The organism is Myxococcus dinghuensis, assembly GCF_024198235.1.
GTDB lineage: Bacteria > Myxococcota > Myxococcia > Myxococcales > Myxococcaceae > Myxococcus > Myxococcus dinghuensis.
On record NZ_JAKCFB010000056.1, the window covers coordinates 1 to 52,670 of the forward strand.

The following is a 52,670-nucleotide window of genomic DNA, read 5'->3' on the forward strand; positions in this document are numbered from 1 at the left end:
CGCCGCGGCGCCCCAGCCGGTCGCGCGTCCCGCGCCGCAGCCGCAGCAGGCCGCCGCGCCCCAGCCGCAGGCCGCGCCGCAGCCTCAAGCCGCGCCCCAGCCGGCGGCTCCGGTGGCCGCGGCCGCCGCCCAGGCGGGCCTGGGCCGCGAGCAGCTCTCCAAGCTGCTCACCGAGACCGACGTCTACGTGAAGTACGGACTTCACGACAAGGCGCTGGAGCACCTGCGGAAGATCTTCTCCGTCGACCCGGAGAACCTCGACGCGCACGAGAAGGCGTATCAAATCTACGTCGCGTCCGGGAACACGGCGCAGGCGAGCGAGCAGCTCCTGAACGTGCTGCGCCTGTGCACGCGCAGCGCGGACTCGACGCGCGCGCAGCCCTACCTGGCGACCATCCTCCAGCAGAACCCCTCGCATCCGGAGGTGCCGGCGTTCCTGTCGGTGCTGCGCGTGGAGGGGCCGGTGGCCGCGGCGCCCACGGTGAGCGTGGTGGAGTCGGTGGGCGAGGACGCCATCCTCGTCGACTCGAGCGACGACGAGATCCTCGTCGCGCCGCCGCCCGAGGACGCGCTGCTGCACCCGCCGGGCGACGAGCTGGCCCTGGCCACGCTGCCCTCGAGCGACTCCGACGAGGTCATCGACGACGAGGGTGACGCCACCGTCGTCAGCGAGGAGGCGCTCGTCGGCGAGGCCATCACCACCGGCGAGAACACCGTCTACGACGCGCCCGAGCCGGAGGACCTGGCCGCGGCCTCGGCGGACGAGACGCTCGTGTCCGACGACGGGCTGATGCTCACGGACGAGCCCGGCATGCTGGCCTCGGACGACGAGCCGCTCGTGTCCTCCGGCGACTACGGCGACGAGCCGATGGCGGCGCTGGGCGACGACACGGATGACGTGGCCACGTCGACGTCGCTCGAGGCGTTGTCGCTCGGGGACGACGACGCGCCGCCGCCCACCATGGTGCGCGCGCCCACGCGGGCGCTGCTCCAGGAGGCCGCGCCCAACACGCGCAAGCAGCCCACCCTGCGCGAAGAGGCGCCGCTGGACGTGGATGAGATGCCCACGCGGGTGGGCATCGCGCCGCTGGATGCCGCCGCGCTCGCGGACCTCGAGGAGGAGTCGTCCGTCGAGTCCGCGGACCTGTCCTCGTTCGACGAGCCCGTCGCGCAGGAGTACCCCGGCTCCGAGATGCCGTCGCTCGGAGACTTCGAGGACGAAGAGGAGCCCACGGCCTCGCACGCCGTCGCGGTGGTGGAGGAGGTCGTCGCGGAGGCCGAGGCCGACTTCGCCGAGGCCGACTTCTCGGCGCCAGACGACGGCGTGTCCGACTTCACCGCGGTGGAGGAGCCGGAGGCCGAGCCGGAGACGCTGGACGAGCCGGAACCCGAGCCCGAGGCGGAGGCGGTGGAGTCCGCGGCCGAGGCCGGGGACGAGGAGGAGCCCGCGTCCGAGGAGTGCGACGAGGCGGCCTTCTTCCTCGACCAGGGGCTGCTCGAGGAGGCGCGGGAGATCCTCGAGACGGTGATGATCGCCTTCCCGGGCCACGCGCGCGCCGCCGAGCTGATGGAGCGGCTGGAGGCGCAGGAGGCCAGCGGCGGCGCGGAGGCGGAGGCCGAGGAGTCGCACGAGCCGTTGTCCGTGCCGTCCGTCCAGCCGGTGACCGGCGCGGAGGGCGAGCGCGACGCGTTCGACCTGGCGGCGGAGCTGGCCGGGGAGATCGACAACCTCGGCGACGACACCGCGGCGGCCGCGCCGGCGGAAGAGGACTTCCAGTATTCGGTGGAGGAGGTCTTCTCCGAGTTCAAGAAGGGCCTGGCCAAGGTGGTCAAGCCCGAGGACGTGGACACGCACTACGACCTGGGCATCGCCTACAAGGAGATGGGCCTCCTGGACGACGCGCTCCACGAGTTCGAGGTGGCGCGCCAGGGGTGCGAAGGCACCAAGCGCGAGCTCGACTGCCTCACCATGATGGGCATGCTGCACCTGCTGCGTGGCGACGCGCAGGCCGCGGTGCAGACCTTCCGCGACGGCCTCACGAGCACACACGCCGCGGGCGAGGCGGGCAAGGCGCTCGCCTTCGAGCTCGCGGTCGCCTGGGAGGCGGCGGGCGAGGCGGGCAAGGCGCTCTTCCACTACCAACGGGTGGCGTCGATGGACGCGAAGTACCGCGACGTGGGCGCCCAGGTGTCCCGGTTGGCCGCCATCGCGGAGCCCGAGGACGACCCGCTCCCCGCGCCGACCCCCGTGGCGGTGAATGGCTCCAAGTCTCCTGGTTCCGCGTCCGCCTCGGCGGTGACGAATCCTCCGGTGCCAGCGGCCGGCGCGCCCAAGGCGCGCAAGGTCGGTTACGTGTAGTTGCCCCCGAGGTCCGGCGAGCCCATGACGACCTACCTCGACTTCTTCGACCTCACCTCGGAGCCCTTCTCCAACGCTCCGGTGAGCCGGTTCTATTACAACTCGGCGCAGCACTCGCAGGCGCTCACGCGGCTGATGCACGCGGTGAGCTACATGAAGGGCCTGTCCATCCTCGTCGGCGACATCGGCGCGGGGAAGACGACGCTCGCCCGCCGCATGCTCGACTCGCTGCCGGAGTCCGAGTACGAGGCGGCGCTGCTGGTCATCATCCACTCCGGCATCACCGCCAACTGGCTCTTGCGGCGCATCGCCCTGCAACTGGGCGTGGAGAATCCGGCGCAGGAGAAGCTGGCGCTGCTGTCGCAGCTGTACCAGCGGCTGCTGCAGATCTACGAGTCCGGCAAGAAGGCCGTCGTCCTCATCGACGAGGCGCAGATGCTGGAGACGCGCGAACTCATGGAGGAGTTCCGCGGCCTGCTCAACCTCGAGGTGCCGGAGCGCAAGCTCATCTCCTTCGTGTTCTTCGGCCTGCCGGACATCGAGAAGAACCTGAAGCTGGACCCGCCGCTCGCCCAGCGCGTGGCCATGCGCTACAAGCTGGAGCCCTTCACCGCCGAGTCGACCGAGGCGTACATCAAGCACCGGTTGCGGCTGGCCGGCTGCCCGCGCATGCCCTTCTCGCCGGAGGCGCTGCTCGCGGTGCACCAGCACTCGTCCGGCTCTCCGCGCGTCATCAACACGCTCTGCGACAACGCCCTGTTCGAGGCCTTCCTCGCGCGCACGGAGACGGTGTCCGACGAGCTGGTGCATCGCATCGGAAAGAACCTCGGCCTGCAGGGCATCAACTCGTCCGTCACCCCGGCGGGCGAGGGAGCGTCCGCTCCCGCGACTTCGCTGCCGCGTGCGTCGAATAACAAGCTCGACCTCGCGGAGATCGACCGCTACCTGGAAGGGCTGGGTAAGCTCTAGGGGCTTTGGCCACACAGAGCCGCAAGGGTGCGCTCCGGGCGCTGCTGCTCGTCCTCCTCGTCTTGTCGGGGAGCGTGCTCGCGTTGCGCATGCCGGAGACCTGGGAAGTGGCCTGCACGGTGGCGCGCAGGCACCTGCCGGACGTGCTGGGGCTCGACGTCGGCATCGGCCGATGTGAGTTGGATCCACTCGGCTCCCGCGTGCTGGTGCACGGCTTCTCGCTCTTCCTGCCGGGCACGGACACGCCCGTGGTGGCGGCGGACCTGGCGGAGGTGCAGTTCGGCTTCCTGCGGCCCCTCACGGGACGCCTGTCGCTGGCGCGCGTGAGGGCCGAGCGCCCCCGCGTGACGGTGGACCTGTCGACGCCGTCGACGGAGCCGGCGAAGAAGTCCGAGGGTTGCTTCCTGGACCCGCTGGCGCGCGTGCGGGTGTCGGAGCTGGACATCTCCGGCGCGGAGGTGCGGCTGGCGTTGCCCGAGGGCCGGCGCGTGGAGGTGACGGACCTGGACGTGCGCTGGTCCGAGCGCTGGGGCGTCATCGAGCTGGACGCGGAGGCGCGGCACGGGCTCTTGCGGCTGGGGCCGGACGGGCGGGAGCTGGCGCTCCAGCAGTTCGTGTTCGCCGGCGGCGTGGACCCGGACGAGGCGGCGCTGGAGCTGGAGCGCGTGGAGGTGTCGCTCGACGACATCACCACCACCGTGTCCGGCCGCGTGGACTCGCTGTGCCAGCCACACCTGGCGCTGGACGCCCAGGTCTTCCTGCCCCTGCGCACGCTGTCCCAGGCGAAGCTCCTGCCGAAGTCGGCCACCGGGCACGTGTGGAGCCGCGTGTCCATCGCCGGCAAGCCGGAGGCGCCCGCGGTGTCGCTGGAGCTGTCCGGCAGCGGGCTCGGCTACGAGCGCTTCGGCCCGGCCAACGTCACCGCGCGCCTGTCCTACGCGGGGGACGAGGTGCGCGTGGAGGAGGTGGTGGTACCGGTGGGCCCGGGCTTCGTGCGCGCCTCCGGCAAGCTGGGGCTGGGGCCGCTGTTGCCGCTGGAGGTGACGCTCAAGGCGGAGGACGCGTCGCTGGGGCGCATCCTGGACAAGGCGGGCGTGAAGGGCTCCTGGGTGGACTTCCCCGCCACGCTCGACGCGCAGTTGTCCGGCAACCTGCTGCCGCGCTTCTCGCTGTCCGGGCCCCTGGACCTGCGCACCGGCCGCTTCATCCTCGCCACGCGCGCCTTCGACGCGCCCGCCTCCGACGGGCTGGCCATCCTGGAGTTCGACAAGGGGAAGGCGCAGGCGCAGGTGCGCATCCAGTCGGACCGGGTGTCCTTCAACCACATCGTCGCGGACGCGGGACGCTCGCGCGTGCAGGGGGACGTGGGGCTGCTCCTCAACGGCGGGCTGGGCCTGGACATCCACGGGCAGGGAGACCTGGACCTGGCGGACTTCGGGCACATCGCCGGGCTGAAGTGGGCGGGGCGCGGCAGCGCGACCTACGCCATCACCGGGCCCGCGTCGCAGGTGAAGGTGGAGTCGAGCCTGTCGTTCCGCGACTTCGTCTTCTGGAACCTCGCGCTCGGCGTGTTGCAGGGGAAGCTGGGCTACCACGACGGCGTCCTGTCCTTCCCGTCCTTCACCGGCCAGAAGGGGCGCACGCAGTACTACGGCAAGGCGGCGGTGGCCTTCGGGCGGCTGCTCAACCTGCGCCTCGAGGTCAACGTCCCGCAGGGGCGGACCGAGGACCTGGTGGACGTGGTGGCGGGGTTGAGCCCGTCGCTGGCGGTGATGCAGGGCACGCTGGGCGGCACGGCCTCCGGGCGCGTGGAGGTGGACAGCCCCGTGGAGCGGCTGGAGGGGTTGGTGGCCTTCGACGTGAAGGACACCACGTACTACGGCCGCCGCATGGGGGACGGCGCCGCGCGCCTGCGCTTCGTGGACGGCAAGGCCATGGTGCTCGAGCGCACGGAGCTGACGGGGCCGCTGGGCCGCTCGTGGGCGGAGGGGACGCTGCTGTTCTCGGGCGGGCTCGACTACCGCTTCGGCGGCGACGGGCTGTCGCTGGCGGAGACGGTGGGGCCGGAGCTCGCCGGGCGCATGGGCATCCAGGGCACCATGGTGATGGACGGCGTGGTGTCCGGGACGTCCGACCTGCCGGTGGTGGACGTCACCTTGAAGGCGCCTCGGGTCACCTTCGCGTCGCGCAACCTGGGCGCCATGGACCTCACCGGGCGGCTGGTGGGCAAGGACTTCGAGGTCTGGGGGCGGCCCTTCCAGGACGCCAGCGGCCGGGTGAAGTTGAAGGTGCAGGACGCGTGGCCGTACGAGGCGGCGCTGTCGTTGTCCCTGCCGGAAATCCAGCCGCTCCTGCCGCAGGACCCGCTGTGGGCCGGGGTCTCCGGGGCGATGTCCGGTTCGCTCACCGCGTCCGGGCCGCTGCTGGAGCCGCTGCTGGCGCGGGTGCGCGCCACCGTGGACCGGCTCGCGCTGTCACGGGGCGAGCTGCGCGGGGAGAACGCGGGCCCCATCGCCCTGACCTACGAGAAGGAGCGGCTGGACGTGCAGCCCTTCCGCTTCGTCGGCCCCTACGTGGACCTGAACCTCGGTGGGTGGATGACCACGCGCGGCGGCATCGGCGGGACGATGCGCGGCGGCGGGGACGTGCGGCTGATGGAGTCCCTGCTGCCGGCCATGGTGGAGCGCGCCACGGGGCGCTTCACCGTGGACGCGGAGGCCTCCGGCACGTGGGCCGCGCCCTCGCTGGTGGGGACGGCGGAGCTGCTCGACGCGCGGCTGGCGCTGCGCGACTTCCCGGTCAGCATCCGCGGCCTGTCCGGTCGGCTGGAGATGACCGGACAGCGCGTGCTGCTGGAGCACCTGCAGGGGCAGATCAACGACGGGCGCATGTCCGCGCGCGGGGACGTGCGGCTCGAGCGCTTCCTGCCGCAGCGACTGGGGCTCACCGTGCAGCTCGACGAGGTGCCCTACCGGCTCACCGAGGACCTGCCGGCGACCTTCTCCGGCCTGCTCCAGGTGGTGGGGCCGCCCCGGGGCTTCACCGTCACGGGCGGCCTGGACATCGTCCGCATGCGCTACTCGAAGGCCCTGGACGTGGAGTCGCTGCTCAAGTCGCTCCAGAAGCGCGCGCCGGTGCTCGCGTCGGCGTCGAGCGCGGCGCTGGGCGAGCAGCAGAAGCCCTGGGTCATCTGGGATGTGAACGTCCATTTCGGGGACGTGCGCGTGGACAACAACCTGGCCAAGGCGCGGATGCTCGGGGACGTGCGCCTCACCGGGACGGACGCGCGGCCCGGCCTGCTGGGGCGGGTGGAGCTGGCGGAGGGCAGCCAGGCGTTCTTCCGCAACAACCCCTTCACCATCAGCCAGGGGCAGATGGAGTTCCAGGACGCCTCCAGCCTGGAGCCCGTCTTCGAGGTCCAGGCCCAGACGCAGGTGCGCGAGTACACGGTGAAGCTGCACGCCTTCGGCAAGCCCACCGACCCGCAGATTCTGCTGTCCTCGGAGCCCGCCCTGGTGGAAGGCGACATCGTCTCCCTGTTGACGCTGGGGTTCACCTCGTCGGACCGGGAGACGGCGGCCTCCGCCGGCGCCGGGCTTGCGGCCGAGGCCTTCTTCAACGCGTCGGGCCTGGACCGGCAGGTCCAGCGTTTCCTCCCCAGCAATCCGGTGCTGAGGGACCTGTCTCTCCAGATTTCCACCACCTACAACGACGCCACCCGTCAGGCGGAGCCGACCGCACAACTGGAGTCGAAGTTCCTGAGCGAGCAGCTTAAGATCGGCATGACGCAACCGGTGAGTGGGCGCGGAACGCGGGCGCGCGCCGAGTACCGCTTCGACGACCGACTTTCCGCGCAGGCCCAGTGGGACAACGAGAACACCGAAGCCTCGTTTGGCAACCTCGGGCTCGAGCTGAAGCTGAGCTGGGAGGTCGAGTAGGCCGCGCCCTGGTGGCGCTGTCCCTGGTGGCGTGTGCCCTGATGGCCGGTGTCGCGCGCGCGCAGACCGGCGCGGGGCCGTCCGTGGTGGGCGTGGAGCTGCACCTGCCCAACGGCGTGGACGCGGCGGGGCTCAGCGACCTGGTGCTGGTGCGCAAGGGGCAGCACCTGTCCCCGGGGGCGGTGCGCCGCTCCGTGGAGCGGCTGTGGGCCACGGGGCGCTTCGCGGACGTGGTGGCGCGCCAGGTGGAGTCGGGGGCCGGCGTGCGGCTCGTCTTCCAGCTCACCCCCGTGTCGCGGCTGGCGCGCCTGCGCTTCGACGGCAACTCCGTGCTGACGGAAGGGGAGCTCCTGGAGGCCAGCGGCCTGCTCGAGGGCGGCCCGCTGGATTCGGAGGAGCTGGAGGGCGCGGTGTCGTCGGTGCTCCAGGCCTACCAGCGCAAGGGCTACGACTCCGTGAAGGTGACGGCGCGGCAGGAGCCGGTGACGAACGGCATCGCGGTGCTCCTCCTCGTGGAGGAGGGCGTGCCCACCCGCGTGCGCCAGTTGAGCTTCACCGGCAGCCCCGGCGAGCCGCTGTCGCGGTTGATGGAGGTGCTGGCCCTGCGGCCCGGCGAGGTCTTCGACCGCGCGCGGCTGGAGGAGGGCCTGGAGCGGCTGAGGACGCTGCTGCGCGAGGAGGGCCACTGGCGTGCCCAGGTGGGGACCCCCACGGTGCTGGTGGAGGGGAGCGTGGCGACGGTGGCGGTGCCGCTGGCGGCGGGGCCGCGCTACTCGCTGCGCTTCCATGGCAACCGCCGCTTCCCCACCTCGTTGCTGGAGCGGGTGCTGGCGTACGACGCCGCGGAGCCGCTCGACGAGGTGGTGGCGGGCCGGCTGGCGCGCCGCATCGAGTCCTTCTACCGCATCCGCGGCTTCCACGACGTCAGGGTGCGGCCACGGGAGGTGACGCGTCCGGACGGCGAGGTGGCGGTGCTCGCCTTCGACGTGGAGGAGGGCTCCCGGCTGCGCGTGTCCGAGGTGCGCTTCCATGGCAACACCGCGGTGGACAGCGCCACGCTGCGCGAGGTGCTGACGGAGCGCATCCGCGCGGGCGAATCGCTGCCGGAGTTGGACCTGCGCCTGGCGGACGACCCGCTGGAGGTGGAGGGGCGTCACGCGCGGTACGGTGTGTCCACGGAGCCGCCGCCGGACCCGTCCACGGTCTACGTGGAGGACGCCTGGATGGACGCCGTGGACGTGATGAACGAGTCCTACCGCGAGCGCGGCTTCCTCTCCGCGGTGGTGTCGTTCCGGGGCCTGACGGTGGACGCCCTGGCCCACACGGCCGTGGCGGACTTCGACGTGGAGGAGGGGCCGCGCGCGCGGGTGACGGAGGTCCGCTACGAGGGGCTCCCGAAGGGGATGTCCATGCCCTTCCTGCGCGTGGGCGCGCGCGTGCGCCAGGGGCTCCCGCTGAGCTTCGAGGCGGTGGAGGCGGCGCGCGTGGACCTGGAGCGCCTGCTGGGGCTGCGAGGCTACATCTTCGCGAAGGTCACCACGGAGTCCTCCGTGGGCGAGGACGGCCAGGCGGCGCGGGTGGTGTTCCGCGCGGACGCGGGGCCCCAGGTGAAGGTCGGGAAGATCCTCATCCAGGGGCTGACGCGCACGGACCCGGACCTGGTGATGGCCAACCTGGACCTGGCGGAGGGCAAGCCGCTGGTGATGGCGTCGCTGACGGACGGGCAGCGGCGGCTGGCGCGGCTGGGGGTGTTCCGGCAGGTGGACGTGGCGCTCGCGGACCCGACGCGCCGCGAGCCCTCGAAGGACATCGTCGTGTCGGTGCAGGAGCGCCCGCGCCTGGATGGCGAGGTGTCCGCGGGCTACTTCCTCGTCGACGGTCCCCGCATCGCCCTGGACACGGCCTACCGCAACCTGGACGGGCGGGGACTGAGCCTCCTGGCGCGCGGCAAGGTGAACTACGCGGGCTGGAGCGCGGATGCCCTGTCGAGGGACCGGCGCATCGCGTGCGAGCAGTCGGGTGGGTTGGCCTCCGCGGGGTGTGACGTGGAGCTCCAGGGGCTCAGCGGCCTGGGGGGACGCGGCAACCTGGCGCTCGCGCAGCCGCGCCTGCTCTTCCTGCTGCCCTTCGAGGTGGGCGCGCGCGTGGACCTGATCGGCGAGCGCGTCCACCGTCCGTCCTATGTGTCCACGCGGTTCGCCGCCGCCGCCGCGCTCGACTGGGCCGTGGCGTCCTGGTTCAACGTCTCCCTGTCGTACGAAGTGGAGAACAACCGGCTGCGCTCGCGCGCGGGCGTGCTGGAGTTGTTGAACCGCGCCGACCAGGAGCGGCTGCGCTACCCGTTCGGCGACTTCACGCTGCACTCGCTGCGGCCCTCCGTCACGCTGGACTTCCGAGACGACCCGGCCAACCCCCGCAGGGGCCTGGTGTTCGTCGGCAGCGCGGAGTTCACCCGGGGCATCCGCGTGAACCCCACGGACGTGGCGGGCAACCCCGTGTCGGCCTTCCCCATCAACGGCGTGAAGCTGTCGAGCAGCCTGAGCGGGTACGTGCCGCTCGGGCGCAGGTCGAGCCTCGCCCTGTCGGCGCGCGCGGGCACCATGGTGCCGATGGAGGATGGGGCGCAGACCATCGGCTCGAAGCTGTTCTACCTGGGCGGCTCCTCGAGCCTGCGCGGCTTCCGCGAGGACGGCGTGCTGCCCGAGGACGTGCGCGAGGCGCTGCACCAGCGCGTGCGCGACTGCCGGTCGCTCATCACCCCCTCGGGGTGCTCGGCGGAGTTGAAGGCGGTGCTGGCGGGCCAGGTGCCGGCGAGCCAGGGTGGAGAGCTCTTCACGTTGGGCAAGGCGGAGCTGCGGCTGCCGGCGCTGACGTCGGTGGACCTGGGGCTGTTCGTGGAGGCGGGCAACCTGTGGCTGGACCGGGCGAAGTTCGAGCCCTGGCGGCTGCGCTACGCGACGGGCGTGGGCCTGCGCTACGTGACCCCCGTGGGTCCGCTGGCCTTCGACGTGGGCTTCAACCTGGACCCGGACGAGGAAGTGAACGAGGCGCGGACGCAGTTCCACTTCAGCATCGGCACGTTCTGAGGAGGCGGCATGCGCGGGCGGGTGGTGCTGGTGATGGCGATGGCGGCGGTGGGGCTGACCGCGTGTCGACACCCGCAGGCGGTGGCCGACGCGCCGGAGCGTCCCAAGTGGATGCCGCCGGAGGGGGCCTGTCCGAAGGGCTCGCTGGTGCAGATGGAGCGGCTGGGCCTGAAGCCGGGCGACAAGGTGCCCGTCATCGTGGACGCCATCCAGGACCACCCGGGGCCGGCCCGCTACAACTACAGCTTCGTGATTGCCCTGCCGCGCGAGGACGGCGAGAAGATGCTGCCCGGCGCGCGCATCGGCGGGCGCCTCTACGTGACGAAGCACCGCGTCTTCGGGCGGTACGACCGCGTCTTCCTCCCGGAGAGCGGCGCCATGTCCGTGCCCTTCTGCGGCATCCTCCTGGATGCCCGGTGGGACCGGGACGGCGAGGGGCTGATTGCCTACCCCAGCCCGATGAAGGGCTTCTCCGTGGTGCAGGACAACACCGGCGTCATCCTGGTGGTGGACCGCTACCCGTAGCCGCCGGCGTCGGGGGCGTCCGTGAGGTACAGTCGCCGCCGTGTTCTACGCGTGCGTCCGTGCCGTGGTGGCGATGTGCCTGCGGTTCTTCTACCGGGTGAAGGTGAACGCGCCTGGCGCCTCGCCGGAGGGGCCGGTGCTCTTCGTGGGCAACCACCCCAATGGGCTCATCGACCCCGGGCTGGTCTTCATCCTCACCCGTCGCAAGGTGACGTTCCTCGCGAAGGCGCCCCTGTTCCGCATGCCCGTCATCGGCTGGCTGCTGAAGGGCCTGGACGCGCTGCCGGTGTACCGCAAGCAGGATGACCCGACGAAGATGGGGGGCAACGAGGGGACGCTCGAGGCCGCGCGGGGGGCGCTCCTCCAGGGGCGCGCCATCACCATCTTCCCGGAGGGCAAGAGCCACTCGGAGCCGGCGCTCGCGGAGCTGAAGACGGGCGCGGCGCGCATCGCGCTGGGCGCCGCGAAGCAGGGAGCCCCCGTGCGTGTCGTCCCCGTGGGCCTCACGTACGCGCAGAAGCACGTCTTCCGCAGCGAGGTCCTCATCGACGTGGGGGCGCCCATCGAGGTGAGCGCCTTCCTCCCGGCGGACCCCTCCGCCGACTCTGACGCCGTGCGCGCGCTCACCGAGCGGATCGCGGAGGGCTTGCGGGGCGTCACGTTGAACCTGGCGCAGTGGGAGGACCTGCCGCTGGTGCAACTCGCCGAGCAGCTCTATTCCTTCCGTCAGGGCGGCGCGCTCGACGCGGAGCGACTGCGCCTGTGGGCCCGGGGCGTCCAGCTGTTCCGGACCAACGAGCCCGACCGCTTCGCGGAGCTGCGGGCGCACCTGGCCGCCTTCCAGCGGCGCATGGCGCTGGTGCACGCCGGCGGGCCGGAGGACCTCGCGCTGGTGTACCGGCCGGGCAACGTGGTGCCGTTCGTGGTGAAGAACCTCCTGGCGCTCGTGCTGGGCTTGCCGCTGTTCGTGCTCGGCGTGGTGCTGTTCGGGTTGCCCTACCAGGTGCCCCGGCTCGCCGCCCGCAGGGCGGAGCTGGACGTGCAGGCCACGGTGAAGTTCCTCAGCGGCTTCGTGGTGGGGCTCGTCTGGTGGGCGGCGCTCACCGTCGCCGCGTCGGTGTGGGGCAATGGGGCCTGGGGCCTGGGGACGTTCGTCGCGGCGGTGCCCCTGGCCCTCTTCACGCTCTACTTCTCCGAGCGGTGGGAGGGGCTCAAGCGCGACATCGACGTCTTCTTCCTGCTGGGCAACCGCGCCCGCCTCAAGGCCCTGCTGCTGACCGAGGGCGAGCGGCTCGCGTCCGAGGTGGAGCGGCTGGCGGGGGAGTACCGGCCGCTGCTCGACGCCTCCGTCAGGAGCTGAGGCGAGCCCGGGGCACGGCCTCGCGGAACAGCTTCGCGCCCACGAGCAGGGCCACGCCGCCCAGGAGCACGGGGAGGGCGTTCACCGCGATGGCGGTGTGCAGCGTCGCCGCGTCCGCGATGTTGCCGATGAGCGCCGGCGAAATCGCGTCACCCAGCAGGTGGATGCACAGGACGTTGAGCCCCATGGCGAAGGCGCGGAACGCGGGCGGCACGCAGTTGACGATGGCGGCGTTGATGGGCCCGCTGTTGAGGAAGATGAGGAACTGGGCCATGCCGATGGCGGCGAACGTCGGGCCCACGTCCTTCAGGTTGACGGCCAGGTACATGCACGGCGCCGCCAGCAGCAGGCCGATGCCGGACATCCACAGCCCGCCGCCCTCGCGCTTCTTGTCCAGCTTGTCCCCCAGCCACCCGCCCGCCACCGTCCCCAGCAGGCCCGCGACGGCGGTGATGGCGCCGAAGAGGAACCCGGAGCTGTCCGCGGACATGCCGCGCTCGCGCACCAGGTACGTGGGCATCCAGAAGCCCAGCCCGCCGATGGAGAACGTCATCAGCGTGTAGCCGGCGGTCACGGCCCAGAAGGCCGGGTTGCGCGCCAGCCCCTTGAGGCCCACGAGGAAGGGCATCTTCACCTCCGCGTCCGGCCCGTCCATGGCGCCGCGCTGGGGCTCGGGCATGAAGAAGGCCAGGGCACCCAGCAGGAGCCCCGGCACGCCGCCGGCGAAGAAGGCCACGTGCCACGAATACTGCTGCGTCAGCCAGCCGCCCAGGCCGTAGCCCGCCGCCGCGCCCACGGGGATGGCGATGTAGAAGAACGCCAGCATGCGCGTGCGCTGCTCGCGCGGATACAGGTCGGAGATGATGCTCGGGGCCACCGCGCCATAGCCCGCCTCGCCGATGCCAATCACCGCCCGGGCGACGAGCAGCGCGGCGAAGGAGGTGGCCAGTCCGCTGGCGCCCGTGGCCAGGCTCCACAGCAGCACGCCGCCCGCCACCAGCAGCCTGCGGGGATACCGGTCCCCGAGGAAGCCGCCCAGCGGCGAGGCCAGCATGAACACCACGATGAACATGGTGCCCAGCAGGCCGGACTGCGTGTCGTTGATGCCGAACTCCTGCTGGATGCCCGGCAGCGCCACCGCGACGATGTACCGGTCGAGGTAGTTGACCAGGTTGATGAGCGTCAGCACGAGCAGGGCGAACCCCGCGTTCGCCGCGGGCGCCAGGGGCTTCACGGGCGTGGCCGTCATGGTGGACGTGCTCATGACCGGGCGGCCCCCGCGCCGAAGCGGTGCGCGAGCAGGCCCCATCTCAGCCCCCGGTCGCTCACCCGGCACGAGTCGAGCCCCAAGGCCTTCACCGCCTCCAGGAGGATGAGCGCCCCGGCGGGGATGACGTCCGCGCGCTTGGGCTGCATGCCGGGCAGGGCGCGGCGCTCCTCCAGGGGCCGGTGGCACAGCCGGTCCGCCAGCGAGGACAGCTCCGCCACGGACAGCGTCCCGCCGTGCACGCGCTCGGCGTCATACGGGTCGATGGCGTGCTGCACGGCGTACACCGTCGTCACCGTGCCCGCCACGCCCACCAGGACGGAGGCCGGCGGCGGAGGAGGGAGTGACTGGAAGGTCTCCCGCAGGTGCGCCTCGACGCGCGCGCGGTCCTCGGCGGACATCGGGTCGGAGCGCACGAAGCGCTCGGTGAGGCGCACCGCGCCCACGTCGAAGCTGTGGCGGAACTCCACGTGGCCGGAGGGGTTGCCGTAGATGAACTCCGTGGAGCCGCCGCCGATGTCGAGCACCAGCAGGGGGCCGGCGGCCTCGCTGGCGAAGTCCGCGTGCACCGCCGCGAAGGACAGCTCCGCCTCCAGCTTGCCGGAGATGATCTCCACCGTGACGCCGGCGCGCGTCCTCGCGGCCTCGAGGAACTCCGCGCCGTTGGTCGCGTCGCGCGCGGCGCTGGTGGCGGACACCGCGATGTCCTGCGCGCCCAGCTCCCGCGCCTCGCGGGCGAAGGCCTCCAGCACGGACAGGGTGGCCTCCATGCCCTCCGGCGACAGCCGCTTCGTCGCATCCACGCCCCGGCCCAGCCGGGTGATCTCCGCGCGCTCCCGGACGGGCTCGAAGCGGCCTTCGGGCGTGCGCTCCGCGACGAGCAGCAGCACGGAGTTGGTCCCAATGTCGATGGTGGCGAATCGCGGCATGCGCCGCAGCCTACTCAACGCAGCAGCGCTTCCAAAGCGTCGGCCAGCGCCGCGTACTCGTCCGGGGTGTTGTAGACCTGCGCGGACACGCGCACGTGACGCTGCGGGGCCTGGGGCCAGGGGATGACCGGCACCTCGATGCGGTGATTCTCGAAGAGCTTCAGGTGGAGGGGGTCCAGGAACAGCGGCGGCTCGGGCCGCAGGGGGTAGCCCGGCGGCAGGCCCACGACGGCCATGCTGCCCACCATGCTCTCCGGACACACGGGCTCGACGCCGAGCCGCTCGCACAGGAGCGCGCGCGCCGCGAGCGCCTTGCTCCGGTTGGAGGCCATCAGCTCCGGCCAGCCGCCCGGCAGCATGCCGCCCATCACCCGGAGGGCCTCCGGCACGCACAGCGCGGGGCTGGGGTCGTGGGTCCCCGTCCAGTCGAACTCCAACCGGAAGCGCGAGCGGTCCGTGCGGGGCGAGTTGCGGCCGTGGCTCACCGCCAGCGGCGTCAGGCCCGGCTGCAGGTCCCTCCGCACGTGGAGGAAGGCCGCGCCCTTGGGGGCGCAGAGCCACTTGTGGCAGTTGCCCGTGTAGTAGCCCGCGCCCAGCGCGCGCAGCGACAGCGGCACCTGGCCGGGGCCGTGCGCGCCGTCCACCAGCGTCTCCACGCCGCGCGCCTTCAGCTCCGCGACGAGCCGGGCCACCGGCATCACCAGCGCCGTCTGGCTGGAGATGTGGTCGACGAGCAGCAGGCGCGTGCGCGGCGTGACGTGGGCCAGCACCGCGTCGACGACGGACTGCTCGGACGCGACGGGCCAGGGCAGCTTCGCCACCACCACCTTCGCGCCGGACTGCGCCGCGGCGAAGTCGAGCGCGTTGCGGCTGGCGTTGTACTCGTGGTCGGTGGTGAGCAGCTCGTCGCCGGGGGCGAAGCGCAGCGAGCGCAACACCGTGGTGACGCCGCTGGTCGCGTTGGTGACGAAGGAGACGTCCTCCGCGTCCGCGCCGACGAAGTCCGCGAGCGCGGCGCGGGCCGCGTCATACAGCGGCTCGATTTCGCGGTGGAGGAAGCGGACGGGCTCGGCCTCCATGCGCGCGCGCAGCTCCGCCTGCTTTTGGAGCACCGCGGTGGGGCAGGCACCGTACGAACCGTGATTGAGGAAGCGGACCTCGGGGTCCAATCCCCAGTGGGAGCGGAAGGGGGCGGTCATGCCCGGCGACTCGAACCGAACCGCCGCCCCCTGTCAACGCGCCGCGAGTGCTACGGCTGGGCCGTCTCGGCGAGGGGCGCCCAGTCAGGCGTCAGCAGCGTGCCCTTCTCCGAGCGCAGCGGGAGCTGGTTGTTGCCGTCCGAGGTCATCACGAACAGCTGGGTGCCGCCGTTGCGCGTCGAGGTGAAGATGACCAGCCGGCCGTTGGGCGAGAAGGCGGGCTCCTCGTTGTTGCCCTGGTCCTGCGTCAGGCGCGTCACCTTGCGCGTGTCGACGTGGACGGTGAACAGGTCGAAGGCGTTGCGCTCGTCGCGCGCCGTGAAGGCGATGAGGTCGCCGCGCGGGGACCAGTCCGGCGTCTGGTTGTAGTTGCCCTGGAAGGTGAGGCGCGTCACGCCGGAGCCGTCCGCGCCCATGACGTAGATTTGCGGGCTGCCGCCGCGGTTGGACACGAAGGCGATGCGCTTGCCGTCCGGGGACCAGGAGGGGCTGGTGTTCAGGCCGTAGGGCGTGTCGGTGATGGCCTTGGCGCCGGAGCCGTCCGCGTTGGCGACGTAGATCTGCGCGCTCTCGCCTTCCGCCAGCGCGTAGGCGATGCGCTTGCCGTCCGGGGAGAAGGCGGCGCCGGTGGCCATCTGGCCCTCGGCCACCAGCGAGCGCGCCTCGCCGTTGGGGCGCTGCACCCAGATGTCGGGGCGGCCCTTGCGGTACGAGGTGTAGGCCACCTGGGCGCCGTCCTGGCTCAGCGAGGGCAGGATGTTGATGCCGCCCTTGGTGAGCGACACCGGGTTGCCGCCGTCCCAGTCCGACACCACCACGTCGCGGTTGGCGCCGGCCTTGCGCACGTAGGTGATGCGCGACAGGAACGGGCTGGGCTCGCGGGTGAAGTGGCGGTACAGCGCGTCCGCCAGCCGGTGCGCGAGGAGGGACGGGTTGTTGCCCGGCGCGTCCTTCGACACCTTCAGGTCCTCGCGGCCGGTGCCGACGTTGAACAGGCGCAGCTCGCCGCGCAGCGCGCCCGCGTCCTCCGCGAGCGACACCTTCACCAGGGCCTCGGCGCCCACGTCCGCCCAGCGGCTGAAGTTGATGGTGCCCGCGGCCATGCCCTCCTTGGGGTCGGCCGTGAAGCTCTTGCGGTCCAGCACCTGGAGGATGCCGGAGGCGGTGAGGTCGAAGGTGAAGGTGGCGTCGAACGTGGCCGCCTCCTTCTTCGCGCCCTCGTTCTGCGTGACCGGCGCGGGGACGGCCACCGGCAGCGGACGGAAGCTCGCGCCGGAGATTTCGATGGTGGGCGTCTGGGCCAACGCCACGAAGGGGACGAGGACGAGGGAGAGGAGCAGGGCTTTCATAGGGCGTTGAACATCAGGTTGACGCCGCTCTTCTGCAGCGCGTCTCGGAGGTGGTCGGGAGGAGGCGAGAAGGGAGAGGCCTTGCGCACGGCGGCGACGACCGCCGAGTCGAACAAATCGTTGCCGCTGGGCTTGGTGAGGCTGACGTCCAGCACCTCGCCGGTCCGGCCCAGGCGGAGCGCGACGAGTGCCTTGAGGTGCATGCGCTCGGACTCCGGGATGGTGTCCGCGACGCTGTAGTGCCGGCGCACCTGCGCCTGGAGCAGGCCGAAGTAGCGCTCACCCTCGGCGGTGGCGGAGTCGCCGTCCGGGTCGCCGTCCTCGGCGCCCTCCGGGTCCTCCTCCGGGGCCGCCTTCGCCGTCTTGTCGAAGGCGCCGAACAGCCGCTTGCGCCGGTCCTCTCCCTCGCGCTCCCCCTTGACGGGCTCCGGCTTGGGCGCGGACGCGGGCTCCGGCTTCACCCCGGGGACCGGCACCGCGACGGCGTTGGAGGAGGGAGGGGGCTTGGCGGGCTCGGGCGCCGGCTTGGGGGCGTTGACCTCCTTGGGGGGAGGGGGCAACTGCTCCTTGCGCGGCAGCAGCTTGGCGTCGCGCGGCTTGCCCAGGCGCACCAGCGTGGCGCGGATGGGCTGCGCGTTCATGTCCACCTTGGGGCCGCCGCTGAAGCGCGCATACAGGATGGCGGCCACGAGCAGGACGACGTGCCCCACGACCGAGGCCACCACGAAGCGGGACATCCGCGTGGAGCGGGTGACGAGCAGGCTGTGGCTGACCGCGGAGTGCATGGGCTAGCGCTTCGCCTCCTTGGGCTTCTTCGACGGCGTTCCCGGGTTGGACGTCTTGGACCCCGTCGAAGGGTCCGTGATCATCCCCACGTTGTTGATGCCCGCGCGCTGGGCGGCCGCCATCACCTCCACCACCACCCCGTAGGGCACGTCCCGGTCCGCGTGGAGGAACAGCTCCTTGTCCGCCTGGACCTTGACGTTGGCGGCCAGCTTCGCCTCCAGCTCCTCCAGGGGCACCTCCGCGTCGCCGATGTAGACCTTCTTCGCCGCGTCGATGGAGAGCACGACCTTCTTCTCCGTGGCCTCGACGGGCGCGGCCTTCGTCTCCGGCAGGTTGACCTTCACGCCCTGCTGGATGAGCGGCGCGGTCACCATGAAGATGATGAGCAGCACCAGCATCACGTCCACCATGGGCGTGACGTTGATCTCGCTCATCGTGGTGCGGCCGCCGCCGCGATTGGCTCCACCCATGCCCATGGACGCCTCCGCCTACCGGAAGAAGTGCCGCTTGATGATGTTGAGGAAGTCCGCGGAGAAGTTGGCCATCTCCGTGTCGAACACCTTGATGCGGCTGACGAACGAGTTGTAGGCGACCACCGCGGGAATCGCGGCGAACAGGCCCGCCGCGGTGGCGAACAGGGCGTTGCCCACGGGCGCGGCCACCGTGGCCAGCGTGGCGTTGCCCTGCTCGGCGATCTGGTTGAAGGCGCTCAGGATGCCGATGACGGTGCCGAACAGGCCCACGAACGGCGACGCCGCGCCCACCGTGCCCAGGAAGGACACCCGGGCCTCCAGCTCCGTGATCTGCGACGTGGAGGCCCGGTTCAGCGCGCGCTCCACGTTCTCGATGCCGCCCAGCCGCTCGGCCATGGCGCCCTCGGCGCCCCCTTCCTTGGCCTGGGCCAGCTTGGACAGCTCCTCGTAGCCGGCGCAGAACACCTTCGACAGCGGCGAGGCGTCCAGCTTCTGGGCCGTCTGGTAGATGGCCTCCAGCCGGGAGGCCTTCCAGAAGGTGTCGAGGAAGGTGAGAGACTGTGCGCGAGCCTTGGCCAACTGGGAAGCCTTCATCGCGATGAGGGCCCAGGAGGCGACGGAGACACCCATCAGGAGCAGCAGGACGGCCAGCTCGATGAAGGACGCGTCGCGGATGATCTCCACGTAGTTCATGGCGCCGAGCGCCAGGGGCAGGTGGGGCGTCATGGGGTGCAGCGCGTAACACTCCGCTACAACTGGGTCAAACAAACGGGGAATGGTTGCCTGCTCTTGCGGGGGCTTGGCCGTCTCGTTGAATAATTCCCGGGGGTGTCCGTCCGAGGTGGCTGAAACGGGCCGAACACCTCAACACCCCACGGACAGGTTGCCCCAATGAACTCCAGACTGCTGGTTGCATTCCTCTGCCTGGCGGCGGTCTCCACAGGTTGTGTCATCCACGACGACGACTGTTGCTACGAAGAGCCCATCTACCCGGGTGACGTGACGTTCCGCTGGACGTTCGATGGGTTCCGCTGCAGCGACGACCCGGACATCAAGGGCGTCAACATCACCATCCCGGGCGAGTCGCTGGCCAACGGCGGTCGCTATCCCTGCCAGGCGAACGGGTTCGACGGCATCGTCCTGCGCCGGTTCGCGCCGGGCATCTACAGCTTCAACCTCGAGGCGGTCAGCTACGACAACGAGGTGTTGTACGAGGCGTCCGGGACCTTCACGGTCAACGGCGACGTGACGGTGGACATCGACCTCACGCCGGCGGGCCTGCCGCCGTCCTACGCGTACGTCAGCTGGCTGTTCCCGGGGAACATCACCTGTGGCCAGGCCGGCGTGGCCACGGTGGACGCCCGGGTGGACGGGGGCTCGTGGGCGACGTTCGACTGCGCCCGGGGCCAGAACGGCAACAGCATCCAGTCGCCGCACCTCGACCCGGGGTCGCACTACCTGGAGCTGGCCGCCCGCGACTCCCAGGGGCGCACGCTCTACACGCACGGCGGGCAGCTGACGACGACGTACGGCGCCCCGACGTCCTACACGGCCACCCTGCGCTCCTCGAGCGCCGGCGCCCTCATCAGCTGGAAGTTCCAGGACACGGTGAACTCCAACGTCCTGCTGGGCTGCGGCGCGGCGGGGGTGACGCGGGTGGAGGCCATCATCGACGGGGGCAACAAGGCGACGTTCGACTGCTCCGCGGGCAGCAACGGGGGCAGCGTGAGCTCGCCCACGCTCCAGCCGGGCACGCACGACCTCCAACTGCTGGCGTTCAACTCGGCGGGGCGTCCCTGGTACTTCTTCAGCCGCCAGTTCTCCGTGTCGGCCGGCAGTGACACGAACCTGGAGGCCTCCATGTGGCCGGTGGGTGGCACGGCCATCAAGTGGGAGCTGCGCTCCGGTGGGTCGGCGCAGAACTGCGCCCAGGCGGGCATCACCTCGGTGGCCATCAACTTCCGCGACGTCTTCACCGGCGAGCGGGTCTACGGCATCGCGGGTGACTCCCACGGCTGCAACGACGCCCCGGTGGTGTACGAGTTCCTGAAGCCGGGCCGCTACGAGGTGGAGATGTACGCGCGCAGCTCGACGGGCGCGGAGTACTTCTCCGTGGACAACGCGGTCATCACGGACGTGGTCGCCCACTCCTTCCCCAGCGCGAGCAGCGCGCTGCTGGTGACGATGATCCGCTAGTCCAGGTCGGACGCTCGGCGGGTGAACGGGAGGGCCGGGGCGCAAGCCTTGGCCCTCTCGTCGTTCGGGGCGGCCGGTGTCGCTGGCATCAAACGTGATAGGGACACCCCCCATGCGGCAAGACAGCCACAGTCCCATTGGGGTGTTCGATTCGGGTGTCGGTGGGTTGACGGTCCTCAAGGCGCTCATGGAGCACCTGCCCCACGAGAGCACCGTGTACCTGGGGGACACGGCCCGCGTGCCCTACGGCACCAAGTCCGGCGAGGTGGTGACGCGCTACTCGCTGAAGAACGCGGAGTTCCTGCTGGAGCGGGGCATCAAGGCGCTGGTCGTGGCGTGCAACACGGCCTCCGCGGTGGCGCTGCCGGCGCTGGAGGCGGTGCTGCCGGTGCCCGTGGTGGGCGTCATCCAGCCCGGCGCACGGGCCGCCCTGGCGCGCACGCGGGGCGGGGGGGTGGGCGTCATCGGCACGCCGGGCACCATCCGCTCCGGGGCGTATCAGCGGGAGCTGGAGGCGGGGGACCCGCGGGTGCGGGTGAAGGCCCGCGCCTGTCCGCTCTTCGTGCCGCTGGCGGAGGAGGGGTGGACCACCGGGGACGTGCCCCTGCTGACGGCGCGCGAGTACCTGGGTGGGTTCGCCCGCGAGGGCGTGGACACGCTGGTGCTGGGCTGCACGCACTACCCGCTGCTCAAGGGCGTCATCGCGGAGGTGGTGGGGCCCGACGTCGCGCTGGTGGACTCGGCGGAGGCCACCGCGGAGGCGGTGGTGGCGCTCCTGACGGGCAAGGGCCTGCTGGCGCCCGCGCGGGACACGGCGCCGTCCCACGCGTACTACGTGACGGACGTGCCGGAGCGCTTCACGGAGGTGGGGGCGCGCTTCCTCGGCCGTCCCATCGCGACGGCCGAGCAGGTGGACCTGAAGTTCTGAGGACGGCGCGGCGCCCCGTCAGGCGGAGGGGCGCGTGCTGGCGGGAGCGGGCTCCTCCGCGGTGGCGGTGGCGGCCTTGGTGAGCAGCTCCTTGGCCACCTGCACCACGGGGGCCTCGGCGCCGGCCTGGGCCGCCTGCAGCGCCTTGGCGGCCTCGTCGCCGATGTCGTCCTCGCGCGGCACCAGTCCCGTGGCCCACGTCACCAGCCGCTCCAGCACCGGGAAGAAGCTCACCATCGTCAGCGGCCGGTTCATCCAGCCCACGGTGATGCAGTAGTACTTGTTGAAGGGCGCGGTGTGGTGGATGCGGTGGTGCTCCGGCGGGAGGATGAGGTGCACGCGCTGCAGGAAGCCGATGGCGGCCGGCGGCGTGTCCATGTGCGACCACTTGTGGAACTGGTTGGTCGCCATCACCCAGAAGATCATCGCGCCCAGGAAGCTGGCGCTGAACACCCACCCGGAGCTCGTCAGCGGCATGCACACCGCGATGATGGCCACCGGCAGGGAGATGAGGCAGTTGTTGCCGTTGGTCTCCACGAAGTCGTGGCGGGTGATGGCCTTCTCGTCGACGTGGTGCTCGCGGAAGGGGCGGATGAGGGCCTTGCCCAGCACCGGCATCTCCGTCGAGCCCCAGGTGTCGCCCATCCAGTGGACGAAGCCGGACACGAAGTCCGCGGCGAGGTAGCCCAGCAGCACCGCGCCCAGCAGCAGCCAGGGGCCTCCGTGTGGGTTGTTGTAGAGCCGATACACCAGCACCAGCTCCAGCGTGACGAAGCTGACGATGGCGCCGATCTCCATCGCGCGGATTGCGGGCGAGTAACCCTGCGCCAGCGTCTGCGCGTCCTGGAGTCGGACCTTGTCCTCGATCTCGTTCGTCTTCTTCATCCGTGGGGTCCTGGACGTTGGAGTGGGTGAAGGCCACCCCGAAGGCTTGTACGTACCCTAGCCGCTTTTGGGTTTTCAACGGACGGAGGGGTGAGACGTGCCGGCCCCAGGTCGCACGCCAGGTGGGCGCGCAAACCTTTCGCGGGCGGCCGGACGCGCCGGGCGGGCGGGCGTGGGTGGAAGGGGATGACGCTTACCTTGTGTCGTGCGGAGGTGGCTGGTACGTTCCGCCCACTCGGCAATGACGAAAACCTTCGAGAAGGCCGTCACCGGCTTCAACCACAACATCAAGCACAAGGGGAAGGTCTACCACGTCCAGACCGAGGACTCGGGCGTCAACAATCCCCACATCATCACCCACCTGTTCGTGGGCGGGAACATCCTCGCGTCGAAGAAGACGTCCTACTCGGACATCCTCAACGCGGAGAGCCTGGCGGAGGTCGTGCGCGAGCTGATGGAGGAGCAGCACAAGGAGATGCTGCGCAACCTCATCAACGGCGTGTACGACAACTACGAGTCCGCCGTCCGCCACTACCAGCCGGGCCAGCTCGCCACGGAGGCGGAGGCCCAGGTGAAGCTCCAGGCGGGCCAGTCCATGGCGCCCAAGGTGGTGCAGCCGGCCCCCGTCGTGGCCCCCGTGGCGCCCCTGCTCCCTCCGGAGGTCGCCGCCGCGCGCGCCCTCAAGGAGAAGCCGAAGATCAACGAGGTGGGCGTGGAGACGCTCTTCGGAGAGGACCTCATCTCCGAGAAGAGCCTCGACGAGGTCATCCTCAGCTATCTCGCGGGCGAGGGCGAGCAGTAGCCCCACGCGAAGCGACGTCCCGTGGCCTCCTTGCCGCGGGACGTCATCGTCGGGAAGTCGACACTTCCCGCCTCAGGGCAGCACCCGCTGGACCCAGGTGGCGCCGTACACGGTGAACACTCCCGCCGCGAGCAGGTCCGACAGCACCCAGGTCCGCATCATCGCCGGCAGTCGCACCACGCCGCTGCCGAACACGATGGCGTTGGGCCGCGTGCCTGCGGGCCGCGCGAAGTCGACTCCCAGCGGCAGCAGCGCGTTCCACGGCACGAGCCACAGCGTCGCCGCAGGGAGATGAGCATCGCCACCGTCGCCTCCAAGCGGCAAGTGGTCCCACGGCACCGGTAGCAGAGCCGTCACGGACAGCCGCCGCAAGGCGATGAGCCCCGCCACCGTCGCCTCCGAGCGGCAAGCGGTCCCACGGCACCGGTAGCAGAGCCGTCACGGACAGCCGCCGCAGGGAGATGAGCACCGCCACCGTCGCCTCCGAGCGGCAAGCGGTCCCACGGCACGCGCCGCAGGGAGATGAGCAGCGCCACCGTCGCCTCCGAGCGGCATGCTGTCCCACGACACGCGCCGCAGCGCCGCCACGGACAGCCACCGCAGGGAGATGCGCAGCGCCGCCACGGATAGTCGGTCGCCGCAGGGGGATGAGTGCCAGCGCGCCAAGCGCCGCCACGGTCGTCTCGCAGTGGTTGCCGCCTGCCTTGACGCCGTGGAGCGCGCTCGCGGCTGGGCTCGCGAGGCGCTCTCTCATCGGGGCGCCGCCGCTCCACCACACGCAGCGACGAGGAGCACCTCGCCCACCGTCCTCGCGCCATCGGGCCCAGGCGGGTCAGCTCGCGGGCGATGACGTCGCCGCCGCCCTGTCCCAGGTGGCTTCGACGGGCCCAACGCCACAGCATTGCCCACGTCAGGAGGAGGAAGACGCGCACGAAGGGAAACGCAGCGGGGATTCCCTCCATGAAGCCCACGTCCGAGCCCAGCCGTGGCGAGACGACCCCGGCGAAGACTGAGGCTCTTGGTGCCGATGCCGCCGATGTTGGAGCCGTAGGCGACGGCCAGCATCAGCGCCGCGCCGAATTGCTCCAGCTCGAGTCCTTCGGCCGTCTTCGGCTGCGTGCGCAGCGCGATGCCGATGGTCACCACAGCCACCACGATGGCTGTGTGCGAGCTCCACGGCGAGGCGACACGGCGGCGGTGGCCGCCAGCATGCCGAACAGCAGGCGCAGTGGGCCGGTGCCGACGGCGCACGATGCGCAGGGCGATGCGGCGGTGCAGGCCCCACTGCTCCATGCCCCCGTGCCCAGGGGCCAGGCCGCCCATGAAGCGGAAGATGTACGGGGCGATGAAGGGCAGGGTGGTGCGGCCCAGGGTGGCGGCGGGGTTGTCCGTGTCGAAGGCACCCATGAGCGGGAAGATCACCCCGGGCAGCGCGGCCGGCCATGTGAGGGCACGGCCTCGGTGAACCATCACAGGGACATCGACGCGGCGGGGCGGTCGTCGAGGCCGAAGAGAGTGTGGAGGCCGGGGAGGACCCTGTAGAGGTTGGCGGCTACTCCGGGGCCGCGATGCGTCCCCATCCCCCATCTACGCGGAGGCCGTGGCGGGGTGGTCCATCGAGGCCGGGGGGAACCCTGTACCTGTAGATGATGGAGGCCACTCCGGGGGCGCGAAGCGGCCCACCCGCAGTCCCGTCGTCGCGCTCCGCTGGGGCTGCTCGCTCATTGCAGGAGACCGTCGTACAGGGGTTGTCCGGGGTGGGATGGGGATGCCCGCCTTCTCCCGCCGGGCGTGCGTGGGTCCCACGCGCCCGGCCGTGATAGGTTGGCGTCCTTCCGCGCCGCGCCATGATTCAATTCTTCCACGTCTACAAGGCGTATCCCGGCGATCCGCCGGTGCTCTCGGACATCAACCTCAGCGTGGAGAAGGGTGAGTTCGTCTTCCTCACCGGCCCCTCCGGCGCGGGGAAGACGACGCTGCTCAAGCTCATCTTCTGCGCGGAGAAGGCCACCAAGGGCCAGATTCTCGTGGGGGGGCGCAACATCGCCCGCATCCGCGAGTCCGCGGTGCCCTACCTGCGGCGCAACATCGGCGTCGTGTTCCAGGACTTCAAGCTGCTGCCGCACCGGACGGTGGAGGACAACGTCTCCTTCACGCTGGACGTGCTGGGCGTGCCCCGGGCCGAGGCGCGCGACAAGGTGCACCGGATGCTCAAGCTGGTGGGGTTGGAGCACAAGGCGGACTCGTTCCCCCTGCGCCTGTCGGGTGGAGAGCAGCAGCGCGTGGTCATCGCGCGCGCGCTCGTGAACGACCCGACCATCCTCCTGGCGGACGAGCCCACGGGCAACCTGGACCCGGCCCTCACCGTCGAAATCATGGACCTGCTCACGCAGGTGAACGTGCGCGGCACCACGGTGATGGTGGCCACGCACGACGCCACGCTGCTGTCGCGCTACCAGAAGCGCACGGTGCGGCTGGAGCGCGGGCAGATCGTCTCCGACGAGGACGGCGTCAAGGCGGCGCGGCGGATGGTGGTATGAGCGCGTTCGCGAAGACGCGGTACTTCTGGCGCTCGGCGGCGGTGGGCCTCAAGCACTCGCCCTTCGTCCACTTCATCGCGGTGACGACCATCGCCATCGCCCTGTTCGCCGCGGGGCTGGCGCGCGGGGGCGCCCGGCTCCTGGACAACCTGCTCGCCTCCCTGGGCGGCGAGGTGGAGGTGACGGTGTACCTGGCGCCGGAGCTGGGCCAGGACGAGGCGCACGGCGTGCGCGCCCGCGTGGAGGCCCTCAGCCACGGCCAGGTGTCGCTGGTGCCGCCCGAGGCCGCGCTGACGCGGCTGCGCAAGGAGCTGGGCGACCTGGGCGAGGCGCTGGCGGAGCTGCCGGAGAACCCGCTGCCCGCGACGCTGGAGCTGCGCGTGCCGCCCGAGGACCGCACCCCGGAGGCGCTCCAGTCCTTGGCGAAGGAGCTGCGCGCGCTGCCGGGCGTGTCGGGCGTGGACTACGGCGAGGCGGCGGTGGAGCGGCTGACGGCCATCGCCCGGGCGCTGCGCTTCGGCGCGCTGGTGGCCTTCGCGGTGGTGCTGTCGGCCACCGTCGTCATCGTCGGGGCGACGCTCCAACTGGCCATCTATTCGCGGCGCGAGGAGATCGAAATCCAGAAGCTGGTGGGCGCCACCGACCGCTTCGTCAAGGCGCCCTTCCTGCTGGAGGGCCTGCTCCAGGGGCTGCTCGGCGCGGGCGTGGCGCTGTTGGGGCTGTGGGCCTTCGGCAGGGTGATGGGCCCGACGCTGGGCTCGCTCTTCGCCTTCTTGCTGGGGCCGGGCGTGGGCGCTGCCTGGGTGGAGCCCCGGCTGGCGCTGGAGCTGGTGGGCGCCGGGTGTGGCCTGGGGCTGGGCGGCAGCTTCGTCGCCGTGGGGCGCTTCCTGCGCGTATGAGCCGGCTGGCCTCCCTCCTCGCCCTGGCCCTGGTGCTGGTCAGCCCCTCCGCGCTCGCGCAGCAGCACGAACAGGCGGAGCAGGCGGCGCTGCGCGAGCGGCTCTCCGCGCAGCGCGCGACGCTGGCGCTCATCGAATCCAAGAAGCTCTCCGTACTGGAGGGCCTGGAGCTGATGGAGGAGATGGTGGCCTTCTCCCGGCGGCGGGTGCGCGCGCTGGAGTCGGACCTCGTGGTGTTCCGCAAGCGCGTGGTGCTGGCCGAGCGCGAGGAGCTGCTCTTGCGCGAGGCCCTGCGCGTGCAACTGCGCAGGCTGTCGCCCCGGCTGCGCACCCTGTACCGGGTGATGCGCCGCCGGCCGCTGGAGGTGCTCCTGTCCGCGGAGGACTTCGCCGCGCTGGTGTGGCGCGCGCGGGCGCTGGAGGCCAGCATGTCCGGCGACCTGGAGCTGCTGCGCGGCGTGCAGCGCGTGGCCCACCTGCAACGCCAGTCCCTGAAGGAGCTCAAGCGCCTCCAGTCCTCGCTGTCCACGCGCGTCGCCTTCCTCCAGGAGCAGGAGCGGCTGGCCCGCGCGCAGCACGAAGCGCTGGAGGAGGTGGTGGGCTCGCTGGCGGGCGAGGCGGAGCTGGCCCGGCGCGCGGTGCGCGAACTGGAGCAGGCCGACGCGGAGCTCACCCAGGTGGTGCGCGACCTGAAGGAGGCCCCCGCGGCCTCCGGCTTCGGCGCGCTGCGCGGCAAGCTGCCCCGGCCCACGCGCGGCATCGTCGAGGTGGGCTTCGGCAAGGTGGTCAACCCGCGCTTCAACACCGTCACCGTGCAGAAGGGCGTGGACATCCGCGCCCCGGCGGGCGCGCCCGTGCAGGCCGTGGCCGAGGGCACCGTCGTCTACGCGGGCGCGCTGCGCGGCTACGGCAACCTGCTCATCCTCGACCACGGCGACGGCTACCACACCCTCATGGCCCACCTGTCCACCATCCACCCGCCGCTCGGCGCTCCCATCTCCGCGGGCGAGGTGGTGGGCGAGGTGGGGGACACCGGCTCCCTCAAGGGGGCGTACCTCTACTTCGAGGTCCGCAAGGGCGGTCAGGCCGTCGACCCCGCGCTGTGGCTGAGCCCTACGCCCTGACGCACTGCGGCGTGGCGGGGACGTGCGCATTATCATCGAGGCATCCCACGGAGGTGTGGGGAGGAGGGGCTGGACGCATGGACCTGATGGGCGGAATGCAGAAGGCGCTGCGGCGGGTGCTGGTCGCGCGGGGCGTGGAGTCGGAGACGGTCGACCTGGACGGGCAGGCGGTCCACTACTACTCGCTGAAGGGGCAGGGGAGCGGGCCCCCGGTGCTGCTCATCCACGGGCTGGGGGGCTCGGCGAACGGGTTCAGCCGCACGTTCTTCGGGCTGGCGAAGCGCTTCTCGCGTGTGGTGGCGCCGGACCTGCCCGGGCACGGCTTCTCCAACGAGTACTGTGGCGGCGAGGTGTGTGTCGCCAACCAGTTCGGCGTGCTGCGCGCGTTCGTGGAGAAGGTGGTGGGGGCGCCGGCCTTCGTGGTGGGCAACTCGCTGGGCGGGGCGATGGCGGTGAACCTCGCGGCGGAGGACCCCCGGTGGGTGCTCGCGCTCGCGTTGGTGGCCCCCGCGGGCGCGGAGCTCCCGGAGGCGGAGAACCAGGCGCTGCTCAACGCGTTCGACGTGAGCTCGCCCGCCGAGGCGCGCGCCTTCACGAAGCGGCTCTTCCACCAGACGCCCCTGCCGGCGCTGCTGCTCGCGAACGAGCTGCGGCGCTTCTACGACACACCCACGGTGAAGGCGCTCACCGCGGAGGCGCTGGCGTCGAGGCTCAGCCTGGCCCCGGAGGCGGTCCGCGGCCTGGCGATGCCGGTGCTCTTCATCTGGGGCGGCAGCGAGCGGCTGTTGCCCTCGCGCTCGCTCGATTGGTTCCGGCGCCACCTGCCGGAGCACGCGCAGGTGCGGGTGGTGGAGGGCTTCGGCCACGTGCCGCAGATGGAGCAGCCGGACGCGCTCGTGTCGCACCTGGTGCGCTTCGCGGATGTCTCGGGCCTCTGAGGCCCGGGTATAGACTGGTACGCCCTCCGAGCCTCCTCGCGAAAGGACGTACCGACGTGACAGGTCTCCACCAGCCATGGCGCGCGGCGCTGGCCGCGTTGCTCCTGCTGTCCGGGCTCGCTGCCGCCGACGACAAGAAGGACGCGGGGCCGAGGCCGCCGGGGCGCGCGGAGCGGGCGGAGAAGGACGACGCCACCTACCGCCAGCTCGACACGTTCGCGCGCGTGCTGTCGTACGTGGAGAACAACTACGTGGAGGCGCCGGACCGCGAGCGGCTCGTCTACGGCGCCATCCAGGGGATGCTCAACACGCTGGACCCTCACACCGTCTTCATGCCCCCGGAGGTGTTCCGGGAGATGAAGATCGACACCTCGGGCGAGTGGGGCGGGCTGGGCATCGAAATCGCGCGCAAGAACGAGCGCATCATCGTCGTGGCGCCCATCGACGACACGCCGGCGGCGCGCGCGGGCGTCAAGGCGGGCGACGAGCTGGTGAGCATCGACGGGGAGAGCACGCGCGGCATGGACGTGGGGCGGGCCATGCAGAAGATGCGGGGCCCCGCGGGCGGGCGCGTGCTGCTGGGCATCATGCGCCAGGGCTTCACCGCGCCGCGGGAGCTCGCCATCATCCGCGACCACATCCGCATCGTCTCCGTGGAGGGCGAGCTGTACGGCGGCTTCGCCCACGTGCGGGTGAAGAACTTCCAGGACCGCACGGACGTGTATCTGCGCAAGGAGCTGGACCGGCTGCGGGGACTCAACGGGGGCAAGGAGCTGCGCGGCGTGGTGCTGGACCTGCGCAACAACCCCGGGGGCCTCCTGGACCAGGCGGTGGCGGTGAGCGACCGCTTCCTGGCGGGCAACGTCGTCATCGTCTCCACGCGCGGGCGCGACGGGCGCAACTCGACGGAGGAGCGGGCCAAGGACCGCGACACGGAGAAGGACTACCCGCTGGTGGTGCTCGTCAACGGCGGCAGCGCGTCCGCGTCCGAAATCGTGGCGGGCGCGCTCCAGGACCACGGCCGCGCGACCATCCTGGGCACGCAGACCTTCGGCAAGGGCAGCGTGCAGACCGTCATCGAACTGGAGGACGGCTCCGGGCTGAAGCTCACCATCGCCCGCTACTACACGCCCAAGGGCCGCAGCATCCAGGAGCGCGGCATCACCCCGGACCACCAGGTGCCGGACGAGCCCAACGGCAAGTCGGGCCGCGACGCGCCCCGGGAGAAGGACCTGCAGCGCCACTTCCGCGCGGAGCCGACCGCGTCCTCGGAGCCGGCGTCGACCCCGGCCTCGGCCCGGGGCCTGCCCGACAACCTCAAGCCCTTCGACGCCACAGCCTCATTGAAGGACTACCAGCTCAAGGTCGCGCTCGAGTACCTCAACGGCCTCGTCTCCGCCCCCGGACGGGCGCCGGCGCGGGCCGAGGGTCGTTGACGACTCCTTCCCCCTTGCATTTCCCTGCACACTCCGTTTGATGGGCCCAGGGAAAAGGTGAACGAGTGATGCGACCTTCGAGCAAGCGCGCGGTACACGCGGCCCTGAGCGGGTGGCTGGTGGGAATGCTGGCCGTGGGGCCCGCCGCCGCGCAGGGCAACCTTCCTCTGCGGCTGGCGCCCCGGGCCGTGACCTCCGCCGCGTCGGCGTCGTCCGTGACGGTGGTGGCCATCCCCCTGGACGCGGCCTCGCGCACGGAAGCGGCGCGGCTGGCGTACTGGGCGGAGCAGGCGGTGGCGCGCTCCGGACGGCTGGAGCTGGTGCGGCTGTCGGACGCCCTCGACGCCGACGGCCAGCGGGCTCGCGAGGCGAAGGCCGCCGCGGGCGCGGAGGCCATGAAGGAGGGCCAGAAGGCCTACGACGAGCTGGACACGCAGAAGGCGCTCGAGCAGTTCGACGCGGCGGCCAAGGACTACGAGGCCAGCGACCTGTCGCGCGCGTTCGGCGAGCTGAGCCGCGCGCGGGTGATGAAGGCGGCCTCGCAGGTGGCCAACGGCGAGAGCACCGCGGCGCAGTTGGAGATCCGCTCCATCCTGGCGGCGGACCCCCGGGCGCAGTTCTCGCCCAACTTCTTCCCGCCGGACGACATGGCCTTCGTGGAGAAGGAGCGCAAGGCGGCGCTGGGGGGCTCCACGGGCACGCTGACGGTGACGACGGAGCCGGTGCCCGCGCAGGTGTACGTGGATGGCCAGTTCCGCGGCGTCTCCCCCGTGTCCCTGTCCGGCCTGACGGCGGCGGACCACTACGTCACGGTGATGGCGCCGGGCTTCGCGGTGGGCCAGCAGCGGGCGCGCGAGGGTGACACCGCGCTGACGCTCGCGCCGGTCGCCTCGCTGCGCGCGCTGCAGACCGTGGGCGACCGGGTGACGCGCAAGCCGGACGCCGCGGACCGGGACGTGGCCCTGCGGGAGCTGGGCGCGCTCGCGGGCGTGCCCCAGGTGCTGGCCCTGCTGGTGAGTGGCGGCACGGGCACCGCGCCGCTGCAGGTGACGGCGCTGCGCATCGACGTGGCGGATGGCCACAACCTCGCGTACGCCGTCGGCCCGGTGCCGCGCGGCGACGCCATGGCCACCGGCTCCGAGCCCCTGCTGACGGGCCTGCTCGCCACGGACACGCCGCGCCAGGCCGGCAAGCCCGTGACGCACTTCGCGCCGGCGGCCAGCTCCAACCGCAAGACGACCGGCTACGTGCTGATGGCCACGGGCGTGGCGCTGCTGGCCGGCGGCATCTACTTCGGCATGGAGGCCTCGTCGAAGGAGGACGACTTCCACCGCGCCGTGCAGAACAGCTCCCGCGCCAAGGACATCAAGGACACGGGCAAGACGTACGCGCTGGTGGCGGACATCGGCCTCTTGACGGGCGCGGTGGCCGCGGGCCTGGGCAGCTACTTCGCGTTCGCGGGGGGGGGCTCCGGCAGCAGCTCCAGGTCCACGACCCGCATCAGCGCGCCGCCCCCGGAGCCGAAGGCGCGGCCCGCCGCCACGTCGACGAAGCCGTCCCCCCCGGCCGCCAAGAGCGACTCCCTGGCCATGCCGCCCCCGCCCAAGGGCACCAAGCCGCTGAACGACTCGCTCCCCATGCCGCCGCCCCCGGCGAAGCAGACCCCCGCCGAGCCGCCGCCCCCGGCGAAGCAGACCCCCGCCGAGCCGCCGCCCCCGCCCGCGAAGTCGTCGCAGGACGCGCGTCGCGAGGACGAGGCCCGCCGCGAGGAGGAGCTGCGCAAGCGCCGCGAGGAGGTGGAGCGCCAGCGCCGTGAGCTGGAGGAGCGCCGCAAGCAGGAGGACGCGGAGGCGGAGCGCCAGGCCGACGCCACGCGCAAGCGCGAGGAAGAGGCGAAGCGCAAGCGCGAGGACGAGGAGCGGCGGAAGAAGGACGAAGACAAGAAGCGTCCCTCCATCGACGAAGACGATCTCCGGAATTACTAGCCATGCGCCGTCTCCTTCCTGTCCGAGCCTCCTTGGTGGCCCTCTGCCTGGGCCTCTCCGCGTGCAGCCTCCTCGTCGACTTCGACGAGGAGGGCCAGCCCTGCGACGACCGCAACCAGTGCCTCGAGGGGTACGTCTGCCGCGACGACGCGTGCGTGAAGAGCGACTCCCCGGGCCGTCCCGACGGCGGCGGTGACGCGGGCTCGTCCGACGCCGGCGACGCCGGCCCGGTCGACGGCGGCGCCGACGGTGGCCTGCCCGACGCCGGTCCGCCGGACGGCGGGTGAGCGAGGGGCGGGGCGGTCGTTTCTACAGCCCCGCGTCGCACGTGGTCGCCCTGCCGCGCCGTGGCCTCCCGGACACGGCCGCGCGGACACGGCCGCCGAGTCGTAACCCCCCGTCGTGACGGGGAGCCGCACCCCGCGTCCCGGCCCCACGGCCTGCGTGACGTTGGCATCCCCCATGCTCTGAGGCGCGCCCAGGAGGTCGTATCGACATGGGCAAGCGCGTCGGAGTGCTGATGGGGGGATGGGGCGAGGAGCGGGAGATTTCGCTCAAGACGGGAGAGGCCGTGGTCGCGGCGCTCGAGTCCCGGGGCCACCACGTCACCCGCGTCTTCGCGGGGCCGGGGTTGGACCGGGCGTTGCGCGCGGCGGAGCTGGACGTGGCCTTCGTGGCGCTGCACGGCCGCATGGGCGAGGACGGCCGGGTGCAGGGGCTCCTGGAGCTGCTGGAGCTGCCGTACACCGGCTCCGGCGTGCTCGCCTCGGCGCTGGCCATGAACAAGCCCATGGCGAAGAAGCTCTTCCGGCTGCACAACCTGCCCACGCCCCAGGGCTACCGCGTGGGCCGGGACGAGGCGGCGCGCGCGCTGGAGCTGCACGGCGACCTGGGCTTCCCCTGCGTGGTGAAGCCCGCGTGTGGTGGCTCGTCGGTGGGGCTGGCCGTGGTGCGCGAGCCCGGCGCGCTCGTGGGGGCGGTGGCGGAGGCCTGCCGCTTCGGGGGCTCCGCGCTGGTGGAGCGCTTCGTCGCCGGGCGTGAGGTGACGGTGGGCATCCTCGGCGACCGGGTGCTGGGGAGCTGCGAGGTCGCCACCCCGCGCGAGGGCTTCGACTTCGACGCCAAGTACAAGGGCGGCTCGCGCTACTTCCTGCCCCCCCGGCTGTCCGCCACCCGCGTGGCCAACGTGGAGTCGCTCGCGCTCGCGGCGTACCGCGCGCTGGGCTGCCGCGGCTACGGCCGGGTGGACCTGCTGTGCTCGGACACGGAGAACGACGTGGTGCTGGAGGTCAACACGCTGCCGGGCTTCACCGCCACCAGCCTCCTGTCGCGCATCGCCACCCAGGCCGGCCTGGACTTCCCGGAGCTGGTCGAGCGCATCCTCGCGCTGGCGACCCGGGACGAGGCCGGTATCATGGACGCGCCGGCTGTCGCACCGGTCCCCACCATCGCCGAGCCCCGCCGCGCCGTCGTCTGACGCCTGGAGGCTTCCCGCCCTGGAGCGTCGCCTGGCCCCGACGCTCCCTCCTGGAGAGGGAGGTGACCCTTTGACGCGAGGTGTCACCCCCACGTGAACGGAACGTTCAAAGTCCGGGAATAATTTGACACGCCCTTGACGCCTCCCTATTGTCCGGCGCCGATCAGTCCCGGAAGGTCAAAGCCTTGTCTTTTCGGGTACATACGGGGCGGGGGCTCTGCGGACCCAGGAGGCGGCGGTCGGCGTGAGACGGGAATCCGGTGCCGCCGCGCATGGAAGGACCGCGGGCCACGGGGGCCGCGCGGGAGGGGCTGAGCGTCACTGATGACCACCGTCGAGATCATCTTCCTGGGCGTCTATTTCAGCGTCCTGTGCGTGCTGGCGGTCTACGGCTCGCACCGGTACCGAATGGCGTTCCTGTACTACCGGCACAAGTTCAAGCTGCCGACGCCCAAGGGCCCGCTGAAGGAGCTTCCGCGCGTCACCATCCAGCTGCCCATCTTCAACGAGATGTACGTGGTGGAACGCCTGGTGGAGTCGGTGTGTCGCATCGACTACCCGCGCGACCTGCTGGAAATCCAGGTCCTCGACGATTCGACGGACGAGACGTGTGGCATCGCGCGTGCGTGCGTGGAGCGTCACCGGCAGAAGGGCCACGACATCGTCTACCTCCACCGCACCAACCGCGAGGGCTTCAAGGCGGGGGCGCTGGAGAACGGCCTGAAGACGGCGAAGGGCGACTTCGTCGCGGTGTTCGACGCGGACTTCGTGCCCAGCCCGGACTTCCTGCTGCGCACCGTGCCGTTCTTCTCCGACGACAAGGTGGGCATGGTCCAGGTGCGTTGGGGCCACCTCAACCGTGAGTTCTCCATCCTCACGCAGGCCCAGAGCATCTTCCTGGACGGCCACTTCATCATCGAGCACACGGCGCGCAACCGCTCCGGCTGCTTCTTCAACTTCAACGGCACCGCGGGCATCTGGCGCCGGAACACCATCGCCGACGCAGGCGGGTGGCAGCACGACACGCTGACCGAGGACCTGGACCTGAGCTACCGCGCCCAGTTGAAGGGCTGGCAGTTCGTGTTCCTCCCGGAGGTCATCTCCCCGGCCGAGGTGCCGGTGGACATGAACGCCTTCAAGAGCCAGCAGCACCGCTGGGCCAAGGGCTCCATCCAGACGGCGAAGAAGCTGCTCCCCACCATCCTCAAGAGCGACCTGCCCCTGGTGGTGAAGCGTGAGGCGTTCTTCCACCTCACCAACAACATGGCGTACCTGTTGATGGTGCTCTTGTCCGTGCTGATGCCCATCAGCATGGTGGTGCGCTTCCAGCACGGCCTGTACGGCACGCTGTTCCTGGACCTGCCGTTCTTCATCACCGCCACCGCGAGCGTGTGCTTCTTCTACGTGGCCGCCCAGCGCGAGCGGGGCGTGCACGGTTGGGAGCAGCTCAAGTACCTGCCCTTCCTGATGAGCCTGGGCATCGGCCTGGCCATCAACAACGCGAAGGCGGTGGCCGAGGCGCTGCTCAACCAGCAGTCGGGCTTCGCCCGCACGCCGAAGACGGGCGCCGAGGGCAAGAAGGTCATCGCGGTGAAGAAGGCGTACCGCGGCAGCAAGACGCTGATGCCGGTGGTGGAGCTGCTCTTCGCGGCCTACTTCTCCGGCGCGCTGTGGTTCGCCATCGACGCGCGCATCTACACGTCGGTGCCCTTCATCGTCCTGTTCCTGGGCGGCTTCCTGTACGTGGGCGCCTCCAGCCTGCTGCAGGGCCTGGCGGGCCGGGTGAAGCTCTCCGACGCGAGCCCCGCGGTGAACGCCGCCGACGAGCAGGCCCGCCGCGCGGCCTGAGCCGGGGGACCCGCGCTGACGGGTGACGGGCCTCCTGGGGGCGCGTCACCTCGCGCGGGCGCTCCGCGGTGGACGCGGGCCTACGTGCCCGCGTCCGGCGAGTCCCTCAACAGCACCTGCTGCAGCCGCACGGGCGGCGCTCCGGACCGGGAGGGCTGGCAGCCCTCGTCGATGGAGGTGCTCGCCACCGAGCGCAGCGTGAGGCCCGCGTCGTCACAGGCGACGACCTCCGTGGGGAAGGTGACGGGGCAGGGCGCGCCGGAGCCGGTGAAGCCCGTGGCGTGTGTCTGACCCACGAAGCCCGCGGGGGTGCGCTCCACGACGATGTTCGCCGTGCTGGCGTCCGGGGACTCCGTGCCGCCGTCGGCGCGCGCGCGCAGCACCGCCAGCGTCAACGTCCCGCGGGCGTCCTCACCGTGGTAGCGGAACGCGGGGTTGTCCGCGTGGTGGTATTCGCCCGCCTGGCTGGCTTCGCAGCCCGGGGGGACGCGGATGGGAGGTGGAGGTGGGGCCCGTGTCTCCGTGGTGGGTGGAGCCTTGGCGGGACACGCGGTGAGGGACAGGACGCTGAGGCCGAGGGCCAGGGTGGGCAGGGCGCGGTGCATGGGGCGCGAATCTTGGCTTAATGGACGAGAGCAGGGGACTCCGTTTGATTCCCCTCGGATGACTCTCTAACCTTCGGTCCCGTCATGAGCTTCCGACGCTGCGTCCTTCTCTCCCTGGTGGCCGTCCTGGCGATGCCGTCGTCCGCGTTCGCGCAGGATGACGACCTGCTCGCTCCCCTCACGCCCCAGCCGTCGAAGTCCACCTCGAAGCCGAAGACGAAGGTGGTGAAGAAGAAGAAGCCGGAGAAGGTGACCAAGAAGCCCGCGCGCACCAAGGCGCCGGCGGCCACCACCGCCAAGGGCTCCAAGACGAAGAAGCCCGCCGCCACCGCGGATGATGATCTGCTCGCGCCGCTGGCCCCGATGAAGACGGAGCTGGTGGTGGCGATCTCCGGCAACGTCCGGGGCGCGAAGCTGACGCTGGACGGCCGCGAGGTGGGGACGCTCAGCGCGGCCCCCATGTCGCTCGAGGTCTCCCCCGGTGACCACGCCCTCGTGGTCCGCAAGCCGGGCTACGCCGACTACACGCGGCGCATCGACGCCAAGCCGGGCGTGTCCACCGACGTGCGCGTGGCGCTGGAGCCCACCATGGGCATCGCCCAGGCGGTGGCGGACATCCCCGGCACCACGCTGGTGGTGGACGGCGTCGAGGTGGGGCCGGTGCCCCAGCGGGACATCCTGCTCAAGCCGGGCCGTCACGAAATCGAGTTCCGCGCCCCGGGCTTCAAGCCCGACGTGCACACCATCAACGTGCTGGCCGGCACGGGCTACGAGCTGGCGGGGCGCATGCGGCCCCTCGTGGACTCGGCCATCGCCGGCCGCGACGGCGACGCGCCCACCCGGACGTCGCTGGACCCCACGCGCAGCGCGGTGGACGACGACTCGACGGACCCCCTGGCGTTCCCGGACCCGGAGGACCCGAGCGTGTCGGAGGACACCAGCAAGCCCTGGTACAGCCGCTGGTACGTGTGGGCGGGCGTGGGCGCGGTGGTGGCGGCGGGCACGGTGGGCGCGGTGATGGCGACGCAGGAGCCGGGCATCAAGGCCACGAACCCGGACGCCGTCTGCAACCCCGGTAGCTGTGACAGCGTCGTGGGCGGCATCCGCGCCGTCCGCCGCCAGGGGGCCTTCGGGCTGCCCCGGCTCCAGGCCGTGAGCTTCTGAGCCGGTCCGCGGGCCCGTGTCCCGGGCCCGCGCGCGCCTCACTCGCCCCGCAGGTCGTCGACGGGGCGGGACTGGGGCGCGGAGAAGACGATGTAGACGTCCGTCACCCGGCCCACGCCCCACGAGTCCAGCACCGTGGCGCGCAGCTGGAAGGGGTCGGATTCGGGCAGCAGCTCCGTGATGTCCACCTCGCCGGGCTCGAAGCTGAAGGCGCGGCTGCCCACGTTGTCCACCAGCTCCTGGCCCATGTGGACGTTCTCGGTGAAGCCCACCACGCCGCGGCGCTTCACCTGGCCCTTCGGGTCCAGGACCTCCAGCAGGATGAAGTTGTCCACGCTGAAGCCCAGGGTGGCCTTCGCGTCGCCGTAGAGGCGGGCGCGCTGGCCCTCCAGGCGGAGCACCGGCGTCTCCGCGTAGGTGACGACGCGAGGCGTGCGCTCGCCCTCGTCCGTGTCCACCTCCACGTCCTCCCGAATCTTCTCGAAGGTCAGGGTCTCCTGCGGGGGAGTGTCCACGAGGAGGCGGACGGCGCGAGGCGTGGAGGAATGGGCTGGGGCAGGGGCCTTGTGGGCGCACGCCAACAGCCCCAGGGCGGCGGAGGCCAGGGCAAGGGTTCGAAGGTGCATGGCGGGTCCAGGCTAGACGAGCCTCGGTGGCCCGGGTCAATTAGCATGGCGGGATGCGGACGCTCCTGCCCTGCCTGCTGCTCCTGTGCATGCTCCCCGGCCGCGAGGCCCGGGGGGACGTCCCTCCGGAGGTCCAGCTCAGCCTCCAGCACCTCAAGCCCTCGGAGCGGGAGCGGGCCCAGAAGGCCCTGGGGCCGCTGGAGGAGCTGCCGCGCTACCGGGTGCAGTTGGAGGTGGACCCGGCCGCGCGCGAGGCGAAGGGGCGCGTCCAGGTGGAGGTGCTGGCGCGCGGCAAGCCCCTCACCGAGCTGTACCTGCGGGTGACGCCCAACGCGCAGGGCGGCAAGCGGGTGGTGCTGTCCGACGCGCGCCTGGGCAAGCAGCCCATCGTCCTGGAGCAGCCGGAGCCCACCCTGTACCGCTACCGGTTCGACGAGCCGGTGCCGCCCGGCGCCGCGGCGGTGCTCGACGTGGCGGTGCGCGCGGTGGCGCCGAAGGGGGAGCCTCCCGGGAAGATGCTCCTGGGCGGGCTGGGCGGAGGGCAGTCGCAGGGGGGGGACCACGGGGCCTTCTCCGCGACGGCGGACTTCCTCAGCCTGGTGGGGGTCGTCCCCCAGGTGCCGCCCATGGACGACAAGGGGCAGCCGTGGGCCGGGCCGCAGGGCATCGGGGACCTGGCGCTGTACCCGCCGGCCCACGTGCTGGCGTCCGTCACCGTGCCCTCGGGGTGGACGGTCCACGCCACGGGCGCGCCCATGGGCGACGTGCCCGAGCGCGACGGGCGCGTGCGGTTCGCCTTCGCGGCGGCCGCGGTGCGTGACTTCCCCATCCTCGTGTCGCGGGGCTACGAGGTCTCCACCGCCACGGTGAACGGCGTCACGGTGGAGAGCCACTACGCCGCGCGGGACAAGGACGTGGGCGAGCGCGTGTTGAAGTACGCCACGGCGGCGCTGACGGAGTTCGAGCGCCGGATGGGGCCCCTGCCGTACACGCACTTCCGCGTGGTGGAGGCGCCGCTGTCCGGAGGCGCGGGAGGCATGGAGTTCCCCGGGCTCATCACCGTCGCCACGTCGCTGTACCGCGGGGTGACGGACCCCTCGGCGCTGCTGGGTGGGTTGGGCAACCTGGACGGCATGAAGGAGCTGCTGGAGGCGCTGGGGCAGCAGGGCGGCGCGGAGAGCCCCTTCGCGCACCTGGGGGAGATGCTGGAGCGCACGCTCGAGTTCACCGTGGCGCACGAGGTGGCGCACCAGTACTTCGCGGGGCTGGTGGGCTCGGACCCCATCCACATGCCGGTGGTGGACGAGTCCCTGGCGCAGTACGCCGCGCTGCTCTACGTCGAGTGGAAGCACGGCAAGGCGGCGGCGGACGCGCAGCGCAAGGAGCTGCTCGTGTCGCCGTACCACATGTACCGGTTGTCGGGTGGCGAGGACGGCCGCGCGGACCGGCCCACGGGGGACTTCGACAACGAGACGGAGTACGGCGCGCTCGTCTACGCCAAGGCGCCCATGCTGCACCACGCGTCGCGCAAGCTGGTGGGGGACGCGGCCTTCTTCCAGGGCCTGCGCACCTACGTGGACACGTACCGCTTCAAGTGGACGTGCAAGGAGTGCTTCACCAAGGAGCTGGCGAAGGCGAGCCCCACGCACGCCAAGCAGTTGGAGCGGCTGCGCGTGCGCTGGTGGAACGAGGCGCACGGGGACGACGACCTGGGCCTGCCCAACCTGGGCTCGGTGATGGGGGCGCTGGGCGGCGGGAGCGGCGGCGGGATGAGCGTCGACGACCTGGAGGCGCTCGACCCCGCCATGAAGCAGATGCTGGAAGAGGTGCTGCCGGGCCTGTTGGGGCAGTGACGGCGCGTCAGTCGAAGAGGGCCTGGACGAACTCGCGCGGCTCGAAGCGGCGCAGGTCGGCGACCTTCTCGCCCACGCCCACCCAGACGACGGGCAGCTTCAGCTCGTCGCAGATGCCGATGATGACGCCGCCCTTGGCGGTGCCGTCCAGCTTGGTGAGGGCGATGGAGGTGACGCCCACGGCCTCGTGGAACTGCTTGGCCTGCTGAATCGCGTTCTGGCCGTTGGTGGAGTCGAGCACCAGCAGCACCTCGTGCGGCGCGCCGGGCAGCGCCTTGTCGAGCACGCGCTTGACCTTCTTCAGCTCCTCCATGAGGGGGGCCTTGGTGTGGAGCCGTCCCGCCGTGTCGGCGATGACGACGTCGGCGCCGTCGGCCTGGGCCTTCTTCACGGCCTCGAAGACGACGGAGCCCGGGTCTCCACCCTCCACGCCCTTGACGATGGGCGCCCCGGCGCGCGCGGCCCACACGTCGAGCTGCTCGGTGGCGGCGGCGCGGAAGGTGTCGCCCGCGGCCAGCACCACCTTCTTGCCCTCCCGGGTCAGCTTCGCGGACAGCTTGCCGATGGTGGTCGTCTTCCCGGCGCCGTTGACGCCCACCACCATGACGACGTGCGGCGGGCCGCCGCCCTCCAGCGTGCGGGGCACGGGCAGGTCGACGATGCGCGCCACCTCCTCGCGGATGAGGGCCTTGATGCGCTCGGGGTCCTTGAGCTCGTTGCGCTTGAGCTTCTCGCGGGCCACGTCCACCAGGTGGCTGGCGGTGCGCACGCCGATGTCGGCGGTGAAGAGGATCTCTTCCAGGTCCGCGAGCACGGACTCGTCCACCTGACGCTGCTGGCCGAACAGCCCGTTGAGGCGGGCCATGAAGCCCTGGCTCTTCGTCTTGTCCAGGCCCTGGGCCAGGGTGCGGCCGGCCTCGGCCTCGACCTTGGCGCGGGCGGCGGCCTCCTCGGCGCGGCGGGCCTCCTCGGCGGCGGCGGCCTCGCGGGCGCGCTCCTCCTCACGCAGCCGCTGGGCCTCCACCTGCTCGCGCTTGCGGCGCTCCTTGGCCTCCTCGTCGGCGGCCTTCTTGGCGCGGTACTCGGCGCGCTTCTCCTCCTCCTCCCGCTCCTTGAGGGCGCGGGCCTCGGACTCCAGGCGGGCGCGCTCGGCGGTGTCGGTGGTGGTCCGGGCCGCGCGGGCGGCCTCCTCGCGCTGGCGGGTCAGCTCCTGGGCGCGGGTGTGGGCCTCCTCGGCCTCGCGCAGGCGGGCGGCCTCCTTCTCCGAGGGCGGCAGCTCCACGCGCAGCTCGGGGCGCTCGGCGGGGAGGGCGGGGCGCTCCTCGGGGATGGGGACGCCGGGCTTCTTCGCGGGGGCGGGGGCCTTCTTGAAGAAGAGCTTCCGGGCCGCCAGGACCATCAGGAGGACGAAGAGGGCCGCGCCGCCGATGCCCACCGCGTCGCCCGGGGAGAAGCCCTCCGTGGGGGGCGTGCCGGTGCCCGGCTGCGTCGTGTTCCCGCCCGGGGTGGGGGCAGGGGAGGGAGCGGGGGGCACCTGGGCGACCAGGGCGTCGAGGAGCGTGGGCGTCTTCATATGCGCGGCTCCGCATACACCAACACGCCGGTGGATGCAGCGCCCCTGGCCGGGTAGAACCCCGCTTTGCCATGCGTCTCGACCTCCCCACCGCCATGCTGTCGGTCCTCCTGCTGGGCAGTGCCTGCATCGTCGAGGCCCCCGGAGGGGCCTCCGCCGAGGAGCGCCGCGCGGTCACCGTCCAGGAGATTCCCGGCCTGTCCGTCCGCAACGGGGCGAACCTGGGCGGCAAGGTGGAGCTGACCGCGGCCACGGTCGAGCCGGGGCGCATCTCCCCGGGTTCGCGCGCCCAGGTCACCCTGTACTTCAAGGTGCTCCAGCCGCTCGAGGAGGACTACCACGTGTTCGTCCACGTCGAGGACGTGGGCGGGCGCATGGAGCGGATGAACATGGACCACCCGCCCGCGAACGGCCGACTGCCCACGTCGCAGTGGAAGCCCGGGGAGGTGGTCAAGGACGAGTTCTCCATCTACCTGCCGGCGGACGCCTCGCCGAAGGCCCTCAACATCTGGCTGGGCATGTGGGACCCGAAGACGGACTCGCGCCTGCCGCTGACCAACCCGGACAAGATCCGCAACGACGGCCGCAACCGCATCCTGCTCGCGCAGGTGCCCGTGGCCCAGTAGCCCGCGCGCGGGGCCTCCCCGTTCCGGGCGGCGTTCGAAGTGTCCACTGTCGGATGCTTCGGGGCGCGCGACCCGTGGGTGCGCGCCCCGAGCGCGGGCGGAGTCGTGCTCAGGGAGGGCCGGTGCGACGTGCCTCCCTGAGCGGACGGGGGATGTCGCTCCGCTACCAGACGCAGGCCAGCGAGGAGTGGTCCGAGAAGGGCGAGAGGGAGCCATCCGGGACGGCGCCATGCTCGGGGATCGAGGTGGCGCTCTTGTACATGGGCGAGCTGGGGTTGGTCAGGTCGAGGCCGATGAGGTACGTCGTGCTGCTCGAGCGCTCCCGGAACACGGCGCCGCACCAGGGCACATGCGTGTAGTCCGCGAGCGTCCCCACGGGGACGTACTTCACGGCGCCGCTGCCGCCGTAGTAGGCGAGGTCCGAGGGGTTGGTGACGGGGTACTTGGCGCCAGCGATCCAGAGGTAGGTCGTCCCGCCGGTGCGCTCCTGGACCAGGGCCTTGTAGGCGTAGTCGTGGAAGTTGGCGGCCCAGCCACTGTTGGGCAGGTCCTGGATGGGCGTGAAGCCCAGCGGCCCGTCCCAGTAGTCCAGCTCCGTGGTCGTCGGAATCCGCCAGAACCACCGGTCCACCACGACGTAGACGGTGCCGGGGATGTTGTACTGGCGCATCAGCGTGCCGTCCCGCGGGACCTTCTCGTAGGAGTCGATGGTGGCCTGCGGCGTCGAGACCAGGGTGGCGCTCGAGTACACGCTCCACTGCGCGGGAGGAATGTAGAAGGGCGAACCGCCCACGACGATGTAGCGGTTCGACGTGCCAGTGCCGAGGAGGACGACCCCATCCGAGACGGGCGCGTGGCCCGCGAGGGCCTGGACGCCGACGAGGCTCAGGCAGAGGGCGAACCACCGGGTAATGACAGTGATGAACGAGACACGGCTCACGGGCTTCTCCAATCAAGGGTGAGTGCTGCCAAGGCACACCCTAGGGAGGTCGGCGTGATGAGAGCGTGACGGCGCTGCCCGTCGCGAGATGTCTTCGTTTGAGAGGGATGGTGTCGGTGGAAATGTCTGCCTTTGCCGTCGAGTGGTGCCACGGCTCAGCGCGCGGGGATGGGCTCGCGCGCCGCCGCGAAGAGGTTGAGGCCGAGCACGTCGGAGAGCCTGCGGATGGCGTGCTGGGCGCGGACGCTGTTGCCGAAGCGGTCCAGCGGCGGACTGAACGCGGCGATGGCGAGCCTGCCGGGGACGACGGCGAGGACGCCGCCGCCCACGCCGCTCTTGGCGGGGAGGCCGACCTCGTACTGCCACGTGCCCGTGTTGTCGTAGAGCCCGTTCATGGTCATCTCCGCGAGGATGCGCGGCACGTGGGCCGCCTTCACGGCCCGGCGCTTCGTGAGGGGGTTGATGCCACCGGCGGCGAGCGTGGCGCCCATCACCGCCAGGTCATACGTGGTGAGGCCCACCGAGCACTGCCGCGTGTAGACGTCCGTGGCCTCCATCGGGTCGCTGTAGAGCGTGTGGCTGCTGTCGAGCAGCCACGCCAGCGCGCGGTTGTGCTGGTTGGTCCGCGCCTCCGACCGGTACACCTCGTCCATCACCGGGAGCTCGCGACCGGCGAACGCGCTCATCGTGGCGTGGACCTTCTCCCAGCGCTCCTGCGCGGAGGTCGCGGGGACGAGGCTGACGGTGGCGATGGCGCCCGCGTTGACGAAGGGGTTGAGCGGACGTCCGTCGTGCACCACGAGCGCGTGGACGGAGGAGAACGACTCGCCCGTGGGGTTGTCGCCCACCTTCCGCCGCAGCGTCTCCGCGCCCACCTCGTCGAGCACACGCGCCAGGGTGAACACCTTCGAGATGGACTCGATGGCGAACTCGGAGCGCGTGTCGCCGGCCTCCACCCCCTGCGCGTCCGGGGTCATCACCACCAGCCCGAAGCGCTCGGGCCTGACGTTCGCGAGCACCGGGATGTAGCGGGCGTTCTGTCCCTCGCGCAGGTCCTGGAACGCGCGGTGGGCTTCAATGGTCGCCGTACGGATGGCGTCCATCGTCGGGGGCGTGTCCATCGGGAGTCCTCCTGGCATGCATGGGGTGGTCGTACGGAGGGGGCGCCTCCTCGGCCTCCTCGTCGAGGGACGGCGCGCCGGGGTGGCCGAGGGCGCCGGGCTTCTCCCAGTTGAAGGGCGCGAAGTCCTTGGCTCCCGCCGCGGTGCGCCAGCTCGCCTTGCGCCGCGCATACAGGACGAGCGGCAGGGCCACGAAGAGCACGTTGCCCGCGATGAGGATGAGCACGTACGTCAGCGGGCTGCCGACCTTGATCTGCGACGGTGGGATGAAGCTGAGCACGAACGCGATGAGCGCGCCGATGAGCCCCGCGCCGCCGATGACCCACATGCCCGCCGCGCCCCCCGGCACGCGATACGCGCGAGGCGTGTGCGGCTCGCTGTAGCGCAGGTAGATGGCCGCGGCGAACATCATGACGTACATGATGAGGTACAGCGTCGACGTGAGCTGGCTGAGGATTTGATACGCCGCCTGCACCGACGGGAGGATGACGAACATCAGCGCGAGGAACGTCACCAGCATCCCCTGGACGAGCAGGATGTGGCTGGGCGCGCCATGCTTGTTGAGCCGCTGGAAGAACGGTGGCAGGTAGCCCGCGCGCCCCACGGCGCCCAGCGCCGCGGAGGGCCCCGACACCCAGACGGTGACGCTGCCCAGCACGCCGAGGAACAGCGCCACCGCGACGACGGAGGACAGCCACGGCGCGCCGAAGGCCTTGAAGAAGTCGCGGTAGGAGACCAGCAGGCTCTGCGTCAGGTTGATCTGCGTCTTGGGGATGATGATGCTGATGGCCAGCGTGCCGAGCACGAAGACCACCACCGTGGCCAGGGAGGCCATGAGGATGGCGAGCGGATACGTCCGGTTGGGGTTCTTCGCGTCCTTCACGTGGATCGCGTTCATCTCCATGCCCGCGTAGAAGAGGAAGATGGACGCGGCGAGCACCAGGTTGCCGAACTGCGAGAAGTCCGGAATCACCTTGTCCCAGCCGAGCTGGATCTGCAACGGACGCCCCTGCGCCAGGTACGTCCCCCCGAGCACGATGAGCAGCCCGGCGGGGATGATGGTGCCGATGAGCCCGCCCCACTTGGAGATGGTGGACGACGCCTTGAGCCCGCGCATCGTCACCAGCGTGGCGGCCCAGTAGAGGGCCAGCACGATGCAGATGGTGTAGAACTTGTTCGACGACAGCGCCTTGTCCCACGTCTGGTTGGGACCCACGAAGGCCAGCGACACCGCGCCGTAGGTGAGCACCGTGGGGAACCAGATGGTGGACTCCACCCAGACCAGGAAGATGGCGAGGAAGCCCCAGCGCGGGCCGAAGGCCTCGCCCACCCAGCGGAACACGCCGCCCTTCTCGGGCCAGCCCGTGGCCAGCTCCGCGGCGACGAGCGCGACGGGGATGAGGAAGAACACCGCCGCGAACGTGTAATAGAAGATGGACGTGAGGCCGTACTCGGCCTCGGCGGGGAGCCCGCGCAGGCTGACGACGGCGGTGACGTTCATGATGGCCAGCGTGAGCACGCCGAGCGTGGGGGCCGCGGCGCGTCTGGCGGGGGATCTGCTCGCTGTTCCGGAACCCATGGGTGTCTCCCTCCCTGGTCCCGTGTCACGTTGGTGACTCAGTAGCGGTACTGGAAGGTCAACTGTCCTCGGAACGCCTGGCCGGACTGGCCGTTGATGGCCCGGTTGTAGCCCCACAGCGCCTCGACGCCGAACTGGGCGCCCTTCATCGGCTGGGCGACCAGGTTCAGCGAGGCGTACTGCGAGCGCTGGAAGCCGCTGGCCCCCAGGGCCGCCCGGTGGTCGCGGTCCCACAGCTTGAGCCAGCCGTAGGTCGCGGTGGAGGCCAGCATGGGCATCCAGGCGTACGTGAGGCCCACGTAGGCGCCCAGCAGGGGGATGGCGTCGAGCGAGCCGCTCTCGTCCTGCGCGGCGTCGTACTGGGCGCCCCCGGTGTCGTTGACGTACGCGGCGATGCCCTGGCCGCCGGTGATGCCCAACTGGAACGTGTGCTTGTGCGAGGCGTGGTAGGCGCCCGTCAGGTTGCCGCCGATGCCGAGCACCGTCTCGCTGGAGTCGCGGTCGGGCGCCTGGCTGCCCACGGCGCGGACCAGGCCGGCGAGCTGCACGTGCCCCCACGGCCCCTCCGCCCGCCACGACACCACGCCGTCGGGGACGATGTCGCGGGGGGCACCCGTGGCCGTGGGGATGTCGGCGCCCGGTTGCTCGATGGCGACCTGGAGGAACATCCGCAGGTCCTTGTCGTGGTTGAGCCGGTGGCCGTAGCGCATCACCGCGTGCTTGAAGAAGACGAGCGGGTTGGGGCCCTCGAAGTCCAGCGTCTTGGGATAGGCGTCGACGTCCGCGAACGTGGAGTCGGTGAAGCCCGCCATGAAGCCACCGAGCTGCGCGTAGGCGTAGTTGGGGTGGAAGCCGAAGGCGGGGTCCGGCTGGGCGAAGCTGGTGTTGAACAACAGCCGCATGGGCCCCAGCTCCGTCTTCCCGCGGAACTCGATGGAGACATCGGACGGGTTCGCGGTGGCCGTGGACTGGGCGCCCGGGGACTCGTGGAAGTCCTGGCCCTTCACCGGGATGGAGGAGGTGGTGAACCAGGTGGGCGTGCCCAGCCGCTTGGACGTCACCATGAAGTGCGTGGTGGCGGCGACCCCGAGCTTCACGAAGATGTCCGTGGTGGGGACCCGGAAGTAGCCGGGCAGCGTCTTGTCGAAGACGGCGTGGTCGGGGCGCGGGGTGAAGTGCTGGGTGTCCGGGAGCAGCGCCAGGTCGAGGATGGGCAGCAGCGGGAGCTCCAGCGGGTCCTCCTCGAGGGCCGAGGCGTCCGCGCCTCCGGTCGAGGGCGCCGCGGGCTCCGCGGGCTGGGCGCGCGCATCCCAGGCGACGGTGTTCAGCACGGACAACAGCACGACTGCGCCGCGCCGCACCGGGCGCGACAGGGTTCTGGCGTTCATCTCGTCCTCGACCGCATGGCGTGGTCGAGAAGGTAGGGAGCCTCCGCGTCGCGACAGGGCTCCCGTGGGGGAGGGCGAGTGTCGGACCCCGAGCCGTCACCTCCCGGTGGTGCTGGGGCTCAGCGCGCGGGCGAGTGGGGCAGCCCGCCGTGGTGCCTCGACTGGATGAGCCACTGGACCAGCGCGCTGCCGGCGACGGCGACGACGATGAGCAGCAGCGACAGGGGTTGTTTCCGCCCGGTGCTGACGAGGAACGTGACCAGCACGATGGCCATCAGGCCCAGCCCCGTGCCGACGATGGCCCGCGACGCGCCCGTCTGTCGCCACAGCCTCAAGCAGGCGACATGGGCCGCCAGGTAGCAGACGAGGAACGTGGCGCTGGCGATGTTGGCGATGGCGCCCAGGCTCAGCGTGTTGACCATGACGAGGATGGCCACCACGCCCCAGATGAAGCCATGGGTGCCCTGGTGGCCGAACTTCGTGGAGAAGGCGCGGGGGAGCTGCTGGACGCGCGCGAGCGCGGTGGAGACGTTGAGCGCGGCGAACAGCGTGGCGTTGATGGCGGACGCCGTGGCGAGCAGCGCCCCGAGCGCGACCACGGTGAAGCCCGCGCCGCCCATCACCGGACGGGCCGCCTGGGCCACGGCGGTGTCCGCGTCGCGCGCGAGCTGCTCGGGCGGGACGAGGGCGAGCACCGTGATGGACAGGCCCACGTAGAGGAGGGTCACCACGCCGATGGCCAGGTAGATGGCGTGCGGGATGGTCTTCTTGGGGTTGGCCACGTCCGCGCCCGCGTTGGCCATCATCCCGAAGCCCGAGTAGGCGAAGAAGCACAGGCCCACGCTGGACACGAGCGTGGCCAGCCCCATGTGCGCGTCGCCGCCCGTGTCGCGTGCGCCGCCCCGGGCCATGGACCACAGGCCGGCGGCCAGCAGCGCCGCGAGGATGACGAGCTTGATGGTCACCAGGATGACCTCGGCGCGGCCCACCGCTCCGGAGCCCGCGATGTTGAGCGCGGCCAGGAGGATGACGATGAGCGAGCCGAAGACGGCGAACCACGCGTGGCTCCCCGAGGGGATGAGCAGCCGGGTGGCGTACGCGCCGAACGTCTTGGCCACCATGGCGACGCTGATGACGAGCGTGACCAGGTAGATGAGCGAGAGCGTGCCGGAGACCACGCCCCGCCCGAAGGCCTCCTCGAAGAAGAGGGTGATGCCGCCGGAGCTGGGGTAGCGCGCGCTCAGCTTCGCGTACGAATAGCCGGAGAGCACCGCGACGACGCCCGCCAGCGCGAAGGCGAGCCAGGTCCACGGCCCCACCAGCAGCGCGGCCTGACCGAGCAGGGCGAAGATGCCGGCGCCCACCATCGAGCCGATGCCCAGCGCGGCGACGGACCAGATGCTCATCGTCGCCCGTCGGGCCGGCGTTCCCTTCGTCGCGCGCTCCGCCATGTCTGCCCCCTCGGTGCTGGCGTTCCACCGGGGCCCCTCCGCGACGGGGCTCCTGGCCTCCAGGGGCTCGCGCGGGAAGGAGACCGGGAACGTCTCCTCGCTCGAAGGTGAAGGTGGCCCCAGGCGCCCACAAGCAGGGGCGGCGGGCGGAGCGGGGGAGGGGAAAGTGTCGGAGCGGCCTGTAAGCCGGGTTCTGTCCCCGCCCCTTTCGGGACGGGCGGCGAACATTCATCTAGGGCCCTGGTTGCCCAGGGGCCTCATCAGCGAGCAACCCGAGCGCATGGGGCGGGCAACCCTTGTCCCCCCGGACGGCGGAGGACGCGCTCCTATTGGCTCTTGCTCCAGGTGGGGTTTACCGTGCCGTCCGAGTCACCCCGGACGCGGTGCGCTCTTACCGCACCGTTTCACCCTTACCCGCCCCTTTCGGGACGGGCGGTTTGTTTTCTGTGGCACTTTCCTGCGAGTCGCCTCGACTGGCCGTTAGCCAGCACCCTGCCCTGTGGAGCCCGGACTTTCCTCCCGCCACCCGTGATTGCGATGGCCGGCGTTCACCCGAGCCGCTCCGACGTCTGCCCCATACAACAGCCGGGGCGGGCGGGTCCACTTCACGGGGAGACGCGTGCGTGCGGCGCTACATCCGCTCGTCGATGGCGCGGTTGCTCATCTCGTCCGCCTCGGCGTTCCGGGCGCGTGGCACGTGGTGCAGCTTCACGCGGGTGAAGCCCTCCAGCAGCCGGCGCGCCTCGTCGAACAGCGGCTTGAGCGTGGGGCTCTTCACCTGGTAGCGGCCCCCGAGCTGCCGGATGAGCAGCTCGCTGTCGGCGAACACGTCCACCTCGCGCGCGCCCAGGGTCCGCGCGTGCTTCAGGCCCAAGAGCAGGCCCATGTACTCGGCGTAGTTGTTCGTCTGCGTCCCGAGGAAGCGGCCCAGCCGCGCCACCACGTGGCCCGCGGGGTCGATCAACACCGCCCCAGCGCCCGCGGGGCCGGGATTGCCCCTCGCCGCGCCGTCCGAATAGACGCGCAGCCGGGAGGCTGGCTCGCTGGGGGAGGGGGACACCGCCGGGGCGCCCGGCTCGGGCGCCTGGGGCAGCGTCGCCCGGGACTCGGACGGCTCGGGAGCGCCGCCGAGTCGCACCGCGGCCTCCTCGAGCAACTGCCCGAGGTGCTCGCGGGTGAGGCCGCGGAAGGCTCGCACCGTCGACGAGAGCGGCTCCTCGCGCGCGATGTGGCGGAGGATGTCGACGAGGGACGGCGCGGGCATCGCGGACTACTTCGCCGGCGTTTCCTGCAGCGCCTCGACCGCGTAGATGATGCGGTTGCAGGACGGGCAGATGTCCGTACCCAGCGACGTGCGGAGCTGGTTGTAGAGCTGGGGGGGCACGTTCATGTTGCAGCCCTGGCAGGTGCCGGCCACCACGCCGACCAGCGCGGGCAGCTTCTTCTTGCGCACCACCTCGTAGCGCCGCAGCAGCGTGGCGTCCACGTTGTCGGCCACGCCCTGGCGACGGCCCTCCAGCGCCTTCACCTGCGCCTCCGCCTCACCCAGCTTGCCGCGCAGCTCCGCCATCCGGCCGGACAGCCCCTGCTGCTTCGTCGCGAACTCGGCCTCCTTCCCCCTGATGGCCTCGCGGTCCGCGCCGAGCTTCTTCGTCAGCTCGGTCAGCTCCTCGGCCATGGTGAGGTTGGCCTTCTTCGCGATGTCGATCTCGCGCGCCAGGGCGGAGTACTCGCGCGTCGAGCGTTGTTCGCTCAAGCGGGCCTCCCACTTCTTCACCTTGTCCTTCTCGTCAGTGATGGTCTGCTCGTGCTGCGCCTTCTGCCGCTCGGTGTCGGCGACGCGCGCGCGCTCGGCCTCGATGGCGCTGCGAGCGACGCCTAGCTCGCGCTCCAGCTCGGCAATCTGACGGGGGTGGACATCCGCGGCCTTCCGGAGCGATGCGACCTCGAGGTCCACAGTCTGAAGCTCCGCCAGCGCCTTCAATTTCTCCCGCAAAGTTGCTGCCTCCCACAGAGCCGCACCGTGTACGGCCGCGCGTTCTTGTACCAACAAGGTTGATGAGGGTCCAACGCCCAAATGGCCTCAGCGTCATCCCCCTGGTCCGTTGGCCGCCATCCACCATTTGAAAGCGCTTCACGCACCCGTTAGACGGGAGCACGTGCCCCGCGCCCCTTTCCTCCCCGCCCTGACCCTGCTCGCGCTCGCCCCGGCCTGCCGCGAGTCCGCTCCGCCCCCGGTCCCCGCCGCCCCGCCCGCGGCCGCCACCCCGTCCGCCCGGCCAGCGGCCGACGTGGAGTGGGGCGTCGTCGAGGGGCGGGTCCGCCTGGAGGGCGCCCCCCCGGCCCCCGCCCGCGCTCCCACCACGGGGACCGTCGTCTCCGTATGCGGGGAGGAGACGACGGACCGCTCGCTCGTCGTGGGCGCGGAGGGCGCCCTGGCCCACGCGGTGGTGGCCCTCGAGTCCGGCGCCGGCCTGCCGGCCCCGGCCACCCCTCCGGCGGATCCGGTGCTGGACCAGAAGAAGTGCCTCTACGACCCCCCGGCGCTCGCCGCCCGGGCCGGCGCGACGCTCACCCTGCGCAACTCCGACCCGCTCGTCCACAACGTGCGCGCGGCCTTCGGCACCAACCGGACCTTCTTCAACGTGGCCATGCCCCTGGAAGGGATGGCCACCCGCCGCGCGCTCCCCGCCGAGCCGGGCCTGGTCCCCATCCGCTGTGACATCCACCCGTGGATGCACGCGGTGGTGCGCACCTTCGACCACCCCTACTTCGGCACGACCTCCCAGGAGGGGCGCTTCCGGATGGAGGTCCCGGAAGGCTCGCACACCTTGATCTTCTGGCACGAGCGCCTCCCCGAGACGAAGCAGACGGTGACGGTCCGCGCCGGGGAGACGGTCCAGATCGAGCAGGTCTGGAAGGTGGAGTCCCTGAGGTAGGGCGATTCCAGTGAGGACGAAGTCGCAGGGACGACGAAATTTTTTCGCCCCTGCACGTTCTAGAGGAAGGAGCCGGCGATTCAGATCGGCCTTCCGTCCTGGCGGAAAATTGCGATATAGCTGGTGCGTCTGAACACGAGGGGGCGAGTCATGCAGCAGCCCAAGAAGCGACCGACTCTGACGACTGAAGCACCACGTACCCAGGAGCCCGCCCGGAAGGTGAGCCGGCCGGTGGGCATGCAGGAGATGGGGCCCGGCCTCTACGAGCAGATCCGCCGCGCGCTCCTGGAGCTGTCGCTGGCGTCCTGACGTCGTCGGCTCGAAGCCCCGGACTGGCGCGCTCGCGGCGCGCGGTCCGGGCGCGAGGAGGGGCGGCCTCGCAAGGACACACGCCACCCCGCACCATCGAACTCGGAGTCTTCCGACGCGAACAGGGCTCCCTGGCACGAGGCCTGGGAGCCCTGGGGCGTCACTGACCTACGCCTCGTCCTCGTCGGATTCGGCGGTGGCGTTGTCGTCCTCGTCGAACGAGTCGAGGTCCTCCTCTTCCTCGTCGTTGCTCGCTGCTGGCTCCTCGGGCTCGATGGGCTCGATGACCTTCGGCGCGGCGGCCAAACGTCCTCGGCGTCCCTCGGGCTGGGGTTTGAGGGCAGGGCTCTCCCGCTGGTCCGCGCCACACTTCGGGCACAGCGGGTCTGGCTTCTTCATGTCGTAGAACTTCGTCTGGCACTTGTAGCAGACGAACTTCGATCCAAGGTCCTTCGCCGGCATTCGCCACCTTCTGAAAAAGGCGAGAGAAGACAGGGGAGGGCGGCTGCATAGTTGGGCCGTCGGGCAGAGTCAACCTGTGGTTTGCGCGGGAGATTTCTAGCGGTAGCATCCAGGGCCTCGAGTTACCCCCCGCGAAGCCGGACGCGCCCCCTTGAACTTCACGTGCGACAACTGCCAGAAGCGGTACTCCATTGCGGACGAAAAAGTCCGCGGCAAGACGGTCAAGGTCCGTTGCAAGAACTGCCAGAACGTCATCTCCGTCGAAGGACCCGCCGCTGAGGAAAGCACCCGCGTGGTGTCGCTCGCGGACGTGGAGCGGCTGCGCGCGCAGGAGCGCTCGCTCGCCGAGCCCGCCGCCAGCGCGCCCGAGCCCGCCGCCGCGCCCGCGGTGGCCAAGGCTCCGCCCGCCGCGCTCCAGACGCCCTGGGACGACGAGCCCACCCGCGCCGCTCCGCTGCGCGCCACCGGCTCTCCCTGGTTCGTGATGGTGCGCAACAAGCAGGAGGGCCCGCTCGACGAGGGCGGGTTGCGCGAGCTGATCGCCACCGGCGCCATCAGCGGACGCAGCTTCTTCTGGCAGCAGGGGATGGCGGACTGGAAGCGCGGCTCGGACGTCCCGGAGCTCGCCGCCCTGTTCGCGCCGCCGCCCGCGCCGGAGCCTCCGCCCCCGCCTCCTCCCGTGCCGGAGCCGGCGCCCGCGCCGCGCGCGGCCCGTCCCGCGCGCCGGGAGCCGGAG

The 52,670-nt window shown here is 71.4% G+C and carries 45 protein-coding genes and 1 other RNA gene; 24 read left to right on the top strand and 22 right to left on the bottom strand.

From position 1 onward, the window contains the following. From LZ198_RS38880 to LZ198_RS38905, 6 genes are all read left to right on the top strand, one after another. Positions 1–2,359 (top strand): tetratricopeptide repeat protein (locus LZ198_RS38880; RefSeq protein ID WP_253977221.1); only part of this gene is annotated, 2,359 nt, incomplete at its 5' end. Positions 2,360–2,383: 24 nt separating this feature from the next. After that, the gene (locus LZ198_RS38885; RefSeq protein WP_253977222.1) at positions 2,384–3,328 is read left to right on the top strand and encodes an ExeA family protein; all 945 of its coding nucleotides are present in this window, start codon (positions 2,384–2,386) and stop codon (positions 3,326–3,328) included. A gap of 5 nt (positions 3,329–3,333) precedes the next feature. Further along, complete coding sequence (locus LZ198_RS38890) at positions 3,334–7,266, top strand: translocation/assembly module TamB domain-containing protein (RefSeq protein ID WP_253977223.1); 3,933 nt, start codon at positions 3,334–3,336, stop codon at positions 7,264–7,266. Positions 7,267–7,307: 41 nt separating this feature from the next. Further along, the gene (locus LZ198_RS38895) at positions 7,308–10,352 is read left to right on the top strand and encodes a POTRA domain-containing protein (RefSeq protein ID WP_253977262.1); all 3,045 of its coding nucleotides are present in this window, start codon (positions 7,308–7,310) and stop codon (positions 10,350–10,352) included. Between the two features lie 33 nt (positions 10,353–10,385). Next, positions 10,386–10,877: a hypothetical protein gene (locus LZ198_RS38900; RefSeq protein WP_407667502.1), complete on the top strand. Its 492-nt coding sequence runs from the start codon at positions 10,386–10,388 to the stop codon at positions 10,875–10,877. A 40-nt stretch (positions 10,878–10,917) separates the two neighbouring features. After that, on the top strand, positions 10,918–12,237 hold the full coding sequence (locus LZ198_RS38905; protein WP_253977224.1) for a lysophospholipid acyltransferase family protein: 1,320 nt from the start codon (positions 10,918–10,920) through the stop codon (positions 12,235–12,237). On the opposite strand, the gene LZ198_RS38910 is transcribed toward LZ198_RS38905, so the two are convergent. From LZ198_RS38910 to LZ198_RS38940, 7 genes are read right to left on the bottom strand one after another with little or no spacing between them, the layout of a single operon-like run. Then, positions 12,227–13,501: a spinster family MFS transporter gene (locus LZ198_RS38910; RefSeq protein WP_253977225.1), complete on the bottom strand. Its 1,275-nt coding sequence runs from the start codon at positions 13,499–13,501 to the stop codon at positions 12,227–12,229. The two genes, LZ198_RS38905 and LZ198_RS38910, sit on opposite strands and share 11 nt — an antisense overlap. Further along, positions 13,498–14,433, bottom strand: coding sequence for a Ppx/GppA phosphatase family protein (locus LZ198_RS38915; RefSeq protein WP_253977226.1), 936 nt, complete (start codon positions 14,431–14,433; stop codon positions 13,498–13,500). The genes LZ198_RS38910 and LZ198_RS38915 overlap by 4 nt, the downstream gene beginning before the upstream one ends. Before the next feature lie 14 nt (positions 14,434–14,447). After that, a complete protein-coding gene (locus tag LZ198_RS38920) occupies positions 14,448–15,632 on the bottom strand; it encodes an aminotransferase class V-fold PLP-dependent enzyme (protein ID WP_253977227.1) in 1,185 nt (394 codons plus the stop codon). Between the two features lie 50 nt (positions 15,633–15,682). Further along, a complete protein-coding gene (locus LZ198_RS38925) occupies positions 15,683–16,981 on the bottom strand; it encodes an LpqB family beta-propeller domain-containing protein (protein WP_253977228.1) in 1,299 nt (432 codons plus the stop codon). After that, positions 16,978–17,766 carry a TonB family protein gene (locus LZ198_RS38930; protein WP_253977229.1) on the bottom strand — a complete coding sequence of 263 codons (789 nt, stop codon included), beginning with the start codon at positions 17,764–17,766 and terminating at the stop codon, positions 16,978–16,980. Before LZ198_RS38930 ends, LZ198_RS38925 begins: the two co-directional genes overlap by 4 nt. Before the next feature lie 3 nt (positions 17,767–17,769). Then, positions 17,770–18,243: a protein TolR gene (gene tolR, locus LZ198_RS38935; protein ID WP_253977230.1), complete on the bottom strand. Its 474-nt coding sequence runs from the start codon at positions 18,241–18,243 to the stop codon at positions 17,770–17,772. A 12-nt stretch (positions 18,244–18,255) separates the two neighbouring features. Further along, positions 18,256–18,966: a MotA/TolQ/ExbB proton channel family protein gene (locus LZ198_RS38940; RefSeq protein WP_234064197.1), complete on the bottom strand. Its 711-nt coding sequence runs from the start codon at positions 18,964–18,966 to the stop codon at positions 18,256–18,258. A gap of 165 nt (positions 18,967–19,131) precedes the next feature. On the opposite strand from LZ198_RS38940, the gene LZ198_RS38945 reads away from it, so the two are divergent. Together LZ198_RS38945 and murI are read left to right on the top strand one after the other, a co-directional pair. Next, the gene (locus LZ198_RS38945) at positions 19,132–20,436 is read left to right on the top strand and encodes a hypothetical protein (RefSeq protein ID WP_253977231.1); all 1,305 of its coding nucleotides are present in this window, start codon (positions 19,132–19,134) and stop codon (positions 20,434–20,436) included. Positions 20,437–20,548: 112 nt separating this feature from the next. Beyond that, entirely contained in the window at positions 20,549–21,364 is an 816-nt protein-coding gene (murI, locus tag LZ198_RS38950; RefSeq protein WP_253977232.1) for a glutamate racemase, read from the top strand. Between the two features lie 18 nt (positions 21,365–21,382). Here the strand turns inward: murI and carF are convergent, their stop codons facing one another. Further along, positions 21,383–22,249: a plasmanylethanolamine desaturase gene (gene carF, locus LZ198_RS38955; protein ID WP_253977233.1), complete on the bottom strand. Its 867-nt coding sequence runs from the start codon at positions 22,247–22,249 to the stop codon at positions 21,383–21,385. Positions 22,250–22,490: 241 nt separating this feature from the next. Here carF and LZ198_RS38960 point away from each other — a divergent pair, with 241 nt between their 5' ends. Continuing rightward, positions 22,491–23,051 carry a hypothetical protein gene (locus LZ198_RS38960; RefSeq protein WP_253977234.1) on the top strand — a complete coding sequence of 187 codons (561 nt, stop codon included), beginning with the start codon at positions 22,491–22,493 and terminating at the stop codon, positions 23,049–23,051. Between the two features lie 72 nt (positions 23,052–23,123). On the opposite strand, the gene LZ198_RS38965 is transcribed toward LZ198_RS38960, so the two are convergent. Both LZ198_RS38965 and LZ198_RS38970 read right to left on the bottom strand, forming a co-directional pair. Next, complete coding sequence (locus LZ198_RS38965) at positions 23,124–23,441, bottom strand: hypothetical protein (protein WP_253977235.1); 318 nt, start codon at positions 23,439–23,441, stop codon at positions 23,124–23,126. Positions 23,442–23,801: 360 nt separating this feature from the next. Continuing rightward, positions 23,802–24,458, bottom strand: coding sequence for a transporter permease (locus LZ198_RS38970; protein WP_253977236.1), 657 nt, complete (start codon positions 24,456–24,458; stop codon positions 23,802–23,804). A gap of 440 nt (positions 24,459–24,898) precedes the next feature. On the opposite strand from LZ198_RS38970, the gene ftsE reads away from it, so the two are divergent. The 9 genes from ftsE (at position 24,899) to LZ198_RS39015 (ending at position 35,298) form a co-directional block, all read left to right on the top strand. Continuing rightward, positions 24,899–25,591, top strand: coding sequence for a cell division ATP-binding protein FtsE (gene ftsE / locus LZ198_RS38975; protein ID WP_253977237.1), 693 nt, complete (start codon positions 24,899–24,901; stop codon positions 25,589–25,591). Beyond that, positions 25,588–26,490: a cell division protein FtsX gene (locus tag LZ198_RS38980; protein ID WP_253977238.1), complete on the top strand. Its 903-nt coding sequence runs from the start codon at positions 25,588–25,590 to the stop codon at positions 26,488–26,490. The genes ftsE and LZ198_RS38980 overlap by 4 nt, the downstream gene beginning before the upstream one ends. Beyond that, positions 26,487–27,614: a murein hydrolase activator EnvC family protein gene (locus LZ198_RS38985; protein WP_253977239.1), complete on the top strand. Its 1,128-nt coding sequence runs from the start codon at positions 26,487–26,489 to the stop codon at positions 27,612–27,614. The genes LZ198_RS38980 and LZ198_RS38985 overlap by 4 nt, the downstream gene beginning before the upstream one ends. 77 nt (positions 27,615–27,691) lie before the next feature. Then, entirely contained in the window at positions 27,692–28,552 is an 861-nt protein-coding gene (locus LZ198_RS38990) for an alpha/beta fold hydrolase (protein WP_253977240.1), read from the top strand. Between the two features lie 56 nt (positions 28,553–28,608). Further along, positions 28,609–29,988: a S41 family peptidase gene (locus LZ198_RS38995; RefSeq protein WP_253977241.1), complete on the top strand. Its 1,380-nt coding sequence runs from the start codon at positions 28,609–28,611 to the stop codon at positions 29,986–29,988. Positions 29,989–30,056: 68 nt separating this feature from the next. Then, positions 30,057–31,973: a PEGA domain-containing protein gene (locus LZ198_RS39000; RefSeq protein ID WP_253977242.1), complete on the top strand. Its 1,917-nt coding sequence runs from the start codon at positions 30,057–30,059 to the stop codon at positions 31,971–31,973. 35 nt (positions 31,974–32,008) lie between these two features. After that, positions 32,009–32,260 (top strand): hypothetical protein, encoded by a 252-nt coding sequence (locus LZ198_RS39005; RefSeq protein WP_253977264.1) that lies wholly within the window; start codon positions 32,009–32,011, stop codon positions 32,258–32,260. A gap of 209 nt (positions 32,261–32,469) precedes the next feature. After that, positions 32,470–33,450, top strand: a complete 981-nt coding sequence (locus tag LZ198_RS39010; protein WP_253977243.1) for a D-alanine--D-alanine ligase — start codon at positions 32,470–32,472, stop codon at positions 33,448–33,450. A 324-nt stretch (positions 33,451–33,774) separates the two neighbouring features. Next, positions 33,775–35,298, top strand: coding sequence for a cellulose synthase family protein (locus tag LZ198_RS39015; RefSeq protein ID WP_253977244.1), 1,524 nt, complete (start codon positions 33,775–33,777; stop codon positions 35,296–35,298). A gap of 80 nt (positions 35,299–35,378) precedes the next feature. On the opposite strand, the gene LZ198_RS39020 is transcribed toward LZ198_RS39015, so the two are convergent. Continuing rightward, the gene (locus LZ198_RS39020) at positions 35,379–35,903 is read right to left on the bottom strand and encodes a hypothetical protein (protein WP_253977245.1); all 525 of its coding nucleotides are present in this window, start codon (positions 35,901–35,903) and stop codon (positions 35,379–35,381) included. 84 nt (positions 35,904–35,987) lie between these two features. Between LZ198_RS39020 and LZ198_RS39025 the strand changes: the two genes are divergently transcribed. Beyond that, complete coding sequence (locus LZ198_RS39025; protein WP_253977246.1) at positions 35,988–37,067, top strand: PEGA domain-containing protein; 1,080 nt, start codon at positions 35,988–35,990, stop codon at positions 37,065–37,067. Between the two features lie 38 nt (positions 37,068–37,105). Here LZ198_RS39025 and LZ198_RS39030 read toward each other — a convergent pair whose 3' ends face one another. Continuing rightward, on the bottom strand, positions 37,106–37,693 hold the full coding sequence (locus LZ198_RS39030; RefSeq protein ID WP_253977247.1) for a hypothetical protein: 588 nt from the start codon (positions 37,691–37,693) through the stop codon (positions 37,106–37,108). A 53-nt stretch (positions 37,694–37,746) separates the two neighbouring features. Between LZ198_RS39030 and LZ198_RS39035 the strand changes: the two genes are divergently transcribed. Further along, complete coding sequence (locus tag LZ198_RS39035) at positions 37,747–39,546, top strand: M1 family aminopeptidase (RefSeq protein ID WP_253977248.1); 1,800 nt, start codon at positions 37,747–37,749, stop codon at positions 39,544–39,546. Between the two features lie 7 nt (positions 39,547–39,553). Here the strand turns inward: LZ198_RS39035 and ftsY are convergent, their stop codons facing one another. Beyond that, positions 39,554–41,119 carry a signal recognition particle-docking protein FtsY gene (ftsY, locus tag LZ198_RS39040; protein ID WP_253977249.1) on the bottom strand — a complete coding sequence of 522 codons (1,566 nt, stop codon included), beginning with the start codon at positions 41,117–41,119 and terminating at the stop codon, positions 39,554–39,556. Between the two features lie 71 nt (positions 41,120–41,190). On the opposite strand from ftsY, the gene LZ198_RS39045 reads away from it, so the two are divergent. Then, on the top strand, positions 41,191–41,745 hold the full coding sequence (locus LZ198_RS39045) for a hypothetical protein (protein WP_253977250.1): 555 nt from the start codon (positions 41,191–41,193) through the stop codon (positions 41,743–41,745). A gap of 163 nt (positions 41,746–41,908) precedes the next feature. Here the strand turns inward: LZ198_RS39045 and LZ198_RS39050 are convergent, their stop codons facing one another. From LZ198_RS39050 to LZ198_RS39085, 8 genes are all read right to left on the bottom strand, one after another. Next, positions 41,909–42,685, bottom strand: a complete 777-nt coding sequence (locus tag LZ198_RS39050) for a hypothetical protein (protein WP_253977251.1) — start codon at positions 42,683–42,685, stop codon at positions 41,909–41,911. Between the two features lie 155 nt (positions 42,686–42,840). Next, complete coding sequence (gene glsA / locus LZ198_RS39055) at positions 42,841–43,806, bottom strand: glutaminase A (protein WP_253977252.1); 966 nt, start codon at positions 43,804–43,806, stop codon at positions 42,841–42,843. Next, positions 43,760–45,385, bottom strand: a complete 1,626-nt coding sequence (gene gadC, locus LZ198_RS39060) for a putative glutamine/gamma-aminobutyrate antiporter GadC (RefSeq protein WP_253977253.1) — start codon at positions 45,383–45,385, stop codon at positions 43,760–43,762. The genes glsA and gadC overlap by 47 nt, the downstream gene beginning before the upstream one ends. A gap of 38 nt (positions 45,386–45,423) precedes the next feature. Then, complete coding sequence (locus tag LZ198_RS39065) at positions 45,424–46,773, bottom strand: porin (protein WP_253977254.1); 1,350 nt, start codon at positions 46,771–46,773, stop codon at positions 45,424–45,426. Between the two features lie 119 nt (positions 46,774–46,892). Further along, positions 46,893–48,224 carry an APC family permease gene (locus LZ198_RS39070; RefSeq protein ID WP_253977255.1) on the bottom strand — a complete coding sequence of 444 codons (1,332 nt, stop codon included), beginning with the start codon at positions 48,222–48,224 and terminating at the stop codon, positions 46,893–46,895. Between the two features lie 166 nt (positions 48,225–48,390). Continuing rightward, positions 48,391–48,789: RNase P RNA component class A (gene rnpB / locus LZ198_RS39075), an RNA gene on the bottom strand. A 66-nt stretch (positions 48,790–48,855) separates the two neighbouring features. Then, a complete protein-coding gene (locus LZ198_RS39080; protein ID WP_253977256.1) occupies positions 48,856–49,488 on the bottom strand; it encodes a ribonuclease HI family protein in 633 nt (210 codons plus the stop codon). A gap of 6 nt (positions 49,489–49,494) precedes the next feature. After that, positions 49,495–50,220: a zinc ribbon domain-containing protein gene (locus LZ198_RS39085; protein ID WP_253977257.1), complete on the bottom strand. Its 726-nt coding sequence runs from the start codon at positions 50,218–50,220 to the stop codon at positions 49,495–49,497. Positions 50,221–50,383: 163 nt separating this feature from the next. On the opposite strand from LZ198_RS39085, the gene LZ198_RS39090 reads away from it, so the two are divergent. Both LZ198_RS39090 and LZ198_RS39095 read left to right on the top strand, forming a co-directional pair. Further along, positions 50,384–51,163, top strand: coding sequence for a cupredoxin domain-containing protein (locus LZ198_RS39090; protein ID WP_253977258.1), 780 nt, complete (start codon positions 50,384–50,386; stop codon positions 51,161–51,163). A 150-nt stretch (positions 51,164–51,313) separates the two neighbouring features. Beyond that, complete coding sequence (locus tag LZ198_RS39095) at positions 51,314–51,472, top strand: hypothetical protein (protein WP_253977259.1); 159 nt, start codon at positions 51,314–51,316, stop codon at positions 51,470–51,472. 168 nt (positions 51,473–51,640) lie between these two features. Here LZ198_RS39095 and LZ198_RS39100 read toward each other — a convergent pair whose 3' ends face one another. Next, positions 51,641–51,934: an FYDLN acid domain-containing protein gene (locus LZ198_RS39100; protein ID WP_253977260.1), complete on the bottom strand. Its 294-nt coding sequence runs from the start codon at positions 51,932–51,934 to the stop codon at positions 51,641–51,643. Positions 51,935–52,085: 151 nt separating this feature from the next. On the opposite strand from LZ198_RS39100, the gene LZ198_RS39105 reads away from it, so the two are divergent. Then, on the top strand, positions 52,086–52,670 hold a 585-nt coding region (locus tag LZ198_RS39105; RefSeq protein WP_253977261.1), incomplete at its 3' end, for a GYF domain-containing protein.

Excerpts from the sequence above, each read along its gene's own strand:
- LZ198_RS38885 (WP_253977222.1), top strand. The coding sequence starts at position 2,384 with ATGACGACCTACCTCGACTTCTTCGACCTCACCTCGGAGCCCTTCTCC.
- LZ198_RS38895 (WP_253977262.1), top strand. The coding sequence starts at position 7,308 with ATGGCCGGTGTCGCGCGCGCGCAGACCGGCGCGGGGCCGTCCGTGGTG.
- LZ198_RS38900 (WP_407667502.1), top strand. The coding sequence starts at position 10,386 with ATGGCGATGGCGGCGGTGGGGCTGACCGCGTGTCGACACCCGCAGGCG.
- LZ198_RS38910 (WP_253977225.1), bottom strand. The coding sequence starts at position 13,501 with ATGAGCACGTCCACCATGACGGCCACGCCCGTGAAGCCCCTGGCGCCC.
- LZ198_RS38915 (WP_253977226.1), bottom strand. The coding sequence starts at position 14,433 with ATGCCGCGATTCGCCACCATCGACATTGGGACCAACTCCGTGCTGCTG.
- LZ198_RS38920 (WP_253977227.1), bottom strand. The coding sequence starts at position 15,632 with ATGACCGCCCCCTTCCGCTCCCACTGGGGATTGGACCCCGAGGTCCGC.
- LZ198_RS38925 (WP_253977228.1), bottom strand. The coding sequence starts at position 16,981 with ATGAAAGCCCTGCTCCTCTCCCTCGTCCTCGTCCCCTTCGTGGCGTTG.
- LZ198_RS38930 (WP_253977229.1), bottom strand. The coding sequence starts at position 17,766 with ATGCACTCCGCGGTCAGCCACAGCCTGCTCGTCACCCGCTCCACGCGG.
- tolR (WP_253977230.1), bottom strand. The coding sequence starts at position 18,243 with ATGGGCATGGGTGGAGCCAATCGCGGCGGCGGCCGCACCACGATGAGC.
- LZ198_RS38940 (WP_234064197.1), bottom strand. The coding sequence starts at position 18,966 with ATGACGCCCCACCTGCCCCTGGCGCTCGGCGCCATGAACTACGTGGAG.
- LZ198_RS38945 (WP_253977231.1), top strand. The coding sequence starts at position 19,132 with ATGAACTCCAGACTGCTGGTTGCATTCCTCTGCCTGGCGGCGGTCTCC.
- murI (WP_253977232.1), top strand. The coding sequence starts at position 20,549 with ATGCGGCAAGACAGCCACAGTCCCATTGGGGTGTTCGATTCGGGTGTC.
- carF (WP_253977233.1), bottom strand. The coding sequence starts at position 22,249 with ATGAAGAAGACGAACGAGATCGAGGACAAGGTCCGACTCCAGGACGCG.
- LZ198_RS38960 (WP_253977234.1), top strand. The coding sequence starts at position 22,491 with ATGACGAAAACCTTCGAGAAGGCCGTCACCGGCTTCAACCACAACATC.
- LZ198_RS38970 (WP_253977236.1), bottom strand. The coding sequence starts at position 24,458 with ATGGGTGCCTTCGACACGGACAACCCCGCCGCCACCCTGGGCCGCACC.
- ftsE (WP_253977237.1), top strand. The coding sequence starts at position 24,899 with ATGATTCAATTCTTCCACGTCTACAAGGCGTATCCCGGCGATCCGCCG.
- LZ198_RS38980 (WP_253977238.1), top strand. The coding sequence starts at position 25,588 with ATGAGCGCGTTCGCGAAGACGCGGTACTTCTGGCGCTCGGCGGCGGTG.
- LZ198_RS38985 (WP_253977239.1), top strand. The coding sequence starts at position 26,487 with ATGAGCCGGCTGGCCTCCCTCCTCGCCCTGGCCCTGGTGCTGGTCAGC.
- LZ198_RS38990 (WP_253977240.1), top strand. The coding sequence starts at position 27,692 with ATGGACCTGATGGGCGGAATGCAGAAGGCGCTGCGGCGGGTGCTGGTC.
- LZ198_RS39000 (WP_253977242.1), top strand. The coding sequence starts at position 30,057 with ATGCGACCTTCGAGCAAGCGCGCGGTACACGCGGCCCTGAGCGGGTGG.
- LZ198_RS39010 (WP_253977243.1), top strand. The coding sequence starts at position 32,470 with ATGGGCAAGCGCGTCGGAGTGCTGATGGGGGGATGGGGCGAGGAGCGG.
- LZ198_RS39015 (WP_253977244.1), top strand. The coding sequence starts at position 33,775 with ATGACCACCGTCGAGATCATCTTCCTGGGCGTCTATTTCAGCGTCCTG.
- LZ198_RS39020 (WP_253977245.1), bottom strand. The coding sequence starts at position 35,903 with ATGCACCGCGCCCTGCCCACCCTGGCCCTCGGCCTCAGCGTCCTGTCC.
- LZ198_RS39025 (WP_253977246.1), top strand. The coding sequence starts at position 35,988 with ATGAGCTTCCGACGCTGCGTCCTTCTCTCCCTGGTGGCCGTCCTGGCG.
- LZ198_RS39030 (WP_253977247.1), bottom strand. The coding sequence starts at position 37,693 with ATGCACCTTCGAACCCTTGCCCTGGCCTCCGCCGCCCTGGGGCTGTTG.
- LZ198_RS39035 (WP_253977248.1), top strand. The coding sequence starts at position 37,747 with ATGCGGACGCTCCTGCCCTGCCTGCTGCTCCTGTGCATGCTCCCCGGC.
- ftsY (WP_253977249.1), bottom strand. The coding sequence starts at position 41,119 with ATGAAGACGCCCACGCTCCTCGACGCCCTGGTCGCCCAGGTGCCCCCC.
- LZ198_RS39045 (WP_253977250.1), top strand. The coding sequence starts at position 41,191 with ATGCGTCTCGACCTCCCCACCGCCATGCTGTCGGTCCTCCTGCTGGGC.
- glsA (WP_253977252.1), bottom strand. The coding sequence starts at position 43,806 with ATGGACACGCCCCCGACGATGGACGCCATCCGTACGGCGACCATTGAA.
- gadC (WP_253977253.1), bottom strand. The coding sequence starts at position 45,385 with ATGGGTTCCGGAACAGCGAGCAGATCCCCCGCCAGACGCGCCGCGGCC.
- LZ198_RS39065 (WP_253977254.1), bottom strand. The coding sequence starts at position 46,773 with ATGAACGCCAGAACCCTGTCGCGCCCGGTGCGGCGCGGCGCAGTCGTG.
- LZ198_RS39070 (WP_253977255.1), bottom strand. The coding sequence starts at position 48,224 with ATGGCGGAGCGCGCGACGAAGGGAACGCCGGCCCGACGGGCGACGATG.
- LZ198_RS39080 (WP_253977256.1), bottom strand. The coding sequence starts at position 49,488 with ATGCCCGCGCCGTCCCTCGTCGACATCCTCCGCCACATCGCGCGCGAG.
- LZ198_RS39095 (WP_253977259.1), top strand. The coding sequence starts at position 51,314 with ATGCAGCAGCCCAAGAAGCGACCGACTCTGACGACTGAAGCACCACGT.
- LZ198_RS39100 (WP_253977260.1), bottom strand. The coding sequence starts at position 51,934 with ATGCCGGCGAAGGACCTTGGATCGAAGTTCGTCTGCTACAAGTGCCAG.